We start from the raw sequence: 57,671 nt of genomic DNA on the forward strand, positions 1-57,671 counted from the left end.
CTTTTTGTCGGAAAAGCGCAATGTGCAATCTGCCATTTTTTGCCTTTATTTAATGGAACAGTCCCTCCTACTTTCAAAAAAACAGAACAGGAAGTATTGGGAGTGGCTGTGAATGGAGAAAATAAGAAATTTGACAATGACCTGGGAAGAGGGAAATTTCATGAGACCGTTGCAACATTGCAGCATTCTTTCAAAACACCTACTCTCAGAAATATTGACAAAACGGTTCCTTATATGCATAATGGCGGCTATAAAACATTGAAAGAAGTTATGAATTTTTATAATAAAGGAGGTGGAAAAGGCTTTGGATTTAAAGTAGATAACCAAACACTTTCTGATGCTCCTTTACATCTAACTGGGCAGGAAATAGATGATATTATAGAATTTATGAAAGCTTTAAATGATCGATAAGTGCTCTGAAAATATAAAAACTCCTGAATTGAATTTATTCAGGAGTTTTTTATTGAAAAAGTTCAGGAATTCGGAAAAGTTCACCTATCTTCAAAATTAAAAGGTGTTTTTTAGGAAAGCCCTATGCCTATGTTGGATTAAATCAATGTTATACTCTGTTAAAAACTTTTCTACCACAATAAATATTATTAATTTTGACCTAGTTTTTTTACATGAAAAGGGGTTTACAATTATTACTTTTTTTAATATGCTTTTTAGGGTATTCACAGCTTAAAATTAAAGTTGTAGATGGCTCTACTCAAAAGCCTATCTCCAATGCCAAGGTTTTCTGTGGCAATACGATTCTTGGTTATACTAATCCTCAGGGAGTCCTGGAGTTTAAAACCACCTGCCCGAATATTGAAGTGGAAGCGGAGACTTATCAAAAAGAAACAACTACTGTAGAAAGCAGTATGGAGGTTTCTCTGACCAAAAAATCTTCAAAAACCACCAATATTGAAACCGTAATAATTGAAGATAAAAGTGACCCGAGGGCTCTGGAAATCCTTAAAAAGGTCAATAAACTATTCAATGAAAACTCCCCAAAAAGTTTGGGTTCTTACTCTTATAAATCGTACGAAAAAATTTCACTGGATATTGACGAAGACAGCCTTTCTCAATTCAATCAATATTTTAATGATTTAAGCTTCTTCAAAAAAAAGAGGGAAAAAGATTCACTGAACAACATCAGTGCAAGAAAGATATTTGCTAAAAGTAAACTCTTCCTTTGGGAAAGAGCACAGGAGTTTTTATACTCTAAAAAGTATGGCGAAAAGATCAATATTCTTGACAATAGGATTTCGGGACTGAAACAGCCGGTTTACGAAATGATCGCTCTTCAGCAAAGTAACAGAGATGTTGTTCCTGAGCAGGTAAAACCAGAAAACAGAGGTCTTTACAGATATTTCCTTTCAGATACCATAGAACTTGACGGCAGAAAAAACTTTGTCATTCGTTTTCGTGAGGTTAATTATAAAAATCCGGATAAAAAAAGAAAGTACACCGGTGCCATTTATGTAGATACTGAAACCTACGGGATTAAAAAAATTGAAAATTTCAGTAAAAACAAAAACGACGGAATTATTACCAGTACCTGGATTTTTTACAATAATAAATGGTTCCTTGCCCATGAAAAGACCAAACTTAAAATGGGTAAAATGGCGATGGGTGACAAGGAACATACAGACAAAAAGGATAAAAAAAGCTTTGGAACCTATGCATTCCTTACCTCAAAATATTTTGATTTTGAATCCCCCATTGAAGAAAAGGCTAAGGATTTCAAAGGATATACTTTTGATGTGAAAAGCATCGATGGCCATTCTCTTGATCAATACAGAACAGAACCCCTTACTGAAAGGGAACAGAATACCTATAAAACCATTGACAGCTTAGGTAAAAAATATAAAATTGACAGCAAAGCACAGATCATTTCCGGATTACTTAACGGACAGATCAGAGTGGGTGTTGTAGATTTGCAGTGGATGAAATTGCCAACTACAACTCATATGAAGGATTCAGACTTGGGTTAAAGGTGAAGATCAACGAAAATTTCAATCCTTACTTCTCTCCCGATTATTATTTTGCATACGGAGTAAAAGACAGACGATGGAAATACGGAATGGGGATTGACATCAAAACCACATTAGAAAAAAACTCTTTCTTCAGATTTGATTTTTATGATGATGTAACGGCTTCAGGTGAATTTTACAGAAGACTCTGGAATTTCAAAATGAGAATGATGAATTTCGGAAATAACCTTAATAATGATAAGTATTTCCATTTCAAAGGAGCGTCTTTATCTTATTTGAATGATGTTACAAACGGCCTTACTCTGGCACTTGCTGTAAGAAGAAATGTAGAAGAAGCTCAATTTGCTTACGACTTTAGAGGTGAAGGGGCTTCATTCAAGAATTTCAATACATTATTTACTTTAAAGTACTCTCCAAATTCTACGAATATTATGACTCCACAGGGTAAATCCCTGATCGATCAGAAATATCCGGAATTGTATTTCAACTATGAACAAAGTTATAAAATGGCAGGGGGAAGTTTTAATTATTCCCGTTTTGATGCTCTTTTTGTACATAACTTTAAAACGGCAATCGGAACAACAGGTTTCAGACTATATGGCGGAGTTGTTTTAGGAGAAGCACCAATCTGGAAGAACTTTACCATGAACGGACTTGCCTCTCCGGGCAAAGATTTTAATTTTAATCTTACTTCTTTCCTTGGATTTGCTACGCTGGAAGGAGGAAAATATTACAATGATAAATTTGTAGCCTATTATTTCACTCACAAATTGCCTTTATACTTTAAAAGTTTCGGACATAATGTTTCCAGTTTTGATTTTGTTCTTCGTGGAACGATTGGAGATATGAAACATCCGGAATACCACCAGTTCAGATTTAAAAAGCTGGATCACCTGTATCAGGAAGTGGGATTGGAGTGGAACAACTTCCTTTCCAGCTATTTCAATCTGGGATTATTCTACAGGGTTGGTTATTATGCGACCCCTCAATTCAAACAGAATTTCGCCATTCAGTTTAAATTAAAATTCCTTGAGTTTTAATAGTTTATTATTACTCAAACCTATATTTATTATACATACAAGAACATGCAAAGAATAGAAATAAAAGCGGAAGACTTTTTTGAATTATTAAAATTAAAAGATACTTCCATGTGGGCTATTTTCTCACAGATGATTGATGGGAACGAAAAAGAAATTATATTTTTAGATAACGAGAATAAGATTCTTTTCAATTATATTTTACCAGCTGATGCCGAGAAACTGGAAGAAGATAGAAAAGAATTCTCTAAGCAGTTTGCTGATAAACTTGGTAGTCTAAATTAAAAACTAATGAATAAGAATTATATTTTTTCTTTACTGGGTCTTCTTTTATTCAGTATCGGAAATGCCCAAAGCTATAAAAAACCACTGGTATCAGCCATTAAAGAAACTGATCTTAGAAAAGACATGTATGAATTGGCTGCAGACCAATTCTGGGGTCGCGAAGCAGGAACTTTAGATGAATTAAAAGTATCAATGTGGCTGGCTGATAAAGCAAAAGAAGCAGGAATGAAAGCTGCAGGAGACAATGGTACTTTTTTCCAATTTTTTGAGATGTACAGACATCAGGTGACTCCACAAAGCAGCCTGAAAATTGGTGATACGAATCTAAAGTTATGGAAAGACTTCCTTGTCGCTGAGCCTGTAAATGCTTCTGTAGATGCAGAAATTGTGTATGCAGGAAATACTGAACCTGAAGATCTCTCTAAACTGAACCTTAAAGGAAAAGTACTGGCAGTAAATGCTTCTGACAAGAACATCGATAAAGACATGACTCTTTTTGTAAGAAGATATCCCGGATTTGTAAGAACAAAGTACTACAATAAAGCGAATGAACTGGGGGCAAAAGCCATCATTTTTATCACTGATGATATTTCAGAAAAAAGTTGGGTGGAAGTACTTCCTCAAATGACCAGAGGCGGCTATGGTGTAGAAGGTTTAAGAGAAAAAATCACCAACAATATTCCTGTTCTTTGGATTAAAAGGGAAAATGCAAATTGGGTAAAAAGTAATCCTAAACTTTCTCTTAATCTAATGACTGAAACATACAAATATCCTTCTGTAAATATCATTGGAAAAATAGAAGGTACGGATCCTGTTCTTAAAAAAGAATATGTTCTGTTGAGCGGACATCAGGATCACGACGGCATCAGACATCCTGTAAAAAATGATACCATCTATAATGGTGCTGATGACAATGCAAGTACCTGTGTTGCAATGCTGGCCATGGCAAGAGCATACAAAAAACAACCAGGAAAGAGAAGTATCTTATTTGTATTCCATGGTGCAGAAGAAAGAGGACTGCTTGGTTCAAGATGGCATGCTGCTCATCCTGTTGTTCCAAAAGAGAATATTGTAGCAGTCCTGAATGGGGATATGATCGGAAGAAACGATAATAATGAAGCGGCTTTATTAGGAGGAAATGCTCCTCATAAAAACTCTGAAGAACTTGTAAAAATGGCTGAAGAGGCCAATAATGAAAGTACAAAATTCAAGTATTTAAAAGATTGGGATTCCCCCAATCATGCTGAGTATTTTTATTTCAGAAGTGATCATCTTCCTTATGCTAAAATCGGAATTCCGGCTGTATTTTTCACCAGTGTACTGCATGATCAATACCACACTCCACAAGATGAATCTGAAAACATCAACTACAAGAAGTTATATAAAATGACAGAATGGATGTACAGAACATCCTGGAAAGTAGCCAATGAGGCAGAACGTCCGAAAGTGATTTCAAATTTTACTCTTGAAAGATAAATGACCAACTCCGGCTCCCTGAAGGGAGCCGGAGTTTTCTTGTGATAATCTGATAAAATAATGCCACGAATGCACGAATGATTTTATTCGTGCACCCGTGGCTAATAAAAATATAACGGAATTTTAACACCATCTTAGATCTGTTAAATCAGCAGATTCATTAAAGACGGATCATTATTGAGATAATTCACAAAGAAATCCTGCTTTTTCATATTATCCATTAGTGGAGTGAAATCTTCTTTTTGTTTCAGTGCAATTCCTACTACTGCGATCCCCTTTTCTTTTGAATTCTTCTGGGTATATTCAAAAAAGGTAATATCATCAGTAGGTCCGAGCACATCCATCACAAAGGTTTTCAAAGCTCCGGGGCGTTGTGGAAACCTCACCAGAAAATAATGCTTTAAGTTAGCATGCAGTAAAGCTTTTTCTTTGATCTCTTCCATTCGTGTGATATCATTATTGCTTCCACTGATGATACAGACTACATTTTTTCCCTGTATCTGATCTTTGTATTTTTCCAATGCAGCTACTGAAAGAGCTCCTGCCGGTTCTACCACAATAGCATCTTTATTATATAATGAAAGTATCGTTTCACACACAAGCCCTTCTTCTACTGTAGCCATATCATAGAGCGTGTCTTTACAAAGTTGAAACGTAAGATTTCCTACTTGCTGTACAGCGGCACCATCTACAAAGCGGCTAATCTTTTCAATATGTACAGGCTGTCCTTCTTCCAGCGCTTTTTTCATACTTGCTGCAGCCGAAGGTTCTACTCCAATGATTTTTGTTTGAGGAGATAATTCCTTAAAGACAGAACAAATCCCGGCTGCCAGTCCTCCACCGCCAATCGGTACAAAGAGATAATCAATAGGTTCGTCACTCTGTTCAAGGATTTCCAATGCCGTTGTGGCCTGACCTTCAATAATCGCAGGATCATCAAAGGGGTGAATGAATATTCCTTCGTGCTCATTGCAAAACCTCATCGCTGCCTCTTTTGCCTCATCGAAGGTATCACCCCATAAAGCAACATCAATATAATCACCACCAAACATTTTTACCTGCTCCAGCTTTTGTCCCGGTGTTGGTAAAGGCATAAAAATAGTTCCTTTCACTTTCATCCTGTTACAGGCAAAAGCAACTCCCTGGGCATGATTTCCTGCGCTGGCACAAACAATTCCTTTGGACAATTCTTCATTAGACATTGTTGCCATTTTATTGTATGCCCCTCTGATTTTGTAAGACCTTACTCGTTGAAGATCTTCTCTTTTAAAGTGTATTTTCGCATGATAAACCCTAGACAAGTTGTTATTAACAGCTAAAGGGGTTCTGACGCATACACTTTCAAGTCTTTCTGCCGCTTTGTAAACGTTATCCAACATGGATAAGTAGGTTTCTCCCGTCCTCATTTTTTGTTTGTATTAATTATTCTCAGGTCTCAGGCTGCGTACAGTTTTTCCTGCTTGCCACATTTCGCTTTCTCTTAACTCTGTTAACTCTACTTCTAATTTTTCTCTGTAATCAGGCTTACTGTTGCTGTCAATAGATCTTTGCGCTTCATTTCCTGCTGCAACATTATCATACAATTCTTCAAATAAAGGAGAAGTTGCATCTCTAAAACGTTTCCACCAGTCCAATGCACCTCTTTGAGCCGTGGTACTACAATTAGCATACATCCAATCCATTCCGTTTTCTGCAACCAATGGCATCAATGATTGGGTAAGTTCTTCTACCGTTTCATTAAATGCTTCAGAAGGGCTGTGTCCATTTTTCCTTAATACATCGTATTGTGCAGCAAATATTCCCTGTACAGCACCCATTAATGTCCCTCTCTCCCCTGCAAGGTCACTGTATACTTCTTTTTAAAGTCTGTCTCGAATAAATATCCACTTCCTATCGCAATACCAAGAGCAGCTACTCTATCTCTCGCTTTTCCTGTTGCATCCTGATAAACGGCAAAGCTGCTATTTAATCCTCTATCCTGAAGGAACATTCTTCTCAACGAAGTTCCTGATCCTTTAGGAGCTACCAAAAAAACATCTACATCTGTCGGAGGAACAATTCCTGTACGTTCATTAAAGGTAATCCCGAATCCATGAGAAAAATACAATGCTTTTCCTGGTGTAAGATGTTGTTTTACCTTTGGCCAATATTCAATTTGTGCAGCATCACTCAGAAGGTAACAGATAATAGTACCTTTTTCTAAGGCTTCCTCTATTTCAAATAAAGTTTCTCCTGGTACAAATCCGTCAGCAACTGCCTTATCCCAGGATTTAGAATTCTTTCTCTGCCCTACAATTACATTAATTCCGTTGTCTCTCTGGTTAAGTGCCTGCCCAGGCCCCTGTACTCCATAGCCGATTACAGCTACTACTTCATCCTTTAATACTTCCTGTGCCTTTTGTAATGGAAATTCTTCTCTTGTTACTACGTTTTCCTCTACTCCTCCGAAATTTAATTTTGCCATTTTCTGTAATTTAATTTTGTTATTTATGATATTGATTAATAAAAACTGATTTCTCTTATGCTAAAATCAAAAAAGATTGTATTGTAACATTTAAGTTCACTTTAGTAAGTTCAGATAATGCCAATAAAAAAGTTCACATAAGATGAAAATCAAAGATCTTCAAAGAACTTTAGTGTACTTGATATGCATCAGATCTGTCACTTAAAAATATCTTAAGTGTTATTTTCACCGTTTCATATAACGTCTTGTATTGTTATATTCAGCTAGCATATTCTATTGCCGTGAAATATGGGTTTTTGTGATAATGAACCTCCAATATATCCACTTGTTTTTCCATTTGTCTGGTGATTTTTTGTACAGATTCTTCTGTTTCTCTAATGGTAATCACAAACTTTCTGATATTTTCCATCTCAGCGGGTCCCATATTAAAATTGACCATGGAAATTCTTCTTCTCGAAAAAATAGCATTGATCCTGCTGATCAATCCTAAACAGTCTTCTGTATAAGCTGTTATCGTATATTCTTTATGTTCTTTTTTCATATTTTTATATTTAATTTATTGTTGATTCAATACAATCTCTGAAACACTTTTCCCTTGTGGAATCATTGGAAATACATTATGTTTTTTCCCAGTCATTACCTCCAGCAAAAAGGCTCCTTGATGGGTAAGCATTTCATCAATAGCTTCTTTAATATCTTCTCTTTGGGTTATTTTTCTTCCGGGAATATGATATCCTTTTGCTACCTGTACAAATTCCGGACTCTGAATATCTACAGAAGAATAACGTTCCTCATGAAACAATTCCTGCCACTGTCTTACCATTCCCAGATAGCTATTATTCAGAATTAAAATTTTAACTTCAGGATGATATTGCATGATGGTACCTAGCTCCTGAATATTCATTTGAGCCCCTCCATCTCCCATCACTGCTATAATTGGAAACCCAGTTTCTCCATATGCTGCTCCTATTGCTGCAGGAAGGCAAAACCCCATGGTACCCAATCCACCACTGGTAATATTGGTTCGAGGATGTTTAAATTTTGAATATCGGCAGGTTATCATCTGATGTTGTCCCACATCTGTTACAATAACAGCTTTCCCCATAGTTCTTTCATTAAGATGTCTGATCACTTCTCCCATAGTGATTTCTCCTTCCTCCGGATATAATTCCTCATTAATAAGATTAATATTTTCTGTCTCCAGGCAATCTTTGAATCTTTGATGCCATTCCGAATGTTCTTTATTGTTAATCTGTTTTGTAAGAATTGGTAAAGTTTCCTTACAGTTTCCCAGAACCGGAACATCTACTTTTACATTTTTATTGATTTCTGCTTTGTCAATATCCAGATGAATGATCTTTGCCTGTTTGGCATATTGATCCAGTCTTCCGGTCACACGGTCATCGAAGCGCATGCCTATTGCAATCAGAGTATCACATTGGTTGGTAAGGATATTGGGGCCATAATTTCCGTGCATTCCTACCATTCCTACTGCTTGTGGATGATCTGTAGGAAGTGCTCCCATTCCAAGAGCAGTCCATGCTACCGGAATTCCTGATTTCTGCAAATTCTATAAATTCCACTTCTGCTTTCCCCAACATGATTCCCTGTCCAGCAATAATGAAGGGGCGTTCTGCATTATTGATCAATTCTGCAGCTCTCTCCATAGCTTCCATAGAGGGAACAGGATCAGGTCTATAACTTCTCAGAGAATGACAAGGTGTATACCCTTCATATGATACTTTTTGCAGTTGCGCATTTTTCGTAATATCAATAAGAACCGGCCCCGGACGTCCTGATTTAGCAATATAAAATGCTTTGGCTAACACTTCGGGAAGTTCATTGGCATCTGTTACCTGATAATTCCATTTGGTAACCGGACTCGTAATATTCATCACATCAATTTCCTGAAAAGCGTCTGTTCCCAGAAGGTGTTCAAATACCTGCCCTGTGATGCATACAATTGGCGTATTATCTAACAATGCATCTGCTAGTCCTGTCACCAGATTAGTTGCTCCGGGACCACTGGTTGCCATCACTACACCTACTTCACCGGATACTCTTGCCAATCCTTGTGCTGCATGTACAGCAGCCTGCTCATGACGGACCAGGATATGCTCCAACTGTTCTTTATAATCATAAAGCGCATCATAAATAGGGATAATAGCACCTCCGGGATACCCGAAACCGTTTTCACACCCTCCTGAAGAAATGCTTCAAGGATAATCCGGCTTCCGCTCAGTTCTTTTTCTGTTGAAAGATTTAAATTCTTCATGATGTTTTGATTTTAAATTTCATCCGTTACACAGCCTTCAGCAGCAGATGATACCGTTAATGCATATTTATAAAGCAACCCTTTTTTAACTTTTAGAGCAGGTTTCTGCCAACCTTCTTTTCTTTTTTTGATTTCTTCCTCTGAGACCTTAAGCTGTATGGTATTATTTACCGCATCTATTTCGATAAGGTCATCATTTTCTACAAAGGCAATCAGACCACCTTCATGAGCTTCGGGAGTAATATGTCCCACCACAAAGCCATGAGTTCCGCCACTGAACCTTCCATCTGTAATCAAAGCGACACTATTTCCTAATCCGGCTCCGATTAAAGCACTGGTAGGTTTCAGCATTTCCGGCATTCCGGGAGCTCCTTTTGGTCCTTCATTCCGAATCACAATCACATCTCCATGCTGTACGGTTCCATCTTCAATACCTTTGATGAGGTTCTTTTCGCCATCGAATACACGGGCTTTTCCTACAAATCTTTCTCCTTCTTTTCCCGTTATTTTGGCTACACTTCCTTTTTCTGCAAGATTTCCATAAAGAATTCTCAAATGACCGGTAGGTTTCACCGGGTTCGATAATGGTCTAATAACTTTCTGAGCATCAAAATCCAAGCTTAGTACCTTTTCAAGGTTTTCGGCTAATGTTTTTCCCGTAACCGTCAAACAATTTCCATGTAGCAAGCCTTCTTCCAGTAAGTATTTCATTACAGCAGGTGTCCCTCCGTGCTCATGTAAGTCCTGCATCAGGTATTTCCGCTTGGTTTGAGATCTGCTAAAACGGGAGTACAGTCACTCATTTTTTGGAAATCATCCTGAGTAAGAGGCACCCCTACACTTTTAGCCATGGCTATAAAATGAAGAACAGCATTGGTACTTCCTCCTAAAACCACAATGAGACGAAGTGCGTTTTCAAAAGCATGTCTTGTCATGATATCTGAAGGTTTTATATCTCTTTCCAGAAGAATCTTCAGGTATTGGCCTGCTTCCAGGCATTCATTCTGTTTTTCTTTACTTAAAGCCGGATTGGATGCTGAGTAAGGAAGGCTCATCCCTAGCGCTTCTATTGCAGAAGCCATTGTATTTGCGGTATACATTCCACCACATGCACCAGCACCAGGACAGGAATTTTTAACAACTCCATCAAAATCTTCCTCTGAGATCTCACCTGCTATTTTCTTTCCCAACGCTTCAAAGGCAGAGACGATATTCAGGGTTTCCCCTTTATAACATCCCGGAGCAATCGTTCCTCCATATACCATCAGCGAAGGTCTATTTAATCTTCCCATTGCGATGATCGTTCCCGGCATGTTTTTATCACAACCTGGTAAAGCAATAAGTCCGTCGTAATATTGAGCTCCACAAATGGCTTCAATGCTGTCTGCAATCACATCCCGGCTGACCAGTGAATAACGCATTCCGTCTGTACCGTTACTCATCCCATCACTTACTCCAATTGTGTTAAAGATCAATCCTGCCAATCCATGATCCCAGGTTCCCTTTTTAACGACTTTAGCCAAATCATTCAGGTGCATGTTACAGGTATTTCCATCATATCCCATACTTGCAATTCCGATTTGTGCCTTGTGCATATCATCTTCTGTAAAACCTATTCCATATAGCATTGCTTTTGCTGCTGGCTGTTCGCTGTTCTGTGTGAATGTTTTTGAATATTTATTTAACATATTATCCCGCATTTACTATTCTTTCTGTCTCTTTAAAAGACTATTTTTTACTTAATTTTGATCCAAAACTACAGCTTGTAATATTTTTTCATTTTCAACTTTTCTGAAAACTACAATACTCAACTATTTGGAATTCATTTTTAAACCACTGATTATCAATAAAATAAACACCTGTAATTTACAATGACAAAACTCTCACCAATTTCAAATAAGCCTGTTGAACCTTCTCACTGGCGGTGTCTTCCCATTTTTTTGTGAAAGGAACATCATCCAAAGAATCCAAGGCTACAATTTCAGCTGCTGTACCACAGAAAAATCCGGCATCTGCCCCTCTCATTTCTTCTGGTTTAAAAAGGGTTTCTTTAACAGGAATATTCAGTTCATTGCATATTTCAAAAACCGTCTGCCTTGTGATACCGGGAAGAATGCTTCCTTTTGCAGGAGTAAATAATGTCCCGTCTTTTTCATAAAAAACATTAGCGCCTGAACTTTCTGCCACATGTCCATTCTCATCCAATACCAGAGCTTCATCATATCCTTTGTCTTTTGCATCCTGACAAGCTAAAATAGAGTTCACATAGTGGCCGCCTACTTTTGCTTCGACCTTAAAAGCTTTCGGATTAGGACGCTGAAATTCCGAAGTCATGATCTTCATTTTATCTGCCAGATAGCCATTGCTCCATTCCCAGGCTAATAAAGACAGGTAAGATTCTTTACCTTTTGAAAGCGACATATTGGGCGAGCAGGTTACCAAAGGCCTGATATACGCATCAGTAAAACCGTTAAGCTCCAAAAGTTCATAGGTAAGTTCCGTAAGCTGATCTGCTGAATAATCAAAAGGGATATGCATCAGTTCTGCGGATCTTTGTAATCTTTCATAATGCTCTTTCGCTTTAAAGATTCTGGTACCATGGGCAGTACTGTAGGATTTGATACCTTCAAAAACTGAATATCCATAGTGAAGCGATTGCCCGTAAAGATTGGTTCCGGCTTCTTTGGCCTTCATAAAATTTCCATTAAAATAGATGATCGTGTCGTCGTTGTAATACATGTTATAGGGGGTTAAAATTTAACAAATGGGAATAAAAAAAGCCCTCTCACAGTGTGAGAGGGCTCAATATATGTACAGTCATACATCTTCCGTCTCACACACGTAAGGGAATAATAATGACGATAATAATTACTGCGAATAATGGATACATACTTGTACTTTAAAAATTAAAACAAAAAAAGCCGCTTCAAAATGAAACGGCTTATATATAATTTAAATTAAAATCTATTTTAAAATGCCGTTTCCTGACTGTTGTAAATGACAACAGTTGCAATAGAAATGACAATAATATTTTTCTGATTCGTAAAATTCATAATGCAAATGTATAAACTTTTTAAAATCCCACAAGTTTTTTTAACACTTTTTATTTTTTTCGTAAAAAATGCTTGACGGTTTCCTTTGCTTCAGCTACATCGTGAACTCTCAAAATTTTAGCACCTTGTTCCAATACTTTCATGTGCAATTTCTGCGTTTCCTCATTGATATCCAGAGGTGATTTCCCCAACGGTTTATAAATAAATGACTTCCTGGAAATACCGATCAGTAAAGGAAATTTCCAAATCCAAGATATTCAACCTCATTGATCATTTTCATCTGATCTTCTACGGCTTTCCCAAAGCCAAAACCAGGATCTAAAATGATATCTTTTACCCCTTTTTGCAACAATTCATTAGCCTTTTCAGAAAAGTATCGATTCACTTCTAATGTGATGTCTTCGAATTTAATTTTATCATGCATGGTTTCATACGAAGGATTGACATGCATCAAAATGTATGGAAGTCTGGTTTCTGCTGCTGTATCAAACATTTTTTCATCATATTGACCTCCCGAAATATCATTAATGATGTCTACTCCTTCATTGAATCCAAATCTTACCGTTTCAGCGTAGAATGTATCCAATGAAATAAGTACTTCAGGAAACTCTTTTTTGATCAGAGAAATGCTGTTCCCAAGTCTCATAATTTCCTCTGCACTGCTCAAAAACTCAGCATTGGGGCGTGTAGATTGTGGCCCGATATCAATAATTTCGGCTCCCTCTTTCAGCAACTTCTCGGTATGCTCTAATGCCAGTTTCTCATCATTAAATTTTCCACCATCTGAAAACGAATCCGGAGTAAGGTTCAGGATTCCCATGATCTTTGGAGTATCCAGCTGCACCAGTCTGCCATTACAGTTGATAGAATGGGTTTGAGGGTAGGAGAGTTTTAGAGTTTTAGAGTTTGAAAGCATAGGAGTTTATAAATGATGAATGATTTTATCTCCTGCAAAATTAGTGATTTGTGCTTGGAATGGGAAGCTAATGCCCGGAAATTAGATCTCTTTTTACCTATTTTCACTTGACACTCTCACGCTCGCTTACACTCCTACTCTAAAACCTACAACTCTCAAACATGATTCCTAGAAATTAGTTCTACTTAATTACTTGCTTCCACTCGATACCCTCACACTCTCTTACACTCCTACTCTCAAACCCTAAAACTCTCCTACCCTAAAACCTTCAAACATGATTCCCCTCAGACTCGTTTCATAAACAAAACCGAATTCGTATATTTGGAAGATTAAGAAATTTTATGTCAAAAACATCAGTACAGTTCGAGAAAGTTATCAGTCAGTGTCGTGATCTTTTCAGTAAAAAATTACAAGACTACGGGCCAGCATGGAGGGTTTTAAGACCTAGCTCCATTACAGATCAGATTTATATCAAAGTGAACAGAATCCGTACGTTGCAAATGACTGATGTAAAAATGGTGGATGAAAGTGAAGAGGATGAATTTATCGCCATTGTGAACTACTCTATCATTGGACTTATTCAGCTTGAAAAGGGGCTTTCCAATGATTTTAACGAAAATAAGGAAGAAATTTTAAGTCTGTATGATAAATATTCCCATGAAGCGCAGGCTTTAATGGAAAGAAAAAACCATGATTATGGAGAAGCATGGAGAGATATGAGAATCTCTTCTATTACAGATCTTATTTATCAAAAAGTATTAAGAACCAAACAGATTGAAGACAATCAGGGAAAGACCATCGTATCAGAAGGCCTTGATGCTAACTATTTCGACATGCTGAATTATGCTGTTTTCTGTCTTATTAAATTCTCTGAACAAAAAAACCAATTCGAACCCAAAACTATTTAACATGATCAAAGGTTTATTACGCTTTATTATCGCTGTCATCTTTATCCTTTCCGGCTTTGTAAAAGCTGTGGATCTCGTAGGATTCTCCTTCAAAATGGAGGAATATTTCTCTCCTGCTGTTTTCAATATGCCGTTTTTTGAAAAATTTGCCCTGCTGTTTTCAATTATCGTAGTTGTACTGGAGCTTTTCCTTGGATTTATGCTGCTGCTGAAAATGAAGCTTAAATTTACCTTATCAGCCTTAATAGCTGTTTGTATATTCTTTGGATTCCTTACTTTCTATTCTGCGTATTTCAACGTAGTTACAGATTGTGGATGTTTGGAGACGCTATTAAATTTACCCCTTGGCAGAGTTTCTTTAAAGATGTTGCTCTTCTTGTAGGCCTTATCATTCTGTTTGTATTGTATAAAAAAGATTTCCGTAAAACGGATGAATATGGCAGCAGCAGAAAAGAATCTACGGGTAAGTTCAAATATTATATTTTCGCTGCTTTTTCTCTAGTGATGATCTACATTATGGCTCAAGGAATTATGCATGAACCGATCATCGATTTCCGTGATTATAAAATTGGAACAGACATTAAAGGAGAGAAAGAAAAAATCAATAAAAATCCTTCTGAATATAAGACTTTCTACTCCCTGAAAAATCAAAAAACAGGTGAAGCTGTAAAGGTGAATCAGGACGATTACATTAAAGAAACAAAATACTGGGCAGAAGGTTCACCATGGAAAATTGAAGAAGGAAAAAATGAATCTGTATTGATTAAAGAAGGCTATAAATCTGAAATTGTAAAATTTAAGATCGAAGATCCTTCAGGAATGGAACTTACCGATGAAATCATCAAAGCTCCAAAAGCAATTCTGGTATTTTCTTATCATCCGAAAGAGGTTTCGGCAGAGCTTATTCAAAAAGTAGAAGCTAAAGTAAATGCTCAGAAAGGAGCACTTATCTATGGCGTTTCAACGGATCAAAATACTTTTAAAACGATTAAAAATGCAATGATGGACGGCACTGCTATCAAAACCATTGCCAGAAGTAATCCATTTGTATTGATCCTTCAAAATGGAAAAATAGTTGACAAGCAGCCTGCAAAGGATTATGTTAATTAGAAGATAACAACAGAAGAGATGTTGAGACAAGAGACTTTAAATATTCTTATCAACAACCTTAAACACTAAACTTAATTTTAAAACGTATGCAAAAATCAAATAAATCTATCGCTGGTTACCACTTATTAATGATCCTTTCTTCTGTAGACGGAGAATTTGCTCCTGAAGAAGGAATGTTGGTACAACAATATCTGGCAGATGAATTTCCCTTCAGAATGAACCTTGATAATGAGTTGGAAACCCTTGCTCTTTTACAGCCTGAAGAATGGAAAGACCACTTTGAATTCCATGCAAGATGTTTTCACGATGATTCTACAGAAGATGAGCGTGTAAAATTTGCTCAGTTTGCTAAATCTCTGATCAAAGCAGATCATAAGGTAACTGAAGAAGAACATACTTTCTATATTCTTCTGAAAAACCTTTGGGGATTGGCATAAGCTTCTTTCCAAAATAAAAATCATGAAAAAAATTTATCTAGGATTATTAGTAATGAGTGCATCTACATTTCAATCGCAGAAATTTCCGGATCTAAAAGCGCCTGTTGCAGAAAAACAGGAACACATCAGAGAAATCCATGGTGATAAGGTCAATGATCCTTATTACTGGATGATTGATTATTTTAAAAAAGGAAAAGATTCTAGCAAAGTCGTTGATTATTTAAAAGCTGAAAACACTTATTGGGCAGGCATGATGAAAGATACAGAACCTTTCAGAGAAAAGCTTTTCCAGGAAATGAAAGCCAGAATCAAGGAAAAAGATGAGTCTGTACCGGTTTTCAAAAACGGATATTTTTATTATACCCGTACAGAAGCGGGGAAACAATATTTTAAATATTGCAGAAAAAAAGACAGCCTTACCGCTCCCGAAGAACTTCTTCTGGATGTAGATAAACAGGCTGAAGGTCATTCGTACTATTCTGCTTCAGGATTCAGTATCAGTCCTGATAACACGAAAATGATTTTCGGAGTGGATAATGTTTCCAGAAGACAGTATTCTTTATTTTTAAAAGATCTCAATACAGGAAAGATTACCGATCTGGGGATAAAAAATACAGCCGGATCATCAGAATGGGCCAACGACAATAAAACGATTTTTTACACAGAAAATAACCCGGAAACTCTTTTATCCGAAAAAATAAAAAAACATATTCTGGGTACAGATGCTTCTAAAGACATCGCTGTGTATGAAGAAAAAGACAAAACCAATTACATTTCTGTATACAAATCTAAGAATGAGAAATTTATTCTGATCTATTCAGGAGCCACTACTTCTTCCGAAACAAGATATCTGGATGCAGACCGCCCAGACGGAGATTTCAAGATTTTCCAGCTAAGAATGAAGAACATTCTGTATACTGTGACTCCTCTAGAAGATAAATTCCTGATCAAAACCAATAAAGACGCTCTTAATTTTAAGGTTGTAGAAACGCCTTTAGACAAAACAGGTGTTGAGAATTGGAAAGATTTTGTTCCGCACAGAACAGAGGTGTTATTGGAAAGTATAACAGCCTTCAAAAACTATCTGATTTTTAGTGAAAGACAAAATGGACTTACCCAATTGGTCATCTATGACCGAAAAACTGGTAAACAGGAGTTTTTAAAGTTTGATGAGCCTGCTTACACTGTTTTTTCATTAGGAAATCCTGAGTATAATACAGATAATTTCCGTTTTGGATATACGTCTATGATTACTCCAAGTTCTCAGTATGAACAGGATTTAAAAACCGGAAAAAGAACTCTTCTAAAACAGCAGGAAGTTTTAGGTGGTTATAATAAAGAAAACTATACTACGGAGAGACTTTTCGCTACGGCAAAAGACGGAACCAAGATTCCAATTTCAATAGTATACAAAAAAGGATTCAAAAAAGATGGAAACAGTCCGTTATTACTGTATGCTTATGGTTCTTACGGAAGTTCTATGGATGCTACCTTTGGCACCAACAGACTTAGCCTTTTAGACAGAGGTTTTGCTTATGCTATTGCTCACATCCGTGGAGGTCAGGAAATGGGAAGACAGTGGTATGAAGACGGGAAAATGATGAAAAAGAAAAACACGTTTACCGATTTCATCGATTCTGGAGAATATCTCGTGAAAGAAAAATATACCTCTCCTAAACATTTATATGCTCAGGGAGGAAGTGCCGGAGGTCTTTTAATGGGAGCTATCGTTAATATGAATCCTAATCTTTGGAATGGTGTTATTTCTCAGGTACCTTTCGTAGATGTTGTCAATACGATGCTTGATACGAGTATTCCTTTGACGACTAATGAGTATGATGAATGGGGTAATCCTAACAATAAGGAGGCTTATTTCTATATGAAATCTTATTCACCATATGAAAATATCGAAAAGAAAAACTATCCTAATCTATTGGTAACAACGGGTCTTCATGATTCTCAGGTACAGTATTTTGAACCTGCTAAATGGGTAGCCAAACTGAGAGAGATGAAAACGGATAAAAACGTTTTACTATTAAAAACAGACATGGAATATGGTCATGGTGGGGCTTCCGGCAGATTTGATTATCTGAAGGATCTTGCTTTGGTGTATGCTTTCATGTTTAAATTGGAAGGAATTAATAAATAAGGCTCTCGCAGATTTGCAGATAACGCAGATTCATATTTGATGACAGAAAATGAAATTTCATATATTGTACGAAAGAGTGTTTTCAATGTTTATAACCAGCTAGGCCCTGGTTTACTTGAATCTGTATATCAAAAAATTCTAATCTATGAATTAGAACAAAATGGAGTGAGTGTTAAATCCGAAGTGATACTTCCTGTTTATTATGACAATAAAAAATTTGATATCAATTTTAAAATTGACATTCTAGTGGAAGATAAAGTTATTTTAGAACTGAAATCTGTAAAAGAGCTTGATAATGTTTATTACAAACAATTATATACTTATTTGAGATTGTCGGACAAGAAATTGGGACTATTAATTAACTTTAATACAACCAATATTTTAGATAATATAAAAAGAGTGGTCAATAATCTGTAAAGATCTATTACGGCTACATTAATCTGCGAAATCAAACTAATCTGCGAGAGAAAAAATAATGCACGCAGATTTTGCAGATAACGCAGATTCACAGTATGAATTTAATTAAAAAGTAAAATAAATCAATATATAAATCTTATGAGAAGAAAAATAGTTGCAGGCAACTGGAAAATGAACAAAAATGTAATTGATGCACAACAATTAATGATTCAATTGCTAAGCTATAAAAACAATAATGCTACCAACTGTGAGGTTTGGATCGCTCCCCCATCTTTGTATCTAATGATGGCTAAAGACATCTTTGAAAAGGATGAGATCGGTGTATTTTCGCAGGACATGAGTGAGCACGAAAGCGGAGCATACACAGGAGAAATTTCTGCTGATATGTTGGAATCTATCGACGCTACAGGTTCTTTGATCGGACACTCTGAAAGAAGACAGTACCATGGTGAAACAGATTCTCACTGTAACAGAAAAGTAAAATTAGCATTGGATAAAGGTCTTACTCCCATCTATTGCAATGGAGAAACTCTTGAACAAAGAAAAGCAGGACAACACCTTGAGGTGGTTAAAAACCAAACTGAAGTAGCTCTTTTCACACTTTCTGCTGAAGAGATCAAAAAAGTGGTTATCGCTTACGAACCGGTTTGGGCTATCGGAACAGGAGAAACTGCTAGTCCGGAACAGGCTCAGGAAATTCATGCTCATATCAGAAATACAATTGCCACTAAGTACGGGCAAGAAGTAGCTGATGAGGTTTCTATCCTTTATGGAGGTTCTGTGAAACCAGACAATGCTAAGGAAATTTTCTCTCAACCGGATATTGACGGTGGTTTGATTGGAGGTGCTGCTTTAAAATTAGAGGATTTCTCTAAAATTATTGAGGCTTTCAACTAATATTGAAAAGAACAATATACATACAAAAATCCCCTGAAGGTCATTTTCAGGGGATTTTATTATAGGTTTTGGCTAAAGCCAATGGAAGATATTTTTATTTTTTTAAACGGGCTAAAGCCCGTTTCTATTGAATAGGTTCTTTAAGCATTCACTTTAGAGCAAAAGACATACAGTTTGTCATTGACTACGTCGAATCTTCGATTTCTGACGAAGGAAGAATCTCTACACAACTTTTCTTACCATTTTACAGCTTAGATTTCTCAAGAATTCCACTGTTTCCGTTTTAAGTTTTGGAGTAAAATACTTCTATTGAACCATTTAAATGATATCCAATAAAAAACGGCGGAATAAATCCCGCCGTTTTCCTTTAAAAAAAATCTAATTATTGAATATCGACTACGTACATAGTTCCTTTATCTACCTTCCCGGTTTTAGGAAGTATTTTTGCTTTAGGATTTCCGTTCCCATCATCTACTACTCCAAAGTCATCATCATTGAAAACAGCCAGTTTATTATTTCCTAAATAAACAATTCCCTCGAATTTATCATGTTCATATCCCAGTTTAGCCACCAGGTCTACTGCTAATTTTTTAGAAACAGGTTTAATCCCTGCCTTGGTAAGCTCATCCCATGTACATTGTTCCAGAGCTTTTCCATTGACCAGCATTCCGTCTGCAGCTGCAAGATCAGTTCCGTTTACATCTGTGGCTTCAGCTAGATTAATTCTGTACACTTTTTTAATTCCACTTTGTGTTCCAAAATTACCGTCTCTCTCAATAACAAGAAATTCATTATTACCTAATGCTGTAATATCACAAACTGAGTCGGAAGCTCCGCCATCCTGTTTATAAAGATATTGCTTTGTTTTTCCGGTGGTGATATCGAAAGTAACGATCCTCGTTAAGGTTGTATTGGTTGCCAAAGCTTTTGAAGGAACAAACATCATAGATTGTATGGTTCCTACTAATGTTTTTCCATCCGGAGTTATACAAAGTCCTTCCATCCCTCTATTGGCTCTTCTTTTCGCCAAAACGGCAGGTAATTTTCTATTTCCTGTATTTACACCAATCGGGCTTATTCTTTCAAGCTCTACTCCATCGGCATTGTAATGAACAATATGCGGACCGTATTCATCGGATACCCAGAATGTCCCATCTGCTGCTGCCACAATACTTTCACTGTCTAAACCATAATTATCTGTGCCCAAACATTTCCTGCTGCATCATATGCTACTTCACCTGTACTGCCCATTCCCACAGGATTTGGAAGCCCTGTAATGGGTTTTCCTGCTGGATTTTTAAGCTTAATATACTTGATAACCTCTATTTTTCCGTCTGCATTAATTTTAAAATGCATAATGGTAGGAGTAAAATCAGGGGTTAAAAACTTTTTCCCTTTCAGATAATCTGTATTCGGACCACGGTCTGTAATGACATAAAACTCTCCTTTTCTCGTAGGATGAGCTGCTGCTCCGGAACCGAATCCGCCATTAATTACATCCACACCATTTATCGTTGCCAATTTCGTAAATGGAAACTCCTGTGGAAGTTTAGAATAATTAATGTCTTGGTTATTTACATTGGTGTCATCGTCTTTGCTGCATGACCATAATGCAGTCATCATCAAAGCAGATAATAGTAGTTTTTTCATATTAACTTTTATGGCGCGAAAGTATAAATTGATTATAAACTGATCTTGAATATAATGATAATTGTATTTTAACAATAGAATCTAAAGATGAATTCAATATAAACAACAAAAACACTATTTTAACTTAAAAAAGTAAATATTTATACCCAATATCCTATCAATCAATAAAATTCATTTTTAAATAATACAATTAATTTTCAAAAAGACTAGAAACAAATCTATAATTCACAAAACAGATATCAAAAATTTATGTGATATATTTGTCCTCTTTAAGGTTGAACACTGTTCATAATAGGGAATCAAGTGAGAATATTATCCAAATCTTGAGCTGTACCCGCAACTGTAAGCTGTTTATTCCTATAGTTTCATTATACCACTGGGCTTTGCCTGGGAAGGTTAGCTATAGGATGCGAGCCAGGAGACCTACCTTAAATAGACATTTAGTTTTAGGATATGGACATATCGTATGTCTTCATTTCCTATCAATAAGTTTCGGGAATAAAACTTTAATTTAATTATATTATGAGAAAAATCTATTTTTTTTTCTTACTGCTTTGTACGCAGTTTTTCTTTGCCCAATTCACAGAAAACGACATTAAGTTTTGGGTAGGAACCGGTTCTAAAAAAGCCTATTTCATTGCCGATTTTAATGACAACAATACTCCTACCTCTTATGCCTGGGGCTACCGTTTTGATGATGATAATTTAAAGGCAGAAGACATGATCAATGCTATCATTTCGGCAGAACCTAAAATGGAAGCTGATATTCTTTCAGGGTATATGTACAGTTTTGCCTACAACCACCATACACCAAGCACCGATGATTATTGGATTCCGTGGTTTGGGCCAAATGCAGAAAATATGTCTAATAACAATAATGGCCCAGGATCTGTTAATTTAACAGACGGGCTATGGTTTGGTATTTCCTATGGTATTGATGAAATAGATACTCCTCCATCAACTCCGGTACCTGCCTACAGTTCTCAATGGTACACCTCATCTCAAATTACCAACTGGATTGGAACTGGAACTCATAAAAGTCTTGTTGTTGTAGATTTTGGAACCCATAATGCTAATGGCAATGCCAATTCTTTTGTTTTTGGAATTCAATATAATGGCAGCATAACAGCGGAGCAAGCTCTGCAACTGATTCAGTCAAACGCTTCCTATTTCAATTTTACCTCCAATAATAACCAGGTTTCAAGTTTATCATTAAATAGCTTCTCAGGAAATAGCTCAGGAGCTGGAAACTGGAAATTATATACAGGAAAAGACCTTTCAAGCTGGCAGAAAAAAACTAATCTTAGTCAAATTCAACTGAACAACAATACGTGGTTGGGATTAAGCTTCGGTGAAAGAAGACCATTCACTCCTACTGAGGCAAGCAATGCTACATTATCTGTGGCTTCAGTCAATAAAAAAGCTTCCTTCAGCATTTACCCAAATCCAACAAGTGATTTTATTCAGATTGAAACATCTGAAAGCATCCAAGAAGTGAATATCTATTCTTCTTTAGGACAGAAAGTGATGACTTCCCCAACAACGAAGATTAATGTTAAATCTTTAAATACTGGAGTATACTGGGTTGAGGTTAAGACTAAGAATGGTTCTACCGTTCATAAGATTGTAAAGAAGTAGAGAGGGGATTATCACGTCTTCAATTGTGGTTTAATTCCTCATATTTATTTTGCTCAAGATATATATTCGTGACTAAAACAAAAAACGCATCCCAATTGGGATGCGTTTTTCGATATGATCATACAATCAATTATTTTTTCTCTGCTCTTTGAAGAACCTCATCTACCATTCCGTAGCTCTTAGCTTCTTCAGAAGTCATCCAGTAATCTCTGTCGGAAGATTCTCTACCCATTCATAAGTTTGTCCTGAATGGTGAGCGATGATGTCATAAAGCTCCTGCTTTAATTTCAGCATTTCTCTTAAGTTGATTTCCATATCAGAAGCTACTCCCTGAGCACCTCCTGAAGGCTGGTGAATCATTACTCTTGAATGCTTAAGCGCAGAACGTTTTCCTTTTTCTCCAGCAACCAATAATACAGCTCCCATTGATGCAGCCATTCCTGTACAAATTGTCGCAACATCCGGCTTAATGATCTGCATTGTGTCATAAATACCTAATCCTGCGTATACGCTACCACCAGGAGAGTTGATATAGATTTGAATATCTTTAGAAGGATCTGCACTTTCCAAGAATAAAAGCTGAGCTGTAACGATGTTCGCTACTTGATCATCAATTCCTGTTCCAAGGAAGATAATTCTGTCCATCATCAAACGAGAGAAACGTCCATCTGAGCAACGTTTAATCTTCTTTCCTCCATGATGTACGGAGTTAAGTTCGTTGGGCCATACATTCCCATATACTGATCGGTAGCTAAACCGTTGTTTCCTAAATGTTTTACAGAGAAATCTCTGAATTCTTTTTTAATGTCCATATTGATATTATGTATTATTTTAAAATATTTTCAAAGTTTAAATTACAATATTTATTCCTAAAATTTTATAGGACTTTTTGTCACAGAATCCGGAATCCTTTTGTCTTTAAACTATCTTTTTCTACCTGCATAGATTCCCTTGATTGGGGAATATTCGATAATATTACTGAGTCTGATAGAAGCTTGTTTCAATAAAGTAATCTTTTTAATCAGCTCATAATACTTTACATCATCCGTACTGCTGTATTGATCAAGTTCTTTCGCTGTTTCTGTAATCAGATAATCAATATATCTGTATTTATGTAGCAAAACATCACCCTGGATCTGATCTGCAACTTTATCACCATAATTAGGCGGATAAATATTTCTGGAAGCCCAGTTTTCCAGTTCATCCAGCGGCATCAAAGCATCTACAACCTTTGTAGTAATCTCTTCATCCATAAAAGATACAAAAAAGTTTCCACTTCTCAGCTCGTCTTTCTGAATCCCTTCCCTTACCTGATTGATAATGATTTCATTTTCTTTAACTAAAAATATATATTGTTCTTCCTCAAAATGATGAAGAATTTCTTCAATGACCGTAATCTGATACTCTTCATTATTCTCACTTTTTCTTTTAAGAACGATATCTCCAAACATCAGCATATGATCTACCAATTTATTCTCCATAAACAGGACATCAAATAAGAAAGGATCTTCTTTTTCCTTATCTAAAGGAACAATCTCCAACTTTGGAGCTGCTTTTTCCTTTTGTTGCTGCTGAACATGATGCGTCTGATTCTGGGTAATCTGCTTCTGAACATCTAATTCATTGAAAAGACTCTGCTCAGACAGTCCGAATTTATTGGAAACTTCCTTCAGATAAACTTCTCTTTTCAGTGCATTCTGCACAAAGGAAACCGATTTCACGATATCACGGATGGCCTCCGCTTTTTTGATAGGATCATTTCCAACATCCCGCAACAGAATTTCCGCTTTAAAGTCGATGAAATCCATCGCTTCATTTTCAATGTATTTTTCTACATATTCCTGCGGGTGTTTTCTGGCAAATGAATCGGGATCATCACCATCAGGGAACAGTAAAACACGGATGTTCATTCCCTCTGTCAGCAACATGTCTATGCTTCGGAAGCTGGCTTTAATACCGGCATTATCTCCATCAAAAAGAATCGTTACGTTTTCAGTAAGTCTCTTAATTAATTTAATTTGCTCAGTGGTAAGGGAAGTTCCGGAACTCGCTACAACGTTTTCAATTCCGGACATATGAAGTGAAATCACATCCATATACCCTTCCACCAAAAGACAGCCGTTCTTTCTGGAAATGGCCTGTTTACTCTGGTTTAATCCATAAAGTACATTGGATTTATGATAGATCTCCGTTTCCGGTGAATTGAGATACTTTGCTGTTTTTACGTTATTCTTAAGGATTCTTGCTCCAAAACCTAAAACCCTTCCTGAGAAACTATGAATCGGAAAGATTACCCTTTCGCGGAATCTGTCAACTCCGGCAGGAGTATTTTCAGGGAAAATGGAAAGTCCGGATCTTTCAAGAATTTCTTTAGTATATCCTTTCTCCAGTGCATAAGTTGTAAAAGCATTTTTCTTTTCGGGAGAATATCCTAGTTGGAATTTTTTGATGATATCATCCTTAAGCTCTCTTTCTTTAAAATAGGCAAGTCCTATACTTCTTCCCTCTTCATCATCCCAAAGGATCTCCTGAAAGTAAGTATTGGCCACTTCATGAATCTTATACAAGAGATCTTTTTCTGTCTGGGCATGTTTTGCTTCTTCAGAAATTTCACGCAGATCTTCCTCAATTTCAATTCCATATTTTTTGGCAGCGTGACGAAGAGCTTCAGGATAAGTGAAGTTTTCGATTTCCATCAGGAAAGAAATCGCAGTCCCACCTTTTCCGGTAGAGAAATCTTTCCAGATCTGCTTGCTTGGCGAAACAACAAAACTCGGAGACTTTTCCTCATGAAATGGGCTGAGTCCCTTAAAATTAGACCCTGCTCTTTTCAACTGAACGTACTCTCCTACTATCTCTTCTACCCGTATCGTTGAGAAAATTTTGTCTATTGTCTGCTTCGAAATCATACTACAAAATTAGGTATTTTTATGCAAAAGGTAACGAACTTTGAGCCAGAGAATTTGAGATAAATAGAGTTAAAAAACACAAAACAGCTCAATTAAACTTAATAATTAACCAATGTTTCATGATTTATTTTAAATAATAATATTCATAAAAAAATCTCCAAAAAGGAGATTTTTAATCGTAAGCTGTTTAATAAAAGAAATGATTTTTATTTCTTAATAAATATTTTTGTAGAAGTATTTCCTGACCTATCCGTAAACTCCACTATATAATTACCTGTACTAAGATGATCTACGGAAATCGAATTATTACTCACCTTTGAAGTTTCCAGTTTTTTTCCTTCCATTGTGTAGACTGTCGCAGAAATAATCTCCTTCTCTGATTTAAAATATAAATCTTTACCGGCAGGATTTGGATAAACTCCAGTCTGTTTTTTCTTCACCTCAATATCATTTACAGAAAGCGTGAGAGATGTTACGTTAAGAGTATAAGGAACCGTTTGCGGATCAGCCCACGAAGATATCAATATATAATAGGTATTGCCTGCAGTTACTGCAAAATTATCGACTGTTAAATCGTCTCCATCTGACACAATTCCTTCACATGCAGCATAATTCAATCCGATATCATCACAACTATTATAAACAAACAAACCAGTCCAACCTGTTCCATTTGGAATTTCTATTTTTATAGTTCCCGTAAATGCTGCTGTATAAGAATAAATCACATCATTACCTTTGTGATAATAATTTCCATACCCATCCGCCGAGCCACTGCAATCAGGACTATCTAAAGGATTAGGATCATAGTTATCTGCATAATTGGCAGTATCATCCGTTGTTGTATACGGTAAAGCGGTAATTACAATAGGATCAGTGCAGATTGTGCCCACCTGTGCACCTGCTATTCCAAAAAAAGAAATAAATAAAGCTAAGTAAATGTTTTTCATGGATAAATATTTAGTATTCAACCAAATTTAAATATTTATTAATATAAAAACAATAAATACCATTTAAAATAAACATAATAACACATAAACCTTTATATCCTATCATTATTATCAATCTAAATTATTATAAAAAACATAATTTAGATTTAAATTTGACAAATGAAAATAAAATCTTTACAAGAATGGCAGGAAGTTGTTGACAGCATTCTTCCTCATTTAAAACATAATATTCTTTTGCTTAAAGGAAATTTAGGAGCAGGAAAAACTACTTTCACTCAGTTCTTACTAAAAAATCTGGGAAGCGAAGATGAAGTAAACTCTCCTACCTATTCTATCGTTAATGAATACAATACCTCAAAAGGGAAAGTATTCCATTTTGATCTTTACCGCTTAAAAAACATTGAGGAAGTATATGATATTGGGATTGAAGAATATCTTGATAACTCTTTCCTATGCATTATTGAGTGGCCGGAAGTGTATGAAGAAGAGCTTTACGGGCTCAACTATCACACAATGAGTATTGTGAACACGGGTGAAAACAGAGAAGTTTCATTCGAGTAAATATTATGTATCTTTGCTTATTAATTCAGTATTAAAATAACAATCTGTAAGACATAATTTAATTTAAGGATGAGCACAAATATTTTTACTCCTTTCACAGAAGAAGAATTGATGCCGAAAGAGGAAAAATTGGAGGTTATAAAGAAGGGAAAACAGTTCAGTATTGGAATTCCTAAGGAAACCTGTCTCAACGAAAGGAGAACCTGCATTACTCCTGACGCCGTACAGGTGCTGGTAGAACATGGCCATGAGATCATTGTAGAATCAGGAGCCGGACAAGGTTCATTTTTTACAGATTTACAATATTCCGAATCCGGGGCAAAGATTACCAATGATCCGAAAGAAGCATTCGGTCAGGATCTGATCCTGAAAATCAATCCTCCTACTCTGGATGAAATTGACTTTATGAAACCTAATACGTATATGGTTTCAGCACTTCAGATCAACCTTAGAGATAAGGAGTATTTCCTTAAGCTTGCAGAGAAAAAAATAAATGCCATTGCCTTTGAATTTATCGTAGATGAATACAAACAGCTTGCATTGGTAAGATTAATCGGTGAAATTGCAGGAACCGTTTCTATTTTATACGCGTCAGAATTATTAGCCTTATCCAATGGTCTAATGCTTGGAGGAATTACAGGGGTAAGACCTGCCGAAGTAGTGATCCTGGGTGCCGGAATTGTTGGAGAATTTGCTACAAAAGCAGCTATTGGATTAGGAGCAAGTGTAAAAGTTTTCGATAACTCATTATCAAAATTAAGAAGGCTTCACACCATGGTAGACAGCCGTGTACCGACTTCCATTATTGATCCTAAAGAACTCAGCAAAAGCTTAAGACGTGCTGATGTAGTTATTGGAGCCCTTCCAAGATTAAATATGACGCCTATTGTGACTGAAGATATGGTCATGAAAATGAAAAAAGGCAGTGTCATCATCGATATTACCATAGACAACGGTAAGGTAATAGAAACCTCCGAGTTAACGACTATGGATGATCCTTACATCATCAAACATGGAGTGATCCACTGCGGACTTCCGAATCTTACTTCAAGAATGCCGAGAACCACTACCAAGGCTATCTCGAATTTCTTCCTTTCCTATATTTTAAATTATGACGAAGAGGGCGGCTTTGAAAACATGCTGATCCGAAAAAATGAAATGAAGCAGAGCTTATATATGTATAAGGGAAGACATACCAAAAAGATCATCTGTGACCGTTTCGGACTTACGTACCACGATATCAATCTTTTAATTTTCTAAATGAAAAAACTTAAATTTTATGCAATAGGCTTCCTTCCGGGGCTAGTTATCGTATTTTTTATCTTAAACAAAAAAGGCGCAAGCTGCAGTGGCTACTTACCAAACAGCCGTGTAATTGCCGAAACACTTTCTAAAGAATTTCAATATTCAGAAGAATTTCATAATGAAATGATTTTAAATAATATTGATGAAAAGTTTTTAAAAGACAGCATCATTACTAACGGAAAAGTAGATTTTGATCGCAGCCATGCACAAAAGAAACCTTGCCCGGATTATCTTATCACCTATCCTGAAAAAAATCCGAGGTTCGAAATTCATTTCGATAAATGTGAAGATCACGCAGGTTTTATTAGTTTAAAAAAACTTAAATAGTTTTCAAAAACAAGCTATGGAAGGCAATTACTACATGATTCATGATTATCTGATATTCATCGGAGTTTTTGCCATTTTCCTTTTGCTTGCGACAGGTATATATCTCTTTAGCAAAAACCAAAGGCTGAAACAGAACAATACCAAGCTTTTAGAAACTAATACAATCATTGAACAGCGGCTTAATGAGGTTCGTCTGGAACATATCGGAACAAAGCTGAATCCACATCTGTTTAAAAACATTCTGAATTCTGTTCAGTCTCACGCTTACCAGACCTATATGTCTCTGGATAAGCTGGCTAATGTACTGGATTATATTTATACGAAAGCAACAATAAATATGTAAGTCCAAAAGAAGAATTAAACTTCGCTTTAAGCCTTATTGAGATCAATAAAATTAAAGTGAATCCTCTCTTCGACTTTAGAATAAAATTCAAGATCAATAAATCGGATTCTCTATATGAGGAGAAGGTTTTTGCCCCTCTTATCTCCGTTGATCTTATCGAAAACGCTTTTAAACATACCGATTTCCTAGCTCAGGATTCTTTTATTTCTATTTTCATGGAACTTGAAAACCGGATATTCACCATGAAAGTAAGCAATAAAGCTTCTTTAAAGAATAGTCTGGAAAAGGAAAAAAGTGGTTTTGGAAGCCAATCTTTGGATCAGCGATTAAAAATGATCTACAATACCCATTACCAACTGGAAAAAAGTTCAAAAAACGGTATCTTCACGGCAGAATTAAAAATCAATTTAGGAGAGTTCTATGATAAAATGCGTTATACTAGATGATGAATTATTAGCCATCAGCTATTTAAAACTTCTATGCGAGCAGATTGATGACGTAGAAGTCATAAAGGCATTTAATAATCCTAAACTCTTTCTGAATGAAATTGATTCTCTTGATTGTAACCTATGCATTCTCGATATTGAAATGCCCGGAATGACAGGTCTTCAGGTCGCAGAAATCATCTCCGGTTCTAAAAAGATCATTTTCACCACCGCTTACAAAGAATATGCTGCGGAAGCCTTTGATCTTAACGTTGTGGATTATGTAAGAAAGCCTATCAAAAAAGAACGTTTGGTTCAGGCTTTTGAAAAGGCAAAAGAGCAAATCAGCACCATTCAGAAGAAAACCTTTATCGAATGGAATAGCAATATCGGTAAAACCGTTATTCTTACAGAGCAGATTTCTTATATCAAAACATCGGAAATCGACAGTCGTGATAAGGATATTATTCTTAATGACGGAACGACCATTGTTTTAAAGAACCTTAATTTTAAAAACCTTCTGGAAATGCTTCCTTCTAAGGATTTTGCGCAAGTCAATAAAAAGGAGATCATTGCCCTTTCTTCTATCAAAGTCTTAGGAACCAACGAAATTATCACGACCATTCCTTCAGAGGATGGCCATTTTCTTAAGCTTCAGATTGGGGATGCATACAAAAATTCATTAATGGAATTGTTTACAAAATAAAATCCCTAACGAATAATATTCGTACAATTGCTTTTAAAATGATCTAGGAAACTGGAGCGTTAAAAAAATGAATTCTGTGAACGTTAAGAAAACTCTATTGTCTGAGTGCGGGGTCATAATTGATAATAAAAATACAGTGCTACCGCACGAGTTTAGAGTTTTTAGAGAACAGATTTCATTTTTAGCAGAAGTTTCCAAGTCTTGAATTTTTGGTTCTTTTGTTTCAAGACAAAAGAACATTCAAAAGCTTTACTTCAACACGAGGATTTTTATTACATTTTTTACCCGATTCATTACATTTTAAAAACAAGCTATTTTACTGTAAACATATTCTCACCAACTTTGCATCAAAATAAAGGAATCATGAATTTGGGGAAATACAGAAATTTAATTTTCTACATCACTACTATAGCAGTCTTTTCCTGTCTGATGTACTTCTTCATTATAGAGGGGCAAACATTAGAGGTGAAGGAAAATATCGTTGCTAAAACAAGCAGCGGATCTACCTGGGATAATTTTCAGGAATCATTTAAAACAAATCTTCATCATCCTTTAGCATTATTATTAGCACAAATTGTTACGATCATCCTTACGGCAAGGCTTTTTGGATGGATCTGTATGAAGATTAAGCAACCTTCCGTAATTGGAGAAATGATTGCAGGTATTGTCTTAGGTCCTTCACTTCTAGGGATGTACTTCCCAGAATTTTCAGCATTCCTTTTTCCCAAAGAGTCACTGGGTAACTTACAATTTTTGAGTCAGATAGGGCTTATCCTATTTATGTATATAGTAGGAATGGAGCTGGATCTGAGTGTCTTAAGAAAGAAAGCCCATGATGCTGTAGTCATCAGCCACGCCAGTATTATTATTCCTTTTGCTCTTGGGATAGGCTTATCTTATTTTATTTACCAGGAATTTTCACCTGCTGGTGTCCAATTTACTTCTTTTGCCTTATTTATTGCCATTTCCATGAGTATCACTGCCTTTCCAGTATTGGCAAGAATTGTACAGGAAAGAAATCTCCAAAAACCAAACTGGGAACCATTGTGATTACCTGTGCGGCAGCAGATGATATTACGGCCTGGTGTATTCTTGCTGCTGTCATTGCCATTGTAAAGGCAGGTTCTTTTACAAGTTCCATCTATGTAATTATCATGGCTATTGCCTATGTGTTTCTGATGATTAAAATTGTAAGACCATTCCTAAAAAGAATCGGAGATCTTCAGGCTGGAAAAAACACCATTAATAAGCCAATGGTTGCAATTTTCTTCCTTACTTTGATCTTATCATCATACGTCACTGAAGTTATTGGAATTCATGCTTTATTCGGAGCATTTATGGCAGGTGCTATTATGCCTGAAAACGCAAAGTTCCGTACGTTATTTATCGACAAAGTAGAAGATGTTGCATTGGTACTTCTTCTTCCATTATTCTTTGTGTTCACAGGGCTTCGTACTCAAATCGGATTATTGAATGACAGCCATCTTTGGATGACTGCCGGATTTATTATTCTGACGGCTGTTATTGGAAATTTGCAGGAAGTGCACTAACAGCTAAGTTTGTGGGCATCAACTGGAAAGAAAGCTTAACCATTGGAGCCTTGATGAATACCAGAGGGCTTATGGAGCTTATTGTTCTTAATATTGGTTATGATCTGGGAGTATTAGGGCCTGAAATTTTTGCCATGCTTGTTATTATGGCTTTGTTTACGACTTTTATGACCGGCCCTGCTTTAGACTTTATTAATTTTATTTTTAAATCAAAAAAAGATGAAGACGATCCCGTTGATACTGCCAACGATTCAAAATACCGGGTATTATTGTCTTTTGATAAGCCTGAATCCGGAAGTACTTTATTGAAATTAGCTCACGATTTCACCCATAAAATGAATGGCAACAAAAGCATCACAGCCATGAATATTGCTCCTGTTGATGAGATGCATGCCTATGATATTAACGAATACGAAGAATCTCAATTCCAGAATGTCATTGAGAAATCACACGAACTGAATCTGGAAGTGACAACCCTTTTTAAAGCCTCTACTGATATAGAAAACGACCTGACCAGTATTACCAATAAAGGACATTACGATCTTTTGCTTATTATGCTTGGAAAATCTATGTATGAAGGAAGTTTATTAGGCAGATTACTAGGCTTTACCACTAAAATCATTAATCCCGAAAAACTTTTAAATACAGTAAAAGGTAAAGGAAATATCTTCAACAACTCTCCTTTTGACGACTTTACGCTACAGATTCTTGATAAAACCAATATTCCTGTGGGCGTTTTGGTAGAAAAAGACTTTAGCGCAGCAGATAAGGTATTTGTTCCGATCTTTAACCTCAGTGATTTTTATCTTCTTGAATATGCGAAAAGACTGATTAATAACAATAATTCTCAGATCATCATTCTGGACGCTGCAGGCCAGATCCGTAACAATATTGAAGTGAGAGAACTGATTCGAAGCATTGAACAGGTGGCTCCTAATCATATTACATTATATAACGAGAAAAAAATTGAAAAAGAGTTCCTGAATTCTCAGGATCTGATGCTCATCAGCAGCAAAAGCTGGAAAAGCCTGATCGATACAAAGAGTCTTTGGCTCTCTGACATTCCTTCAACATTAATTATATCAAATCCGTAACACCGATATTTTCTATTTCTACTAGAAGCTGTAAATATTATTCGTTGTCTGTAAAGAAAAAACGGGTATATTTATAGCTTCAATTTTTTTGAATATGCTGATTAATAATGAAAATGGCACCCTGGAATTGAATAATTTCGGTACTCAAATAAGTAGGAAAATGTCACTGGATCAGCTAAAACAGACTGATTTTTATAAGGAAAAATATCAGAATATGTGGGATGTGAAAACCGGATATTTTTGGTATTATTTTAAGGCTATAGAAGTTGAAAGTCATCAAATTTCTTTCAGCCTCTGTTTTTGGGGAGATCAGCTGCATAGTATTCAAATGAATACATGGGAAAGCTCTGACGCCAAAGATTGGAATGAATGGACAGAAGAAAAGGAAATGCAGGTATTTCACCGGAATAATAAATTTTTGACCCTGATTTTGGGAATACCACCCACCCGGAAAAAGAAAACACCTTATCCAAGCTGTACGTTTAATTTTCCATGGGGAAATATATGGTCAGTCTATGATCCGCGAAGTGCTAGCAGTTTTATGGGAATCAACTATGAAGAGAAAAAATAATTAATAACTATAAAAAACAAAAGATTAACTATGTGTCGATATGCCATGATGGTTTATAAATGTCATTATGCCTGTTTCAACTGTCAGAAAACGTTCAAACGTCGTGTTTTAAAAGATGTAGACAGAGATGCTCAGAAATCCGTGGAAGCCAAGTGTCCCGAATGTGGGAATCTTATGGCGAATATGGGTCTTGACTTTGAATCGCCGGCAAAAAATGATCATAAACAATGGGCACATATCCGCAATCTATATACAGTAGGAATTACCTTTCACTCTTGTGGATGTTCCGGACCCGGATATATTCCGCAGGATCGTAAAGCCATTATCTCTTATTTTGAAAAAATCCGTGCAGAATATATGCATTCCCTGGTGTATTGGAGATACCGTATAGAACCGGAAACAAAGAGGGAACGTGAAATTGAATATCAACAAAATCGTTCCAAGCTCTGGGCGGTGAGCAAAAATGCATTCAAGCAAACAGTAAGCAATCAGGAGGGAATCAATTACTGGATCAGTAAGATCAAAGAGGTTGAGGAACGTCTTAGCCTTATAAAAGATACAAAATAGCCTATTTTTTTAACCACAAAAGTCACAAAAGAGTTATAAATACTTACATTTTTTAAGTGTAAAGCTTCATGCATAAAAGAACACTAAAGTTCTAAAAGTGAATATTCTATGTGCCCTTTAGTTTGTAAAAAGAAATTAAGTTTACAAAATAAAAGCATTCACAAGAAACAGGGTGAACCATTATGTGTCCAAGGATTCGAGGCCTATACATAGATTATGAACCCTGTTTCTTTGAGAATAAGGTCATTATAGAAATTTAGGTTCGAGACCTATTATCAAGGGCTTAGACACGATTCTCAATGTGAATGATAACCTCAAAAAAAGTTATGAGACAAAAAGTACGTTATCGGCATTGATATTTCCAAATCAAAATTAGATTGTGCTATAATGGATTCTGAGTATAAGATCCAATGTGAGCAGATCATTCCCAACACAGAGAAAGGAATATCTTCATTTTTGAAAGGTATTTTAAAGCTTCTGAAAATAACCAAAGAAGACCTTTTGATTTGCTGCGAAAATACTGGAATTTATAACCGACCATTAGAGAAGTTTTGTTCAAAATCAGAGTATCTGCTTTGGGTGGAACATCCTGTTAAAATCAAAAAAGCAGCCAGTGATTTAAGAGGAAAAGATGATCGAAAAGATGCCAGAAGAATTGCAGAATACGCTGTTCGCTATCACGATAAAATAATGCCTTATGAGGAATCAGAGGAAGTTATACAACGAATGAACGTGCTGGCTAAATCCCGTGATACTTTACTATTGCAAAAAACGGCTTTGGAAAATCAATTAAGGGAAGCCAAAAGTCACGATGTGTATGTGTTTAAGCTATTGACCCAAGCCTTTTCAAAAACGCTGAAAACTCTTACCACATCTATAAAAACAATAGAAAATCAGCTTTCAGAACTTATGGAAATCCAAGATGAGATTAAGAAAAACAAAGAACTTTTGATTTCCATTCCTGGAATCGGAACTCAATGTGCTCTTAATTTGATCATCATTACCAATAACTTCAAATCGTTTGATAATGCTAAACACCTTGCTTGTTATGCAGGAGTTGTTCCGTTCAAAAATCAATCAGGAACCATCGTAAAAAAAGAACGTGTATCGAAAATGGCGAATCAAAAACTGAAAAAGCTGCTTCATTTATCTGCCATGGCAAGTATACGAGCAGACAAGGAATTAAAGACCTATTTTCTGAGAAAAGTAGAAGAGGGTAAAAATAAAATGAGTGTTCTTAATGCTATAAGAAACAAATTAGTACATCGAATAATGGCCGTAATCAAACGAAAACAGCCATTTTTTCCAAAAGAAGAATTTTTATCAATAAAAAACACTTATAATACTTGCTTATTAACATAGAAATCTATGTGGTGAAAATAAAGATTCTTATTTTACCTTCTCTAGTTTGGGAGGTTGAGGAACGTCTTAACCTTATTAAAGATACAAAATAGCTTATTTTTTTAACCACAAAAGTCACAAAAGAGTTATAAATACTTACATTTTTTAAGTGTAAAGCTTCATGCATAAAAGAACACTAAAGTTCTAAAAGTGAACATCCTATGTACCTATGTGGTGAAAATAAAGATTCTTATTTTACCTTCTCTAGTTTGGGAGGTTGAGGAACGTCTTAACCTTATTAAAGATATAAAATAGCTTATTTTTTTAACCACAAAAGTCACAAAAGAGTTATAAATACTTACATTTCTTAAGTGTAAAGCTTCATGCATAAAAGAACACTAAAGTTCTAAAAGTGAACATCCTATGGACCTATGGGCTGAAAATTAAAATTCTTATTTTGCTTTCTCCAGTTTTAAAAGCCTTTTAAAATCATCTTTTAAACTTTTATCCTGTTCTGCCATATAATCTCCACTGAAGGGAGCTCCACAGTCCTGGCTATCTACAATATGCAGCAATGATCCGTTTTCAAAATAGTTTCTGGTTTCCGTAATCTCCGATTTTTTCAAATCAAAAGCTTCCGTATCATTGTTTTCCTTCATTACCTTTTCGTTGTAGAAAAGCGGACGATTGTATTTATAATTTTTTTCAAAAACAAAAGATAGCTTACCATTTAAGAGATAATATTCTACCAGAACCTGACCCATTTCTCCGTAATGTCTCGCCATCACCTTTTCCAGACGTTTATTTTTATAATAATAAGCAGCTTCTCCCCCTTCGGCCGATTCACCTTCAATATCTTTCTTTTTAATAGCAGTCCATTGGGTGATTGAATTGATTCGCTTAAAATTAGCCTGAATAGGTTTCAAACGGTCTTTCAAATATTCATTAGCTTGAATATCTTCTTCATTATGGCTTTCTTTAATTCTGATAGTATCCTGCTGGATTACTGAAAATACTACCATCTTAGGGGGACAATTTCCAGCATATCCCAAGTGGAAGGTTATCAATAGTATAAAAAGACTTTGTAAATATTTATTTTTCATAGCATTTAGATCTTGTGTTAAGTGATGACAAGCTGTATTCCTGCCGGACATTTTTACAAAATTAATAAATCTTCTTTTGGGTTTACATCAAAATCTCGGTATTCTCTTGTCGTAGTTTTACTACAATTTTTAAAATTTAACCTTAAAAATGAATTTCAAATTTAGTTTTTTAATAGTTTTATGGTATAATTCACTTACGATGGAAATTGGTTTTTTAGAATATAAGGTTCGAAATGGAGATTCCCTGACCTCCATTGCTTCCCGGTTGGGTATTACCGGAGAAGATCTCAAGTCATTTCACAATTCCCATTGTCAAAAAATGGATAGAATCTGGTTTGATAATTTAAATGAGGTGAAAAGTGTTTTTGTTCCGCTTCATATTCAAACTGAAAAACAGAAGGATCAGAAAAGAAAAGAGATTCTTCCTCATTCTCAGATCTCGGATTCGTTTTTAGCAAAAGCATATAAAGTCTCCGAAACTTTTGAAAGTCCGTTTCAAACTTCTTTAACAGTAGATTACGATGTAAATCTTGAGGTTCATAAAGACAGAAACACGACTCATTATAAAGTATCGTACAGCCAAGATCACTTCATCACTAATGGAAATCTTCCGGATGATAAAATGAGTGATCTTTCTATTTCCTGTATGAAAAGCATTATGCCTATTGATTTTGTTCTCAATGAACAAGGTAAAATCATAGGGTTCGCAGACCATAAAAAGATCATTACAACATTTACTGATCAACGTAAAGATCTTGATGAATTCTTCATTGGAGAATTCTCTAAAACATATCTGGATACTTTTGAAAAAAATATTGCTGAAGAACCGTTTTTTCTGCAACAATTTCAGGGTACCCTACTCTTTCAAACCTTATTTCCTAAAATGGATTGGTTTCATAAGAATGCTGATTGGACAGAATCATTTTACTTTTTACAAAACTCCTTTTCTGTACAATGTCACATGGAAATCGAGCAAAAAGATGAGGATCAAGATCATATTACAACCGTTTTAACGGGAAACAGTACAGAATTTTACAGTTTACAGGAATTAAAGACCGGAACAAAATATAATGTACCTATTGAAGATCATGTTACAGGACATATCATTATTGAATACACCACTCATAAGAAAAATAAAAGCCTTCTTCAAGCCTCAGCCAGCACCAAACTTTGGCGTGGAGAAGAATTCATTCAGCAACACACTATCACCATAACACAAGGATAATATGAAAAATTATGTCATACAGCAGGGCGACACCTTCAGCTCGCTGGCTCAGCAATTTAAGCTGAAAAACGAAGGTATTTTAAAGACTTATCACAATCTCCACTGCTCAGAGGAGGATATTATGCAGGAACCTGTTCCCGGAAAGAAAATCATCATTCCGGACGATCCGCAGCTTATGGCTGAAGAAGCAAGCTCACCTTCCACTCCTATGGATTCTTCTCAGGAAGAAACAACCAATGAAGGAACAGCGGAAGACTCTCCTTCAGATCAGTCAGCCTCTGAAAACCAATCCTCTGAAAAAAGCGAGGAAAAACAAGAGAAAGAAAAAAAAGAAAATAAGGACGGTGGCGGCAGTTCAGGTCCCCACGAAGGAAAATATTTTGTCATACAGAAAGGAACCGTACAATGTAATCAGGGTTTCAAGTTTCCTAAGTTCAAGGTAACCAGCCACCAGAAGCATTATTGGAATGACAAGGAAGGGCAGGCAGATTATCTTGCCGCAACAGAAGATGATCTACAATTCGATCCTCCTGCACAGCCTTTTGGGCAATGTAAGCTTAAACCGACTTCCGGAGGATATCTTCCTTGCGCTTATGCGGCTGCAGGAAAATGGCAAAAACCTTATGAAAAAGTAAAGGTTATGGGAAAGAGCTGCCTGACAGAAATATCTGAACTAATGTGCGCCACAGGTGGTAAAATAACGATCTTAAAACACGGCCAGCAAAGCGAAGCAGGTAAAAACCAGGTCAATAAAGCAGACACAAAGGAACAGCAGGTGTATAATCCTGTTGTCAATTTTGACCAATTCAAAGCAGAAACTGATGAACAGGAGGCAGAAGCCTGGTAACTAAAAAACTAAAGATCATGGCAAAAAAAGGCGTTTCAAGAATCACCGGAAATACATCTCCTAAAACAGGAGAAAAAGCATTGTATAAAGTCACGGAATGGTATCCCAATACTCCGGCTAATGAACGAAAAGAATCCCTTGTTACCTGGGAATTGTTCAGAAAAAGAGCGGATGGAAAATTTACCTCCACAAATATCAAGAAAAAAGTGGGCGAATTTACTTTTGGTAAAGATGCCTGGCAGTACACTTACAGAGTTGAAGGCTATCTGGACAGACCTGAAGGTAAAGATCCTATGTCTATTATTGTACAGCCCCAAAAGAATGAACAGCAGCCTTCAGCTGAAAAAAATATTCTGGATGTAAAACTTACTTTTCAGGATGGTACTCCGGTTAATAAAAAATTAAGTTACCAGGATCGTCTCTGGGCAATAGCTAAATGCAAAGGTATGGAAGGCGAACATATTATTTTCACGCTCTGGGAAGATGATGAAAAAGGTGATGGCCACAATAAAAAGAATCAATCTATCGTAAAATCGCCTCCTGTCCTGGTAGACAGTCAGGGCAATGCCCGCTGGAATTTTGCATTGCTCAGCACTTATATTGCTATTGCCAATCAAAGGGAAGACGATAAAAAGCAGCATGAATATTATATTACCGCAGAGTACAATGGGAAATTAAAAGCCTCAGATAACGCCAATGCTAATAATCCTGAGTATAAAGCTCCTCCTGCCCCACCTAAAAAGCCAGCAGGAGGTACTAATGGGACATCACAGCCAAAACCCGCTCCACCTAAGCCCCAACCCAATTCCCCAAAAGGTTCTACAAGACCTCATTCGCCTAATAACCAGCCGGATAAAAAGGGAGTTATCACCCTAGTAAAACTGACCGATAAAAATGGGAAAGAATTTACTAAAAATCCTAAATTTGGAGAAACCATCATCGTTCATATAGAGTCTAAAAACCTTAAAGACAAAAAATACACCCTTAATATATGGGAACATGACACGATTGGAAAAGATGACCTTTTATATAGCCATGAACATACGTTCTTAGGGGATAAAATAAATCTTTCCATGCCCTTAACTGCCGCCATGCAAAAAACCGGAGAAATAGGAAATGATCCTAAAAATCCGGATAGCGGAGAATATTGGAAGGGAGGACAACAGGAAATCTTCGCAGAAGTTATTTATATAGACATCTCTGCCAAATCAAAAATTATTGATGTGGGGATTATAGAAACTCCCAAGCCGCAGAATAATGGGAAAACGGCGACTGGGGTGAAGAATGAGCCGAAGCCAGATGCTAAGTCAGGAGGATGTCCTAATTGTGAAAAAGACATAACCTTAGAACAGATTAAATCTATATGTGTAAGCAAAAAAAATAAAAATGGTGTAGAAATTTGCCTTGTCCAAGATGATTCGCTTATTAAAGCTGCCTTACCTTTTCTAAATAGCTATAGAAAAAAAGCTGACATAAATACTTGTATAACAAAAGCTCATTTTATTGCTCAAATTTGTCAAGAAACCAAGTTTTATGATTTGCAAGAAGCTTTTAGATACAAAAACCCTGAAAGAATGAGATCATTATTTTATTCTTATTTTAAGCAGTTTGGTAGTTTAGAAAAACAAAATGCAGAAGCTAAAAGACTTTCAGACTTATCTCTAGATTCCAAAAATTGGAAAACTGTAGCAAATGCAATTTATGGAAAAACCCATCCAAATGGAAAAAATAATACTGATAAAGATGATGGTTGGAGATATAGTGGAAAAGGGTTCAAACAAGTTACTTGGAGAGATAATTATTTAAACCTACAGAAAACAGCAAAAAATATTTTTGGAAAGAGTGTTACATGGTTAGATGGTAATAATCCATATAAATTGGTAAATTCTTCTGAAGACTCTATGCTATCTGCATTAGCATTTTGGAAGCGTGGTAACATTAGTAGTAAAGCAACTGAAATAAGCGATAAAGCAGTTACAAATGTAACTGCTTTAGTAAACCCTGCCTTGCTAGGTTTGGATGAAAGAAAAAGATACTTTAAAAAAGCTGTTGAAATTCTTCAAGTGGATAAATGTAAACCTAAAGGAAAAATTAATAACAGTAATGAAGATGGAACTGTTGTTGTTGTATCTGGTACAGATACAAAAGTAGAAAGCGACGCTTTCAAACCCAAAGAATATTCTTGGGTAATGTATAAAACAAGTGTATACAAAAATATGAGTTTAAGCACATATAATAATCTAGAAAAAAGCAATAAATTGCCTGAAGCTGATTATGTGACTTACTTAAGTAGAGATACACATCAAACTTCTACAAGTAAAGGAAAAATTCTAAAACATTCGGATAAAAGATTTGGTACTTATAATGAAATTCCTCCTGGAGAGTATTATCTTGTACCAGGTGTTTCTGGCCAAAAATATAAAATATATGTAATTGATTCTGAAAATAAATCTGCTGCTGCTGAAAATGGTATTGATGGGCCTGATGGTTCACGAGGAGGCGTAGCCTTACACCACTATACTCCACGTTTTTCAGTCGGATGTTTTACATTTAATTCAGGAAATGATACAACTCCTGTTCAGAAACTTATTGATAATTTATCAGATTTACCTATAAATGATAAAAAACCTGTACGTTTTATTGTAAAAGAAAGAAAAGTAAAAGAGTCTACTTGGAATAATTCCGACTTTGGAACTAAAAAATGGACAGGAACTTAAAAATGAAAAAATGAAAAATCTTACACCTTACATCTTAGTTGGTTTCTCTCTGTTCATATCATGTAATGGACAGGAAAATAAATCACAAAAAAATAAAGAAACAAAAAACAAAGAAATGAACTCTTTAAAAAACGCTCCATACAATATTACAGATGATGGAGATGGAACAAAATCAAACTATGATGATCTATCTCCTGAATTTATAAAGACAGAAAAAAGAATATTAGACCAAAGAAAATTTCAATTTCCGGATGAAAACACTTTCAATCACAAGATTGCAGAAGTATTTTCCATTAATTTAAAAGAATATTCAAATCCTATTATTGCCTTACGTCTTTCAATGTTTCCTGAAGTGGCTATTAGAAAAGATCAATTTATCTTCATTCAGGATGCCAATGCCAATGAACCTGAATTTATAAATCCTGATTTATTATATCACTTTAATTCCTATGTATTTTATAATACACCTGTCTCTTATATCTGGTTACAGTCTAATAGTCCCAATCTTCTATATGATTTAGTCGTTCATTACGGGTATAATAAAGATAAAAAACTTGTAGAATCAATATTTAAAAAATTTGATTTTAATAGCCTTTCTGAGATGGAAGAATTAATCTTTAGCGACTCCGGTACTCATAAAAAATTAAAAAAACAAATATTTGATGATATAGAAACCATCATCTATAAAGGTAAAGTTGAAGATTTTTCTTATGCAAAAGAGGGAAATGGATATCTTAGAATAGGTGAAATTATCAATACAATTTCGGCTTCACCTAAAGAATATGATGAACCAGAACAAACAATTTCTTATTTATTTGAGCGAGAACTAAGAGTGGGAATTCAAGGTGATATTGAAAGTTATCTGAATAAAAATCCACAATATCAATCAAATTTGGAAAAAAACAATTTCTATGATTTACCTACTTTAAAAAAATATGTAAAATACATCTATCAAAAGGAAAGTAATGTCATCTTTACAGTACAAGACGCTGATGGGTATACTAACCTCAGAAAGGATAAAAACTCTTCTTCTCAAATCCTACAAAAAATAAACACAGGTGAACAGATTGATGTATTAGATCAAAGTGGAGACTGGTGGTTAGTCGTATCAAAAGAAGGAAAAAAGGGATATGTTCACAAAAGTAGAATAAAATCTGAATAAATATGCTAATCAAATGATGAAAACCCTGTCCTTACTTTTCGCCTCCATTTTACTTTCTTGCAATAAACAAGAAAGTAAAATGGAGGGTAGAAAAGAAAACTCTATAAATCATAATTCTTTAAAAGCACAAGATACCTTAGTATCATCGAAACCTGATAGTAAAACTGCAGAGTCAACAGGTAGCAGTTCAGTCAACAGCCAATATGTTTCCCTTCCTTTTGATTATGAAAAATATAAGAAGACTTGTATTCAGGAAGGCTCACTGGACTGTTCAAAAATGTATCCTGTTTTAGGTCAATCAGAATCTGCTCGAATAATTAAGATTATGGGTATTACAGAAGCCAGCCCAGAATCTATTTTTCAAATACAACCCGTATCTGGAAGTAATATCGATATATATGTCCTGAACTTTGAAGGGGACTCTAATTCACAAGAAATTGTTTCAGTATACAATAATAAAGTGGTTAGTCGTCAATCAATCGGTTATGCAATGCCTGAAGAGGATACCTATGAAGCATTTATCATCAATACTGATATGACTATTGACATCTATGAAATCAGTTTTGCAGACAGTTCAAAAAAGAAAAAAAGAGAGAAATATAAGATATTAGCTAATGGTAATATTTCAAAAATATAAACAGAAATATTATAAGAAATGTTGAAAGTAAAAATTCTATTCTTATCCTTGATAGAATACTGTCACAGTACTCTCTACTCGGGTAGTAGCTTGGCTAAATTATGCTGATGCAAAATATTATTATAATCTTATGAATAGTCAATCCAAAGATATGCCCAGAGTTCCACAAAGAGTTAAAGACAGAATGAAATAAAAACCAAAACACAAATGAAAAACTTTTTAATCCTAGTACTCTTTATTTCAATTTCATGTTCAAGGGATAAGAAAAAAAATGAATACAACGAAATACAAAATATGAGTACTAATTCATCCATAGACAACCGTGGTAAAGAGGTTAATGATAAACATCCTCAATTATCAAAATTAGATCAGCTTATTCAATCAAAAAGTGTTACTGACAGTCTTATTTTGAATAAAGAATGTGACTTAAACATGGATACTATTAAAGATAAAATACTTGTTTTTACTCCCCGAAAGGCAGATGAAGAAAATAGTTTTTCAACAATCTATGTTCTAATTTATAAGAAAAATGGGGAATTTACTGAGTATAGCAATAGCAAAATTATAAACTCATACAATCCTAATTCTTACGCCGAAGGATTCCGTGATATGGCCATTAAAAATAATTATTTTACTGTAGAAGAGAATATTTCATCACAACCTATACAAAATAAGTATACCACATTCATTTTTGATAAAAAAAACAACTCTATTTATTTACATAAATTGGGATTTTCAACAATATATCCTGATGCAGATCAAGATAAGGATGTAGTATATTCCACTAAAGATTTTGGCATGAATACCTTCGAGAATTATAATTCAGAAACAATAAAATACTAATATTTCGAATAAATATGAAAAAAATATATAATTCATCTGCTTTATTACTGGCAATATTGGTGAGTGTTTGCTGCAAAAAAACAGTTGATAATTCAGCAAAAAATGCTGTGCACAATAAAAATTATTTTTCTGGAGACTCCATTCTTGCAAGTCCAAATTACTTCAATTCTCTGAAGAACAAAAAAGGAGACTTGGTCTTACAACAACAAAATGAAGAATATCTAAAAAAATATACATTATCAGAAAATAATGAATCCTATTTTCCTTTAAAAGATAATGTTTCCATTAAACTCATAAAAGAAAAACAACCTGATAGAAGTATAGTAAAAGTAAACCTCTTTACTTACGTCAACAATAAAAAAACTGACTCAATACAATTTTACAGAAATATTTCAGGAGATGGTTTCGACAATTACAATTGTCTGTCCTATTTTAATGCAAATACAAATAAAATCTGGCAAATAAAGTATTTCCCCTTAAATCCTTTAAGAGGAAATTCAGCAGGCATTGTTTCTTACACAGAAAACAGCATAAGTGCTGATGGTACAATCAAATCTGATTCTCTACATTATCTGGACGAGTCTTTAGATGTTGAAATGGAGAAATATAATCTTTATTATTAAACGCCATAATAAGCATATATCAAGTATACTTTCATCGAGAGTCAATTACAAGATATGTCCGGAGTAACAATAGAGTTAAAGACAGAATGAAGTAAAAACCAAAACACAAATGAAAAACTTTTTAATCCTAGTACTCTTTATTTCAATTTCATGCTCAAGGGATAAGAAAAAAGATTTATCTAAGACCTTATCCGAAGTTGGCGTATCTCAGGTTCAAAGTAAAATTCCAGATTTTTTGTCAATAGACGAATCATATGTTGGTAAAGAAATCATTCATTCAGCTAGGGAAAAACTTATACAAACATATAAAAAATCATTAGAAAGAGATTTTGAAAGGCCTTATATGTGGGATGCACTTCTACCAGATAATGAAAATCTTATAAAAATTTATACTTATAAAAAATATATTATCAATAACCAAAATTTTAATTCATACTGTGTTAAAATAAAATATGAGGATGCTAGTTATGAAGCTATTTTACTTACAACAGATAATTTAGACACAAATAATAGTGATAATTCTTCAATTATTGTCTATGAAAATCTAATCTCTGAAGAACTTTACAAAAGATATTCAAAAATTGATAATGCTAATATTCTAAATATAGTTTTACAGAAAAATAAAAAGGAATATAACCATTTTCAATACTTAATATCTGAAAATAGGTTTTTAGATTACTTTACAAACGAAGAAAAGCAACTAAACAAAAATTGGGGAGAGCATGAAGATAACACTTATGAATACCAAATAAAAGGGAATATAAAAAATCATTTAAAAAATGGGCATTGGGAAGAAAAAAGATATTCTTTTGAATATAATAAATCTATATGGATGGACGGTGAATATAATAACGGTATTAGAAATAAAGAGTGGAATATTTCTCCAGAAGGGCCAGTTGAAAAAATAGATGTTTATAACAATGGAATTATAGTTAAAACATTTACTCCATAAATATATTTTTAAAAAAACTAAATATTCTTCATCTTATTTTAATAAAATGTAACGTAAAGTTGGAAAGTTTACCAGTGTCGTTAAGAGTTAAAGACAGAATGAAGTAAAAACCAAAACACAAATGAGAAACTTTTTAATCCTAATACTCTTTACTTCAATTTCATGCTCAGATAAACAAAAAAAGGAAACAAATGAAATTATAACAGTATCCCAATGCCTTCAACCTCAGCTTCAGGCAGGTTTCTCAGCAGAAAAAAGTGAAACAGATTATCCTAACTACACATACGGTCAAACAGATCTTGATTGTGCAGTACCAATATTAGAATCAGAATTAATTAAAAAGGGCTACAAATCTCCGTCTAATGAGGAGTTTTCACAAAAAGTACTTGATATTTTCAAAAGAAAGATAGACTATAGCATTGATAGTAAATACGTTTACTTAGATGGCAAAAATTCCTGTAACAAATCAATTGCTTATAATAGAAACACTGACGATGAAATGGAACCAACGTCTTATTATTTAATTAAAAATAATAGATTTATTACTGAACTATTTGCAATTCCAGAAATTATCGATTATTCAACTGCATTTCCAGAAACTAAAAGCTTTGAGGATAAAGTTAACAATATTCAAAATGATGTACATATTACAAAATGGAATGAAGACAAAAATTTATCCCAAAAACGTTTCGAAAATATAAATAAACTAGTAGCCCGGAATAAGTATTTATTCAATAACAGTAAAGCCGATCTTGCATGGCTTTTAGCTAATGACAAAGAATTTCTAAGAAAACTAGTAGTTACTTTTGGTTATGATAAAGAACAAAAAATTAATAAGCAAGTCATAAATGACTTATATAAATCATATACACAATCAGGGCAGATTTGGTATGGAGCAAAATTAGGAGAAGTATTTTTCACCAAGGATTGTCAAGGAAAATTACAAACTCAAGAAGGTTTGTTAAATTATGTTTCTCAAAACACAAACGAGAATGATGATCGATTTATATACGCGTTAAGTAACTACATAGTTTACTTATTTAAAGAAGATAAAGATGGGATATTTTCAGAAGCCCCTTCAAAAAAATTCACACTTGAAGAAAAAGCAAAAATAGTAGCTTACGTAGCAAATATAGAAAGTCCAGCATTTTACAAATACAAACCTTTAAATAGTAATTCTGCATGGCGAAATGCGGGCACTTCGTTGTACAATATTACCGCTGCTCATCCAGAAATATTAAAAATAATAGAAAAAAATAACTACTATGGTTTAACCGCTTTGAAGGAAGTTATAAATAGTACCCAATTTGAAGAAGAAGCACCTATTACAAACCAATCTGGAGAATAACAAGATATTCATTCAATAATATCAAAATGAGGGGTAAGGGCTTATTTTCAAACATTTAAATAGAACAATTCATGTAAAGGATAAACTATTCCATATTTTCAAAAAGCATAATAATAAAAATTAAATTGACACCAACAACACATGATGAAAACCCTTTCCTTACTTTTCGCCTTCATTTTACTTTCTTGTAGTGGACCAGAAAGTAAAATGGAGAGTAGAAAAGAAAACTCTATAAATCATAATTCTTTAAAACCCCAAGATACTTTAATAGCCCGTAAAACTGTTAATAATATTACTGAAAGACCAAATAGTCCTCATAAAATATATAAAAATGAGCTTTTTTCAATTAATTCTGATCGGGATGGTATAATTGAAGTAACACTTAATAAAATAAATAAAAAACTTACTAATACAAAAGTTTTAGAAGGCAATGCAAATTGTCCAGATATTAGTCTTGATAACATTGCATTAAAAAATAATTATTTTACTATCGAAAAATACAATTGTACGGATAAATTTTATCTGAAAGAATACATCACATTCAAATTTGATAAAGACCTTCTTCTGCATAAATATAGTATAGAATTTACCGATAGGCATGATCCGGATAAAAGTATACCTAATAAAAATTATACTTCTAAAGATTTCGGAAATGTTAAGTTTGAAAATGTTGATCGTGAATTTTTAATAAACTTATTAAATAAATAGTGTTAAACATTAACAAATCTAAGTCGGAAAAAAGAATTAAAAATTGAAAACTATATTTTTTGTTGAAAATTAAGATTTTACAGCCCCACATCAAGAGTTAAAGACAGAATGAAGTAAAAACATAAAACACAAATGAAAAACTTATTAATTCTACTAAGCTTTATCATCACTTCATGCTCGGGAAAACAAAAAGAAGAGCTTCTTCTTTTTCCTGGTTCATGGCATTGGAGATCGGAAGACAAAAGTCAAGAATTTACCATTAAAATTCAAAGAATCACTAAAGATTCTTTATTTGCAAAATATTGTGCAGTATATAACAATGGACAAAAACTTGACTGTGATTTTGAACAAAATATCAATATAAAAGCAATTTTCAATAAAGATAAAAATGCTTATGTTGGAGAATTTCATAGTTTTTTCAATTCTGGAAAAGGAACATGTCTTATAAAAATAATAGATAAAAATCTAAATTGGGAAATTATAAAAGCACCCCATGGAGAATATTATGCTCCTACTAAATGTATTTTAAAGAAAGAAAATAAAATTGAATCCAAAAGCAATCCTGAAGCTAAAAAGCCTGAGCAAGTAAACAACAGTATTCCAATATCTACTGTATTACCATTGGATTATAAAAATTTAAGTGACAAAATTAAATTAGAAACTTCCTCTGATAGCAATATCAAAAACTTATTTAAACAAAAGTATCAACTTAATGTAGATGCAATGGCACAACTTCCTTCAAAAGGAAATTTTGATTTGTATATTATCAATAATATGAGTGGAGACAGTGACTTACTGTATCTTATTACATTAAAAGAAGGAAAATTAATCGATGGGCTCGAAGTCGGTAATAGCAATGGTGATAGTGATGAAACAACTGTATTTTCCATTAATGAAAAATATGAAATATCCATTTATTTTGAAAATAATAACAAAAGGAAATTAATTGCATTATATTCTTTAAATGATATGGGAAATTTCAATAAACAGAAAGCTCATTAACCAAAGAAACAATGAAAAGAATTTCTTTACTTTTTATTATCGTTTTACTTTCTTGCAATAAACAAGAAAGTAAAGGTCATTTACGGAATAACAAAGAAATAACCTCTTTAAAAAACGCTCCATATAATATTACAGATGAAGGAGATGGAACAAAATCAAACTATGACGATCTATCTCCTGAATTTATAAAGACAGAAAAAAAAAATATTAGACCAAAGAAAATATCAATTTCCGGATGAACATACTTTCAATCAAAAGGTTGCAGAAGTCTTTTCTATTAATTTAAAAGAATATTCAAATCCTATTATTGCCTTACGCCTTTCAATGTTTCCTGAAGTGGCTATTAGGAAAGATCAATTTATCTTCATTCAGGATGCCAATGCCAATGAACCTGAATTTATAAATCCTGATTTATTATATCACTTTAATTCCTATGTATTTTATAATACACCTGTCTCTTATATCTGGTTACAGTCTAATAGTCCCAATCTTCTCTATGATTTAGTCGTTCATTACGGGTATAATAAAGATAAAAAACTTGTAGAATCAATATTTAAAAAATTTGATTTTAATAGCCTTTCTGAAATGGAAGAATTAATCTTTAGAGACTCTGGTACTCATAAAAAATTAAAAAAACAAATATTTGACGATATAGAAACCATCATCTATAAAGGTAAAGTTGAAGATTTTTCTTATGCAAAAGAGGGAAATGGATATCTTAGATTAGGTGAAATTATCAATACAATTTCAGCTTCACCAAAAGAATATGATCAGCCAGAACAGACAATATCTTATTTATTTGAGCGAGAACTAAGAGTGGGAATCCAAGGTGATATTGAAAATTATCTGAATAAAAATTCACAATATCAATCAAATCTGGAAAAGAACAATTTCTATGATTTACCTACTTTAAAAAAATATGTAAAATATATCTATCAAAAGGAAAGTAATGCCATCTTTACAGTACAGGACGCTGATGGGTATACTAACCTCAGAAAGGATAAGAACTCTTCTTCTCAAATCCTACAAAAAATAAATACGGGTGAACAGATTGATGTATTAGATCAAAGTGGAGACTGGTGGTTAGTCCTATCAAAAGAAGGAAAAAAGGGATATGTTCACAAAAGTAGAATAAAGATTGAATAAATATATTAACACAATGATGAAAAACTTTTTAATCCTAATACTCTTTATTTCAATTTCATGCTCAAGGGATAAGAAAAAAAATGAACACAACGAAATACAAAATATCAGTACTAATCCATCCATAGACAACCGTGGTAAAGAGGTTGATGATAAACATGCTCAATTATCAAAATTAGATCAGCTTATTCAATCAAAAAGTATTACTGACAGCCTTATTTTGAATAAAGAATGTGACTTAAACATGGATACTATTAAAGACAAAATACTTGTTTTTACTCCCCGAAAGGCAGATGAAGAAAATAGTTTTTCAACAATCTATGTTCTAATTTATAAGAAAAATGAGGAATTTACTGAGTATAGCAATAGCAAAATTATAAACTCATACAATCCTAATTCTTACGCCGAAGGATTCCGTGATATAGCCATTAAAAATAATTATTTTACCGTAGAAGAGAATATTTCATCACAACCTATACAAAATAAGTATACCACATTCATTTTTTTGATACAACTCTATTTATTTACATAAATTGGGATTTTCAACAATATATCCTGATGCAGATCAAGATAAGGATGTAGTATATTCCACTAAAGATTTTGGCATGAATACCTTCGAGAATTATAATTCAGAAACAATAAAATACTAATATTTCGAATAAATATGAAAAAAATATATAGTTCATCTGCTTTACTACTGATGATATTAGTGAGTGTTTGTTGTAAAAAAACAGTGGATAATTCATCAAAAAATGCTGGGCACAATAAAAATTATTTTTCTGGAGACTCCATTCTTGCAAGTCCAAATTACTTCAATTCTCTGAAGAACAAAAAAGGAGACTTGATCTTACAACAACAAAATGAAGAATATCTAAAAAAATATACATTATCAGAAAATAATGAGTCCTATTTTCCTTTAAAAGATAATGTTTCCATTAAACTCATAAAAGAAAAACAAGCTGATAGAAGTATAGTAAAAGTAAACCTCTTTACTTACGTCAACAATAAAAAAACAGATTCAATACAATTTTACAGAAATATTTCAGGAGAAGGTTTTGGAAACTACAACTGTCTGTCTTATTTTAATGCAAAGACAAATAAAATCTGGCAAATAAAGTATTTCCCCTTAAATCCTTTAAGAGGAAATTCAGCAGGCATTGTTTCTTACACAGAAAACAGCATAAGTGCTGATGGTGTAATCAAATCTGATTCTCTACATTATCTGGATGAGTCTTTAGATGTTGAAATGGAGAAATATAATCTTTATTATTAAATACCATGATAAGCATATATCAAATATACTTTCATCGAAAGTTAATTAAATGATATGTCTGGAGTAACACAAAGAGTTAAAGACAGAATGAAGTAAAAACCAAAACACAAATGAGAAACTTTTTAATCCTACTCATCTTTATTTCAATTTCATGTTCAAGGGATAAGAAAAAAGATGAACACAATGAAATACAAAATATGAGTACTAATCAAGTAAAAAATATTTTTGATAAACAAGCCTATTTGGAAAATGAAGAAACTGAAGACAACTATACTTTATCGAAAACAGACTTGGATGTACTTTCAGATTTGATTAGTAAAGATTTAAAAAGCAAAGGTTATGAAGAACCATCTAATGAAGTTTTTTCACAAAAAATAAACTCTATTTTTGGTTTGAATAGCAAATGTATCCAGCATGAACAAATTGACACAAGATATATTGTATATCATGGTAATCTTTTAGACGGATCACAAAATACATTAACACATAATTTATTTGAATCCTCTGCTGAAACGGGAAATATATTTTTCGATCAAAAAAATAAATTATTGACCCCTTTTATGTTGTTAAAAAATATTGTCACAATCAATGGACAAAACTATTCTACTCATATTCCTCAAAACATTATAGCTCAAAACAAATACTTGTTCAATAACAGTAAAGCCGACCTAGCGTGGCTATTAGCTAATGACAAAGAATTTTTAAAAACATTACTGGTAACTTTTGGTTATGATAAAGAGGAAAAAATAAATGAATTTACACTCAACGAACTTTATGAAGAATATTCTAAGGAGACACCAGAATCTACTCAAAAAATAGGATATCTTTTATTTGTAAAAAATTGTGATGGTAAACTAAACATTAGAAAAAACGTACTCAAATATATTGAGAAAAGTACTTCTAAAAATAATGACAAATATGTTTCCGCTTTATCAAAATATGTGATTGCTATATTGTATAATGATGATCTCAAATCTCAGTTTTCAGCGGAAGAGAAAGCTGAAATTGTTGCCTATATTTCAAATATTGAAATTCCAGCATTGAATAAATATAAAGGTCAAAGTACAGACTCTTGGAATTCTCAAGCCTCTACTCTTTTCTATGTGCAAAGTACAAATGCATTGAATCATCCTGAAGTATTAGATATCCTTAAAAAACACAATTATTTTGGATTTCCATTTTTGAAAAAATATATTGAAAGTGGAGAATTACAAGAAGAAAACCCTTCTACTCCACAAGATGATGAACAATAAGCTCAATAATTAGAATAAAAGCACATGATGAAATATTATTTAATCTTACTCATCTCTATTTTAGTTTCTTGCTCAGACAAGCAGAAAGAGAAATCTATCTCCTCTCCTGATACATTGCATTTAAGATCGGAAGACAAAAGTGCTCAGTCAACGAAAGTTGAAGAAACAAAACAATCTGAAATTGAAAAAGACACAGGCTATTCAATGATCACTCAAAAGCAAGCCGATATCAACCAAGACGGAAAACCTGATCAAATAACAGTGTATGGTACGGAATGGAATAAAGAAATTAAACCCACAGATTCTAGGCTTTTCAGGGTCGTTGTAATAGTAAGCAATGATAAAAATAAGTTGATAACTTTAACCAATGACAGCATCATCAGACCCTATTATCCTGAAAATGTTGCTGTCGGCTTTTCTGATCTTAAAATTAAAAATAATTACTTTACTATTGAACAATCTAACGGAGGTGGTGGTATTATTGAAACAGGTTTTACGACCTTTAAATATGATAAAACTAAAAAAGGAATTTACCTACACAAATACACAACCTTGACCAGTGAAATGTCGTCTGGAGATGAAAAAGAATATAAAACAGAACTGACTACAAAAGATTTCGGAGTTATTCCGTTCGAGAGCTTCAATGTTAAAACAATCAACTATAAATAGTATCTTTTTAAAATCAAAAAACTCATCATTCAATATTTTAAAAGTACATATTAGATGAAACCCATACTCTCCATTCTCCTTTTCCTAATCAGTATCTCCTACCTTTCACAGAACAAGAAAAATTATGAAGCGAAGATCCATGTATTGCAACAGTCATTTTCCAATAGGAAAGAAAAGGATTTTCTGGATAGCTTTCCAAAGGATTTTATCTCCTTTACATCAATATTTGGATGGGATGATGACTTAGACAAAGCTGAACCTCTTTATCATGATTCCAATGCTTATATTGAATATTGGTTTTCCCTGTTACAAAAACCACAATACAAACATCATGAAGTTTCTATCGTCACCATTTCAAAAAACGGAAAATGGGAAGCGGATGCCGTCAACTATTTTAAAATAAAGAGTATAGAATATATTAAAATCAATAAAAAATTTAGTCTGATTAATGCCTTATCAAAAAAGGATGCAGAACAGGTACTTCCCTTTTTATTGGATTCACCTCATCCTAAGTTTGACAGTCTACTGATCTACAATCTTACCCCTGAAAAACAGAAAATTGCAAAAGAATTTTTATCAAAAAATGCTTATGATAAAAGCTATTACATCCAGGATACTGACGGCTATACCAATCTGAGAAAAGGAAAAAGCACAACATCTCAAACCCTCCAAAAAATAAACACGGGCGAAACTATTGAAGTCTTAGATCAAAATGGAAATTGGTGGCTGGTCATTTCTAAAGAAGGAAAAAAGGGATATGTTCATAAAAGCAGGATACAATCCAGATAAACATGTTTTAGGAAAGCTAACGACTTGATGGAAACATCTTAAACTTAAATTCATGTTATGATCTTTCAGTGAAAAAATCCCCATAAACAGTGAAGACTCTAAACACAATAAAGAGGTATATTCACCCCATGAAAAAGATGATTCCATTTTGTTTTTTACTGCTGATAATGGGATGTACAAAAACAACTGAAACCCATACAAACGAACCCGTACCTCCGGCTACATCTTCCAAAAAAAGGTGGAACATAGCCCTGTGGAGGCAAATCAATCAACGGCAGAACTTCAGGATGATAACATCGATTTTATGGAGAAACCACATTTATCCTTGTCCCTAAAATCGGAACCGAAAAATGGTATACCCAACAAAATAAGTACAGATAGACCTTTGAAAACACGTTCCTATGAAGATAAAAAAAGAGGCACTTTTACTCACCATGTTAAGTGTGATTTCCTGTAACAGATCCGTGGAAAATAAGCCTTTGACACTGAAGGAAAAAATCAATACCCGTGATAGTGTGGCTGTTCAGGGATATTTCCATCAGTTGGCTAATCATCTTATTAAAGATACGATCCGTGGAAGCTGGCATGCAATAAAGACAAATCAATATGAAGTATTCGAAATTAAGTTAGAAAACATTAAAAATAGTGACAGTATAAAAGGAACCTACCAATTTACTACAGAAGGAAAGTCAGAGGAAGGAATAATTTCCGGAGTGATAACGGCTGGAAGTATAATAGCAGAACTTTACACCCCACATCCCAATGCTCATAAAATAAAAGCAAAACTTTCAAACTGGGATAAAAAATACAATACCATGTGGTGGCAGCTACAATCCTCCGAGCAGCCTCCCATTCCTGAGGTATGCCTTTTCTACAGAGATACTCGACACCAACCAAAAGACATATTTCTTAGATAATACTCAATAATTAATTATATAAATAAACTCTTTATACAATGAAAAAGATAAGCTTCATCGCTCTTACCCTATTAATAGTTACAGGCTGTAAAAACGATTCCAAACAAGCCGTACATGAAACAGAACCCATAAAGAAAGACAGTATTGTTGCAAAAGCTCCTGCCGCAGAAAAACCTGTTGAAGAAAGTAAAGAAATTCCTACATTAAAAGAATGTACAGAAAAAACGGTTGAATATGAAACGCAACTGGAATGTATTTTCCCTAAAAGCAAAATGGAAGATATTTACCAGAGAACCATCAAGGAAAAAGAAGTGGAAAAAGCTGAACTTCTCCTTTCAGAACTGCCTAAACAAAGCAGTGAAAAGGAAATTCATCAGGATGGACTGGAAACCATCAGCTACAAAGTATCTCCCCACAAAGTTGAAATTGAATTCAATTTTGCAGGCGGTGTAACCACCCTTGAACTGGAACAGAAAGGAGAAAATGTAAAAAGGACCATCATCCACAGCGCTGATTAGGTAAATTCAATACGATGAAAAAAGCACTTCTTATCCTTACTGCTCTCAGTATCATTTCTTGTAAAAGCCTGCCGGAAGAATCTTCAAAAGATTCCGGAGCTCCCCTTCATAAACAGTGGAAAGGAGACTATTCTATCTCTCATGATTTTGGAAAACTGGACGAAAATGCAGAAATGACATTGGATTATGGTCTCAGTATCACCAAAGACAGCTGTACTTTTTGGGGACTTGGCTACAAAACGTTTTTTACAGACGTTTGCAACATCACTGGAAATGAAAAACAGATTACTGTAAAATACATTAAACAGATTGAAGGTAACCCAATGAGTAACCACGCTCCTACTGACACTTTAGCAGTTGTTTTTCGAAAAGATGGAAAATATTTTCTCCAAAGCAAAGTGGTTCCCAATAAGGATTGGCAGTACAATACCTCAATTCATGTTAAAAAGAAATCATAAAAAGTAATCAACTTTGAAAAATATTTTATAATTTCGCTTTGTGAATTTCAACAACGGAACATATTATTATAGAATTTTTAACTCAGATCTGGGATAGGGATTCTTATGAACATAACTTAAAACCTCGTCCTAGGACGAGGTTTTTTTATTTTAAAAAATTTAAAAAGATGAAAATAAGTATTATTGGAGTAGGACTCATCGGAGGTTCAATGGCTTTGAAATTAAGAGAAAAAAACATCGCCAGCTTCATCTACGGAATCGATAACAGCAAACAACATATCACCGAGGCTTTAGATTTAAAAATAATTGATGCCGAGGCAGATCTGGAACAGGGAGTTAAGGACTCAGACCTCATCATTCTTGCCATTCCTGTAGATGCTGCCAGAAAATTATTGCCAAATGTTCTGGATCTTGTTTCAGATCATCAGACGGTTATGGATGCTGGCTCTACTAAAGGAGGAATTGTAGGTGCGGTTAAAAACCATCCAAAACGTTCAAGATTTGTAGCCTTTCACCCCATGTGGGGTACTGAAAACAATGGGCCGAAATCTGCCATTGCGGAAAGTTTCTCTGGCAAAGCCGGAGTGATCTGCAACAAAGAAGAATCTGCAGAAGATGCATTGAATGTCGTTGAAAATATCGTGAGTGCTCTTGAGATGCATACCATCTATATGAATGCAGAAGATCATGATATCCATACAGCCTACATTTCCCACATCTCTCACATTACCTCCTATGCCCTTGCTAATACCGTTCTGGAAAAGGAACGTGAAGAAGAAACCATCTTCCAGCTTGCCAGTTCCGGATTCTCCAGTACAGTGCGTCTGGCAAAATCCCATCCTGAAATGTGGGTTCCGATCTTTAAACAAAACAAGGAAAATGTATTGGATGTACTGAATGAACATATTACTCAGCTCAGAAAATTCAAATCGGCTTTAGAAAAAGAAAACTATGAATACCTGGAAGAGCTGATTACCAATGCTAATAGGATCAGAGGAATTTTAAGATAAAAAGATTGTATCAGTTTTGTTTTAAAAACATGAGATATTCAAGAGCAAAAGCCATAAAACCTTAGTCGTAAAGTTTTATGGCTTTTGTTATTTAGAACTCTCTAGAAAGCAGCCTTCATGATGATAAAAGTTCATTCTTTCCTGTTTTAAAATTTCATCATCATTCCAAAACCATTTCTGTCATTAAGCACATAATAATCAGGTTTAAACTTTCTGGCATCAGCAGTACTGTAATCATTGATCGCATTTTTCATTTGTGAATGTCCCACCAATTTAAGCACCACACCAGCACCAGCACCTATCAGTCCAATAATAAGTGGAACAGAAGAACCACTGTTTTCTCCATTTTTCAATCCGCTAGTCGTATCCGTGTCCGACTTTGATAGATTCAATATTCCTCCAATCACAAAACAAGCTGCACCACCTGCAACAAGAGCTGTTCCAATGTTATTTACAGTTCTTCCTTTACTATATTGTGTATTATTGGTTTGAATCAGGTACTCTTTAATCTCTTTTTTAGAAGTCAGTTTAGGAGCTTCAGTATTTTTAACAGCCCCGGCAAGGTTTTCTTCAGATACATTTCCTATGACAGCCTTCCCATCTTCCTGGATTCCTTTTATAGAATTGTCATAAAGAAACTCCTCTGCTCCATTCTGAACATTGGTATAGGTTACTTTTCCCTTGCTATAAGCTAATTTAGTATACAATATCCTCTGATTATCCTGGGTAATAATGATCCCTTTTGCTGAAGATTCCGGAATGTTGATCTGCGAATATGCAGCCAAAGAAGATACCACAAACAGAAGTGTTAAGACTTTTCTCATGTTAAATAGTTTTCGGCAAAAGTATTTGATTTTGTTCTAATAGCCAACGCTCTTATCCATCTTAGCAATAATTTAATATACAATTTATTTCATTTAATTTTTAATAAAATTAAAAATTATTTTAACTTTATTAAAAAAAGTATTACTTTAGTAAAAAAAATAAATTCAATGAAGTTACCAATAGTTTGTCCAAGCTGTGATAGCACTCTTAATGTAAGCCAGATGAAATGCCCAAGTTGTAAAACTGAGGTAAGTGGAGATTATGAACTTCCTGTTCTTCTTAAGCTCAATCGTGATGAGCAGGAATTTGTAC

At 34.4% G+C, this 57,671-nt stretch carries 50 protein-coding genes, 8 pseudogenes and 1 riboswitch (2 of these 59 cut by a window edge); of the genes and pseudogenes, 44 read left to right on the forward strand and 14 right to left on the reverse strand.

The annotated features are described in order from the left end of the window. The 5 genes from QWZ06_RS18525 to QWZ06_RS18545 form a co-directional block, all read left to right on the forward strand. On the forward strand, positions 1–411 hold the final stretch of the coding sequence (locus tag QWZ06_RS18525) for a cytochrome-c peroxidase (RefSeq protein ID WP_290300293.1). Its footprint begins 1,404 nt before the window's first position; only the last 411 of its 1,815 coding nucleotides appear in the window; its start codon lies off the left edge, out of view; its stop codon occupies positions 409–411. A gap of 212 nt (positions 412–623) precedes the next feature. Beyond that, the gene (locus tag QWZ06_RS18530; RefSeq protein WP_290300295.1) at positions 624–1,979 is read left to right on the forward strand and encodes a hypothetical protein; all 1,356 of its coding nucleotides are present in this window, start codon (positions 624–626) and stop codon (positions 1,977–1,979) included. Then, positions 1,928–3,019 carry a hypothetical protein gene (locus QWZ06_RS18535; protein ID WP_290300296.1) on the forward strand — a complete coding sequence of 364 codons (1,092 nt, stop codon included), beginning with the start codon at positions 1,928–1,930 and terminating at the stop codon, positions 3,017–3,019. Before QWZ06_RS18530 ends, QWZ06_RS18535 begins: the two co-directional genes overlap by 52 nt. Before the next feature lie 45 nt (positions 3,020–3,064). Next, positions 3,065–3,301 (forward strand): hypothetical protein, encoded by a 237-nt coding sequence (locus tag QWZ06_RS18540; RefSeq protein ID WP_290300298.1) that lies wholly within the window; start codon positions 3,065–3,067, stop codon positions 3,299–3,301. 6 nt (positions 3,302–3,307) lie between these two features. Continuing rightward, positions 3,308–4,777: a M20/M25/M40 family metallo-hydrolase gene (locus tag QWZ06_RS18545; protein ID WP_290300300.1), complete on the forward strand. Its 1,470-nt coding sequence runs from the start codon at positions 3,308–3,310 to the stop codon at positions 4,775–4,777. 143 nt (positions 4,778–4,920) lie between these two features. On the opposite strand, the gene ilvA is transcribed toward QWZ06_RS18545, so the two are convergent. The 7 genes and pseudogenes from ilvA to folP form a co-directional block, all read right to left on the reverse strand. Beyond that, the gene (gene ilvA / locus QWZ06_RS18550) at positions 4,921–6,183 is read right to left on the reverse strand and encodes a threonine ammonia-lyase IlvA (RefSeq protein WP_290300302.1); all 1,263 of its coding nucleotides are present in this window, start codon (positions 6,181–6,183) and stop codon (positions 4,921–4,923) included. Positions 6,184–6,195: 12 nt separating this feature from the next. After that, a pseudogene (gene ilvC / locus QWZ06_RS18555) lies at positions 6,196–7,241 on the reverse strand (ketol-acid reductoisomerase). A 259-nt stretch (positions 7,242–7,500) separates the two neighbouring features. Further along, on the reverse strand, positions 7,501–7,782 hold the full coding sequence (locus QWZ06_RS18560; protein WP_160136722.1) for an ACT domain-containing protein: 282 nt from the start codon (positions 7,780–7,782) through the stop codon (positions 7,501–7,503). Positions 7,783–7,797: 15 nt separating this feature from the next. Then, positions 7,798–9,516 (reverse strand): annotated as a pseudogene (gene ilvB / locus QWZ06_RS27965) (biosynthetic-type acetolactate synthase large subunit). A 12-nt stretch (positions 9,517–9,528) separates the two neighbouring features. Next, a pseudogene (gene ilvD / locus QWZ06_RS27970) lies at positions 9,529–11,204 on the reverse strand (dihydroxy-acid dehydratase). Positions 11,205–11,382: 178 nt separating this feature from the next. Further along, positions 11,383–12,255, reverse strand: coding sequence for a branched-chain-amino-acid transaminase (ilvE, locus tag QWZ06_RS18570; RefSeq protein WP_290300305.1), 873 nt, complete (start codon positions 12,253–12,255; stop codon positions 11,383–11,385). Between the two features lie 364 nt (positions 12,256–12,619). After that, positions 12,620–13,485 (reverse strand): annotated as a pseudogene (gene folP, locus QWZ06_RS18575) (dihydropteroate synthase). Between the two features lie 341 nt (positions 13,486–13,826). Here folP and QWZ06_RS18580 point away from each other — a divergent pair. From QWZ06_RS18580 to tpiA, 6 genes and pseudogenes are all read left to right on the forward strand, one after another. Beyond that, positions 13,827–14,393 carry a DUF1599 domain-containing protein gene (locus tag QWZ06_RS18580; protein WP_290300306.1) on the forward strand — a complete coding sequence of 189 codons (567 nt, stop codon included), beginning with the start codon at positions 13,827–13,829 and terminating at the stop codon, positions 14,391–14,393. A gap of 1 nt (position 14,394) precedes the next feature. Next, positions 14,395–15,503, forward strand: a pseudogene (locus QWZ06_RS18585) (BT_3928 family protein). Between the two features lie 86 nt (positions 15,504–15,589). Continuing rightward, positions 15,590–15,940 (forward strand): TerB family tellurite resistance protein, encoded by a 351-nt coding sequence (locus QWZ06_RS18590; RefSeq protein WP_160136716.1) that lies wholly within the window; start codon positions 15,590–15,592, stop codon positions 15,938–15,940. Between the two features lie 22 nt (positions 15,941–15,962). After that, complete coding sequence (locus QWZ06_RS18595; protein WP_290300308.1) at positions 15,963–18,089, forward strand: S9 family peptidase; 2,127 nt, start codon at positions 15,963–15,965, stop codon at positions 18,087–18,089. A gap of 39 nt (positions 18,090–18,128) precedes the next feature. Then, a complete protein-coding gene (locus QWZ06_RS18600) occupies positions 18,129–18,506 on the forward strand; it encodes a GxxExxY protein (protein ID WP_290300310.1) in 378 nt (125 codons plus the stop codon). Positions 18,507–18,644: 138 nt separating this feature from the next. After that, positions 18,645–19,403 (forward strand): triose-phosphate isomerase, encoded by a 759-nt coding sequence (tpiA, locus tag QWZ06_RS18605; RefSeq protein WP_290300311.1) that lies wholly within the window; start codon positions 18,645–18,647, stop codon positions 19,401–19,403. A 382-nt stretch (positions 19,404–19,785) separates the two neighbouring features. Here the strand turns inward: tpiA and QWZ06_RS18610 are convergent, their stop codons facing one another. Together QWZ06_RS18610 and QWZ06_RS18615 are read right to left on the reverse strand one after the other, a co-directional pair. Beyond that, positions 19,786–20,610 (reverse strand): esterase-like activity of phytase family protein, encoded by an 825-nt coding sequence (locus QWZ06_RS18610; protein ID WP_290300313.1) that lies wholly within the window; start codon positions 20,608–20,610, stop codon positions 19,786–19,788. Continuing rightward, positions 20,586–21,053, reverse strand: coding sequence for an esterase-like activity of phytase family protein (locus tag QWZ06_RS18615; RefSeq protein WP_290300315.1), 468 nt, complete (start codon positions 21,051–21,053; stop codon positions 20,586–20,588). Before QWZ06_RS18615 ends, QWZ06_RS18610 begins: the two co-directional genes overlap by 25 nt. Positions 21,054–21,308: 255 nt before the next feature. Then, positions 21,309–21,498, forward strand: a riboswitch (cobalamin riboswitch). A gap of 77 nt (positions 21,499–21,575) precedes the next feature. On the opposite strand from QWZ06_RS18615, the gene QWZ06_RS18620 reads away from it, so the two are divergent. Next, complete coding sequence (locus tag QWZ06_RS18620) at positions 21,576–22,691, forward strand: T9SS type A sorting domain-containing protein (RefSeq protein WP_290300316.1); 1,116 nt, start codon at positions 21,576–21,578, stop codon at positions 22,689–22,691. Positions 22,692–22,821: 130 nt separating this feature from the next. Here QWZ06_RS18620 and clpP read toward each other — a convergent pair. The 3 genes and pseudogenes from clpP to QWZ06_RS18635 form a co-directional block, all read right to left on the reverse strand. Continuing rightward, a pseudogene (gene clpP, locus QWZ06_RS18625) lies at positions 22,822–23,503 on the reverse strand (ATP-dependent Clp endopeptidase proteolytic subunit ClpP). Between the two features lie 111 nt (positions 23,504–23,614). Continuing rightward, on the reverse strand, positions 23,615–25,600 hold the full coding sequence (gene dnaG / locus QWZ06_RS18630; protein ID WP_290300318.1) for a DNA primase: 1,986 nt from the start codon (positions 25,598–25,600) through the stop codon (positions 23,615–23,617). A gap of 206 nt (positions 25,601–25,806) precedes the next feature. Next, on the reverse strand, positions 25,807–26,547 hold the full coding sequence (locus QWZ06_RS18635) for a T9SS type A sorting domain-containing protein (protein ID WP_290300320.1): 741 nt from the start codon (positions 26,545–26,547) through the stop codon (positions 25,807–25,809). 159 nt (positions 26,548–26,706) lie between these two features. Here QWZ06_RS18635 and tsaE point away from each other — a divergent pair, with 159 nt between their 5' ends. The 9 genes and pseudogenes from tsaE (at position 26,707) to QWZ06_RS18685 (ending at position 35,358) form a co-directional block, all read left to right on the forward strand. Continuing rightward, complete coding sequence (tsaE, locus tag QWZ06_RS18640; RefSeq protein ID WP_290300322.1) at positions 26,707–27,108, forward strand: tRNA (adenosine(37)-N6)-threonylcarbamoyltransferase complex ATPase subunit type 1 TsaE; 402 nt, start codon at positions 26,707–26,709, stop codon at positions 27,106–27,108. A gap of 69 nt (positions 27,109–27,177) precedes the next feature. Beyond that, entirely contained in the window at positions 27,178–28,368 is a 1,191-nt protein-coding gene (locus tag QWZ06_RS18645; RefSeq protein WP_290300324.1) for an alanine dehydrogenase, read from the forward strand. Continuing rightward, the gene (locus tag QWZ06_RS18650; protein ID WP_115972471.1) at positions 28,369–28,740 is read left to right on the forward strand and encodes a hypothetical protein; all 372 of its coding nucleotides are present in this window, start codon (positions 28,369–28,371) and stop codon (positions 28,738–28,740) included. 16 nt (positions 28,741–28,756) lie between these two features. Next, positions 28,757–29,529 (forward strand): annotated as a pseudogene (locus QWZ06_RS28235) (histidine kinase). After that, on the forward strand, positions 29,504–30,214 hold the full coding sequence (locus tag QWZ06_RS18665; protein ID WP_290300332.1) for a LytR/AlgR family response regulator transcription factor: 711 nt from the start codon (positions 29,504–29,506) through the stop codon (positions 30,212–30,214). The pseudogene QWZ06_RS28235 and the gene QWZ06_RS18665 overlap by 26 nt, the downstream one beginning before the upstream one ends. A gap of 369 nt (positions 30,215–30,583) precedes the next feature. After that, positions 30,584–32,858 (forward strand): annotated as a pseudogene (locus tag QWZ06_RS18670) (cation:proton antiporter). 94 nt (positions 32,859–32,952) lie between these two features. Continuing rightward, positions 32,953–33,429, forward strand: coding sequence for a hypothetical protein (locus QWZ06_RS18675; protein WP_290300333.1), 477 nt, complete (start codon positions 32,953–32,955; stop codon positions 33,427–33,429). Positions 33,430–33,459: 30 nt separating this feature from the next. Then, complete coding sequence (locus QWZ06_RS18680; RefSeq protein ID WP_290300335.1) at positions 33,460–33,996, forward strand: hypothetical protein; 537 nt, start codon at positions 33,460–33,462, stop codon at positions 33,994–33,996. Positions 33,997–34,347: 351 nt separating this feature from the next. Continuing rightward, positions 34,348–35,358 (forward strand): IS110 family RNA-guided transposase, encoded by a 1,011-nt coding sequence (locus tag QWZ06_RS18685; RefSeq protein ID WP_290301384.1) that lies wholly within the window; start codon positions 34,348–34,350, stop codon positions 35,356–35,358. Between the two features lie 431 nt (positions 35,359–35,789). On the opposite strand, the gene QWZ06_RS18690 is transcribed toward QWZ06_RS18685, so the two are convergent. Beyond that, the gene (locus QWZ06_RS18690) at positions 35,790–36,440 is read right to left on the reverse strand and encodes a hypothetical protein (protein WP_290300337.1); all 651 of its coding nucleotides are present in this window, start codon (positions 36,438–36,440) and stop codon (positions 35,790–35,792) included. Positions 36,441–36,639: 199 nt separating this feature from the next. On the opposite strand from QWZ06_RS18690, the gene QWZ06_RS18695 reads away from it, so the two are divergent. From QWZ06_RS18695 to QWZ06_RS18800, 22 genes are all read left to right on the forward strand, one after another. Then, a complete protein-coding gene (locus QWZ06_RS18695; protein WP_290300339.1) occupies positions 36,640–37,665 on the forward strand; it encodes a LysM peptidoglycan-binding domain-containing protein in 1,026 nt (341 codons plus the stop codon). Position 37,666: 1 nt separating this feature from the next. Next, on the forward strand, positions 37,667–38,512 hold the full coding sequence (locus QWZ06_RS18700) for a DUF4280 and LysM peptidoglycan-binding domain-containing protein (RefSeq protein WP_290300341.1): 846 nt from the start codon (positions 37,667–37,669) through the stop codon (positions 38,510–38,512). A gap of 17 nt (positions 38,513–38,529) precedes the next feature. Further along, a complete protein-coding gene (locus QWZ06_RS18705; RefSeq protein ID WP_290300344.1) occupies positions 38,530–41,229 on the forward strand; it encodes a glycoside hydrolase family 19 protein in 2,700 nt (899 codons plus the stop codon). Between the two features lie 10 nt (positions 41,230–41,239). Continuing rightward, positions 41,240–42,391, forward strand: a complete 1,152-nt coding sequence (locus QWZ06_RS18710) for an SH3 domain-containing protein (protein ID WP_290300346.1) — start codon at positions 41,240–41,242, stop codon at positions 42,389–42,391. 13 nt (positions 42,392–42,404) lie between these two features. After that, on the forward strand, positions 42,405–43,028 hold the full coding sequence (locus QWZ06_RS18715; protein WP_290300348.1) for a hypothetical protein: 624 nt from the start codon (positions 42,405–42,407) through the stop codon (positions 43,026–43,028). Between the two features lie 207 nt (positions 43,029–43,235). Next, complete coding sequence (locus QWZ06_RS18720; protein WP_290300350.1) at positions 43,236–43,871, forward strand: hypothetical protein; 636 nt, start codon at positions 43,236–43,238, stop codon at positions 43,869–43,871. A 14-nt stretch (positions 43,872–43,885) separates the two neighbouring features. Beyond that, entirely contained in the window at positions 43,886–44,494 is a 609-nt protein-coding gene (locus QWZ06_RS18725) for a hypothetical protein (RefSeq protein WP_290300352.1), read from the forward strand. Positions 44,495–44,603: 109 nt separating this feature from the next. Then, positions 44,604–45,446 (forward strand): hypothetical protein, encoded by an 843-nt coding sequence (locus tag QWZ06_RS18730; protein WP_290300354.1) that lies wholly within the window; start codon positions 44,604–44,606, stop codon positions 45,444–45,446. 121 nt (positions 45,447–45,567) lie between these two features. Further along, positions 45,568–46,794 (forward strand): hypothetical protein, encoded by a 1,227-nt coding sequence (locus tag QWZ06_RS18735; RefSeq protein WP_290300356.1) that lies wholly within the window; start codon positions 45,568–45,570, stop codon positions 46,792–46,794. Between the two features lie 141 nt (positions 46,795–46,935). Further along, positions 46,936–47,502, forward strand: coding sequence for a hypothetical protein (locus tag QWZ06_RS18740; protein ID WP_290300357.1), 567 nt, complete (start codon positions 46,936–46,938; stop codon positions 47,500–47,502). Between the two features lie 132 nt (positions 47,503–47,634). Further along, complete coding sequence (locus QWZ06_RS18745) at positions 47,635–48,504, forward strand: hypothetical protein (RefSeq protein ID WP_290300359.1); 870 nt, start codon at positions 47,635–47,637, stop codon at positions 48,502–48,504. Positions 48,505–48,515: 11 nt separating this feature from the next. Next, positions 48,516–48,743, forward strand: a complete 228-nt coding sequence (locus QWZ06_RS18750) for a hypothetical protein (RefSeq protein WP_290300360.1) — start codon at positions 48,516–48,518, stop codon at positions 48,741–48,743. A gap of 97 nt (positions 48,744–48,840) precedes the next feature. Then, a complete protein-coding gene (locus tag QWZ06_RS18755) occupies positions 48,841–49,650 on the forward strand; it encodes an SH3 domain-containing protein (protein ID WP_290300361.1) in 810 nt (269 codons plus the stop codon). A gap of 13 nt (positions 49,651–49,663) precedes the next feature. Further along, positions 49,664–50,179: a hypothetical protein gene (locus QWZ06_RS18760; protein ID WP_290300362.1), complete on the forward strand. Its 516-nt coding sequence runs from the start codon at positions 49,664–49,666 to the stop codon at positions 50,177–50,179. Between the two features lie 132 nt (positions 50,180–50,311). Then, positions 50,312–50,920 carry a hypothetical protein gene (locus tag QWZ06_RS18765; RefSeq protein ID WP_290300364.1) on the forward strand — a complete coding sequence of 203 codons (609 nt, stop codon included), beginning with the start codon at positions 50,312–50,314 and terminating at the stop codon, positions 50,918–50,920. A 110-nt stretch (positions 50,921–51,030) separates the two neighbouring features. Further along, entirely contained in the window at positions 51,031–52,173 is a 1,143-nt protein-coding gene (locus tag QWZ06_RS18770; RefSeq protein WP_290300365.1) for a hypothetical protein, read from the forward strand. A gap of 24 nt (positions 52,174–52,197) precedes the next feature. Beyond that, entirely contained in the window at positions 52,198–52,842 is a 645-nt protein-coding gene (locus QWZ06_RS18775; protein ID WP_290300367.1) for a hypothetical protein, read from the forward strand. A gap of 54 nt (positions 52,843–52,896) precedes the next feature. Continuing rightward, entirely contained in the window at positions 52,897–53,631 is a 735-nt protein-coding gene (locus QWZ06_RS18780; protein ID WP_290300369.1) for an SH3 domain-containing protein, read from the forward strand. A 401-nt stretch (positions 53,632–54,032) separates the two neighbouring features. Then, positions 54,033–54,548: a hypothetical protein gene (locus QWZ06_RS18785; protein ID WP_290300370.1), complete on the forward strand. Its 516-nt coding sequence runs from the start codon at positions 54,033–54,035 to the stop codon at positions 54,546–54,548. A 38-nt stretch (positions 54,549–54,586) separates the two neighbouring features. After that, positions 54,587–55,066: a hypothetical protein gene (locus QWZ06_RS18790; protein WP_290300372.1), complete on the forward strand. Its 480-nt coding sequence runs from the start codon at positions 54,587–54,589 to the stop codon at positions 55,064–55,066. A gap of 14 nt (positions 55,067–55,080) precedes the next feature. Beyond that, complete coding sequence (locus QWZ06_RS18795) at positions 55,081–55,524, forward strand: DUF5991 domain-containing protein (protein WP_290300374.1); 444 nt, start codon at positions 55,081–55,083, stop codon at positions 55,522–55,524. Positions 55,525–55,691: 167 nt separating this feature from the next. Continuing rightward, positions 55,692–56,534, forward strand: a complete 843-nt coding sequence (locus tag QWZ06_RS18800; protein ID WP_290300376.1) for a prephenate dehydrogenase — start codon at positions 55,692–55,694, stop codon at positions 56,532–56,534. Between the two features lie 146 nt (positions 56,535–56,680). Here the strand turns inward: QWZ06_RS18800 and QWZ06_RS18805 are convergent, their stop codons facing one another. Further along, entirely contained in the window at positions 56,681–57,358 is a 678-nt protein-coding gene (locus QWZ06_RS18805) for a hypothetical protein (protein ID WP_290300378.1), read from the reverse strand. Between the two features lie 168 nt (positions 57,359–57,526). On the opposite strand from QWZ06_RS18805, the gene QWZ06_RS18810 reads away from it, so the two are divergent. Beyond that, on the forward strand, positions 57,527–57,671 hold the 5' portion of the coding sequence (locus QWZ06_RS18810; RefSeq protein WP_290300380.1) for a DUF2089 family protein. 128 nt of this gene lie beyond the right edge of the window; 145 of the gene's 273 nt are visible here — the first part of the coding sequence; it begins with the start codon at positions 57,527–57,529; its stop codon lies off the right edge, out of view.

The organism is Chryseobacterium tructae (genome assembly GCF_030409875.1).
Classification (GTDB): Bacteria; Bacteroidota; Bacteroidia; order Flavobacteriales; family Weeksellaceae; genus Chryseobacterium; species Chryseobacterium tructae.

What these genes read in the sequence shown, in the direction of transcription:
- QWZ06_RS18530 (WP_290300295.1), top strand. Translation starts at nt 624, where the DNA reads ATGAAAAGGGGTTTACAATTATTACTTTTTTTAATATGCTTTTTAGGG.
- QWZ06_RS18540 (WP_290300298.1), top strand. Translation starts at nt 3,065, where the DNA reads ATGCAAAGAATAGAAATAAAAGCGGAAGACTTTTTTGAATTATTAAAA.
- QWZ06_RS18545 (WP_290300300.1), top strand. Translation starts at nt 3,308, where the DNA reads ATGAATAAGAATTATATTTTTTCTTTACTGGGTCTTCTTTTATTCAGT.
- ilvA (WP_290300302.1), bottom strand. Translation starts at nt 6,183, where the DNA reads ATGAGGACGGGAGAAACCTACTTATCCATGTTGGATAACGTTTACAAA.
- QWZ06_RS18560 (WP_160136722.1), bottom strand. Translation starts at nt 7,782, where the DNA reads ATGAAAAAAGAACATAAAGAATATACGATAACAGCTTATACAGAAGAC.
- ilvE (WP_290300305.1), bottom strand. Translation starts at nt 12,255, where the DNA reads ATGTATTACAACGACGACACGATCATCTATTTTAATGGAAATTTTATG.
- QWZ06_RS18580 (WP_290300306.1), top strand. Translation starts at nt 13,827, where the DNA reads ATGTCAAAAACATCAGTACAGTTCGAGAAAGTTATCAGTCAGTGTCGT.
- QWZ06_RS18590 (WP_160136716.1), top strand. Translation starts at nt 15,590, where the DNA reads ATGCAAAAATCAAATAAATCTATCGCTGGTTACCACTTATTAATGATC.
- QWZ06_RS18595 (WP_290300308.1), top strand. Translation starts at nt 15,963, where the DNA reads ATGAAAAAAATTTATCTAGGATTATTAGTAATGAGTGCATCTACATTT.
- QWZ06_RS18600 (WP_290300310.1), top strand. Translation starts at nt 18,129, where the DNA reads ATGACAGAAAATGAAATTTCATATATTGTACGAAAGAGTGTTTTCAAT.
- tpiA (WP_290300311.1), top strand. Translation starts at nt 18,645, where the DNA reads ATGAGAAGAAAAATAGTTGCAGGCAACTGGAAAATGAACAAAAATGTA.
- QWZ06_RS18615 (WP_290300315.1), bottom strand. Translation starts at nt 21,053, where the DNA reads ATGAAAAAACTACTATTATCTGCTTTGATGATGACTGCATTATGGTCA.
- QWZ06_RS18620 (WP_290300316.1), top strand. Translation starts at nt 21,576, where the DNA reads ATGAGAAAAATCTATTTTTTTTTCTTACTGCTTTGTACGCAGTTTTTC.
- dnaG (WP_290300318.1), bottom strand. Translation starts at nt 25,600, where the DNA reads ATGATTTCGAAGCAGACAATAGACAAAATTTTCTCAACGATACGGGTA.
- QWZ06_RS18635 (WP_290300320.1), bottom strand. Translation starts at nt 26,547, where the DNA reads ATGAAAAACATTTACTTAGCTTTATTTATTTCTTTTTTTGGAATAGCA.
- tsaE (WP_290300322.1), top strand. Translation starts at nt 26,707, where the DNA reads ATGAAAATAAAATCTTTACAAGAATGGCAGGAAGTTGTTGACAGCATT.
- QWZ06_RS18645 (WP_290300324.1), top strand. Translation starts at nt 27,178, where the DNA reads ATGAGCACAAATATTTTTACTCCTTTCACAGAAGAAGAATTGATGCCG.
- QWZ06_RS18650 (WP_115972471.1), top strand. Translation starts at nt 28,369, where the DNA reads ATGAAAAAACTTAAATTTTATGCAATAGGCTTCCTTCCGGGGCTAGTT.
- QWZ06_RS18665 (WP_290300332.1), top strand. Translation starts at nt 29,504, where the DNA reads ATGATAAAATGCGTTATACTAGATGATGAATTATTAGCCATCAGCTAT.
- QWZ06_RS18675 (WP_290300333.1), top strand. Translation starts at nt 32,953, where the DNA reads ATGCTGATTAATAATGAAAATGGCACCCTGGAATTGAATAATTTCGGT.
- QWZ06_RS18680 (WP_290300335.1), top strand. Translation starts at nt 33,460, where the DNA reads ATGTGTCGATATGCCATGATGGTTTATAAATGTCATTATGCCTGTTTC.
- QWZ06_RS18690 (WP_290300337.1), bottom strand. Translation starts at nt 36,440, where the DNA reads ATGAAAAATAAATATTTACAAAGTCTTTTTATACTATTGATAACCTTC.
- QWZ06_RS18695 (WP_290300339.1), top strand. Translation starts at nt 36,640, where the DNA reads ATGGAAATTGGTTTTTTAGAATATAAGGTTCGAAATGGAGATTCCCTG.
- QWZ06_RS18700 (WP_290300341.1), top strand. Translation starts at nt 37,667, where the DNA reads ATGAAAAATTATGTCATACAGCAGGGCGACACCTTCAGCTCGCTGGCT.
- QWZ06_RS18705 (WP_290300344.1), top strand. Translation starts at nt 38,530, where the DNA reads ATGGCAAAAAAAGGCGTTTCAAGAATCACCGGAAATACATCTCCTAAA.
- QWZ06_RS18710 (WP_290300346.1), top strand. Translation starts at nt 41,240, where the DNA reads ATGAAAAATCTTACACCTTACATCTTAGTTGGTTTCTCTCTGTTCATA.
- QWZ06_RS18715 (WP_290300348.1), top strand. Translation starts at nt 42,405, where the DNA reads ATGATGAAAACCCTGTCCTTACTTTTCGCCTCCATTTTACTTTCTTGC.
- QWZ06_RS18720 (WP_290300350.1), top strand. Translation starts at nt 43,236, where the DNA reads ATGAAAAACTTTTTAATCCTAGTACTCTTTATTTCAATTTCATGTTCA.
- QWZ06_RS18725 (WP_290300352.1), top strand. Translation starts at nt 43,886, where the DNA reads ATGAAAAAAATATATAATTCATCTGCTTTATTACTGGCAATATTGGTG.
- QWZ06_RS18730 (WP_290300354.1), top strand. Translation starts at nt 44,604, where the DNA reads ATGAAAAACTTTTTAATCCTAGTACTCTTTATTTCAATTTCATGCTCA.
- QWZ06_RS18735 (WP_290300356.1), top strand. Translation starts at nt 45,568, where the DNA reads ATGAGAAACTTTTTAATCCTAATACTCTTTACTTCAATTTCATGCTCA.
- QWZ06_RS18740 (WP_290300357.1), top strand. Translation starts at nt 46,936, where the DNA reads ATGATGAAAACCCTTTCCTTACTTTTCGCCTTCATTTTACTTTCTTGT.
- QWZ06_RS18745 (WP_290300359.1), top strand. Translation starts at nt 47,635, where the DNA reads ATGAAAAACTTATTAATTCTACTAAGCTTTATCATCACTTCATGCTCG.
- QWZ06_RS18750 (WP_290300360.1), top strand. Translation starts at nt 48,516, where the DNA reads ATGAAAAGAATTTCTTTACTTTTTATTATCGTTTTACTTTCTTGCAAT.
- QWZ06_RS18760 (WP_290300362.1), top strand. Translation starts at nt 49,664, where the DNA reads ATGATGAAAAACTTTTTAATCCTAATACTCTTTATTTCAATTTCATGC.
- QWZ06_RS18765 (WP_290300364.1), top strand. Translation starts at nt 50,312, where the DNA reads ATGAAAAAAATATATAGTTCATCTGCTTTACTACTGATGATATTAGTG.
- QWZ06_RS18770 (WP_290300365.1), top strand. Translation starts at nt 51,031, where the DNA reads ATGAGAAACTTTTTAATCCTACTCATCTTTATTTCAATTTCATGTTCA.
- QWZ06_RS18775 (WP_290300367.1), top strand. Translation starts at nt 52,198, where the DNA reads ATGATGAAATATTATTTAATCTTACTCATCTCTATTTTAGTTTCTTGC.
- QWZ06_RS18780 (WP_290300369.1), top strand. Translation starts at nt 52,897, where the DNA reads ATGAAACCCATACTCTCCATTCTCCTTTTCCTAATCAGTATCTCCTAC.
- QWZ06_RS18785 (WP_290300370.1), top strand. Translation starts at nt 54,033, where the DNA reads ATGAAGATAAAAAAAGAGGCACTTTTACTCACCATGTTAAGTGTGATT.
- QWZ06_RS18790 (WP_290300372.1), top strand. Translation starts at nt 54,587, where the DNA reads ATGAAAAAGATAAGCTTCATCGCTCTTACCCTATTAATAGTTACAGGC.
- QWZ06_RS18795 (WP_290300374.1), top strand. Translation starts at nt 55,081, where the DNA reads ATGAAAAAAGCACTTCTTATCCTTACTGCTCTCAGTATCATTTCTTGT.
- QWZ06_RS18800 (WP_290300376.1), top strand. Translation starts at nt 55,692, where the DNA reads ATGAAAATAAGTATTATTGGAGTAGGACTCATCGGAGGTTCAATGGCT.
- QWZ06_RS18805 (WP_290300378.1), bottom strand. Translation starts at nt 57,358, where the DNA reads ATGAGAAAAGTCTTAACACTTCTGTTTGTGGTATCTTCTTTGGCTGCA.